This window comes from Saprospiraceae bacterium (assembly GCA_016716185.1).
Classification (GTDB): domain Bacteria; phylum Bacteroidota; class Bacteroidia; order Chitinophagales; family Saprospiraceae; genus Vicinibacter.
In genome coordinates this window covers 1-57,671 of record JADJWV010000003.1, presented here as the reverse complement: position 1 = coordinate 57,671, position 57,671 = coordinate 1, and the positions used below count along the sequence as shown (strand labels likewise).

The 57,671-nt window shown below is 39.9% G+C and carries 49 protein-coding genes and 1 pseudogene (1 of these 50 running past the window's edge); 24 read left to right on the top strand and 26 right to left on the bottom strand.

All coding sequences use genetic code 11. The annotated features are described in order from the left end of the window. Both IPM34_13485 and IPM34_13480 read right to left on the bottom strand, forming a co-directional pair. Positions 1-80, bottom strand: partial view of an ATP-binding cassette domain-containing protein gene (locus tag IPM34_13485; GenBank protein ID MBK8956550.1) — the 5' portion only. 586 nt of this gene lie to the left of the window's left edge; only the first 80 of its 666 coding nucleotides appear in the window; its start codon is at positions 78-80; its stop codon lies off the left edge, out of view. Continuing rightward, positions 47-232, bottom strand: a complete 186-nt coding sequence (locus IPM34_13480) for an ATP-binding cassette domain-containing protein (GenBank protein MBK8956549.1) — start codon at positions 230-232, stop codon at positions 47-49. Before IPM34_13480 ends, IPM34_13485 begins: the two co-directional genes overlap by 34 nt. A gap of 529 nt (positions 233-761) precedes the next feature. Here IPM34_13480 and IPM34_13475 point away from each other — a divergent pair. From IPM34_13475 to IPM34_13460, 4 genes are all read left to right on the top strand, one after another. Next, positions 762-1,313 (top strand): hypothetical protein, encoded by a 552-nt coding sequence (locus IPM34_13475; GenBank protein ID MBK8956548.1) that lies wholly within the window; start codon positions 762-764, stop codon positions 1,311-1,313. A 364-nt stretch (positions 1,314-1,677) separates the two neighbouring features. After that, complete coding sequence (locus tag IPM34_13470) at positions 1,678-2,889, top strand: hypothetical protein (protein ID MBK8956547.1); 1,212 nt, start codon at positions 1,678-1,680, stop codon at positions 2,887-2,889. A gap of 466 nt (positions 2,890-3,355) precedes the next feature. Beyond that, positions 3,356-3,997, top strand: a complete 642-nt coding sequence (locus tag IPM34_13465; protein ID MBK8956546.1) for a DUF2306 domain-containing protein — start codon at positions 3,356-3,358, stop codon at positions 3,995-3,997. 261 nt (positions 3,998-4,258) lie between these two features. Then, positions 4,259-5,590 carry a hypothetical protein gene (locus tag IPM34_13460; protein ID MBK8956545.1) on the top strand — a complete coding sequence of 444 codons (1,332 nt, stop codon included), beginning with the start codon at positions 4,259-4,261 and terminating at the stop codon, positions 5,588-5,590. A 134-nt stretch (positions 5,591-5,724) separates the two neighbouring features. Here IPM34_13460 and IPM34_13455 read toward each other — a convergent pair whose 3' ends face one another. Continuing rightward, positions 5,725-6,333 (bottom strand): DNA-3-methyladenine glycosylase, encoded by a 609-nt coding sequence (locus IPM34_13455; protein ID MBK8956544.1) that lies wholly within the window; start codon positions 6,331-6,333, stop codon positions 5,725-5,727. Positions 6,334-6,519: 186 nt separating this feature from the next. Here IPM34_13455 and IPM34_13450 point away from each other — a divergent pair, with 186 nt between their 5' ends. Continuing rightward, a complete protein-coding gene (locus tag IPM34_13450) occupies positions 6,520-7,458 on the top strand; it encodes a hypothetical protein (protein ID MBK8956543.1) in 939 nt (312 codons plus the stop codon). A gap of 715 nt (positions 7,459-8,173) precedes the next feature. Here the strand turns inward: IPM34_13450 and IPM34_13445 are convergent. From IPM34_13445 to IPM34_13435, 3 genes are all read right to left on the bottom strand, one after another. Continuing rightward, a complete protein-coding gene (locus IPM34_13445) occupies positions 8,174-8,476 on the bottom strand; it encodes a hypothetical protein (GenBank protein MBK8956542.1) in 303 nt (100 codons plus the stop codon). A gap of 101 nt (positions 8,477-8,577) precedes the next feature. Next, positions 8,578-9,384: a T9SS type A sorting domain-containing protein gene (locus IPM34_13440; GenBank protein MBK8956541.1), complete on the bottom strand. Its 807-nt coding sequence runs from the start codon at positions 9,382-9,384 to the stop codon at positions 8,578-8,580. A gap of 115 nt (positions 9,385-9,499) precedes the next feature. After that, positions 9,500-10,051: a 1-acyl-sn-glycerol-3-phosphate acyltransferase gene (locus IPM34_13435; GenBank protein ID MBK8956540.1), complete on the bottom strand. Its 552-nt coding sequence runs from the start codon at positions 10,049-10,051 to the stop codon at positions 9,500-9,502. Positions 10,052-10,371: 320 nt separating this feature from the next. Here IPM34_13435 and IPM34_13430 point away from each other — a divergent pair, with 320 nt between their 5' ends. Genes IPM34_13430 through IPM34_13420 form a run of 3 tightly spaced genes read left to right on the top strand, consistent with a single transcriptional unit; the run spans position 10,372 to position 12,108 of the window. Then, positions 10,372-10,941 carry an RNA polymerase sigma factor gene (locus tag IPM34_13430; GenBank protein MBK8956539.1) on the top strand — a complete coding sequence of 190 codons (570 nt, stop codon included), beginning with the start codon at positions 10,372-10,374 and terminating at the stop codon, positions 10,939-10,941. A gap of 3 nt (positions 10,942-10,944) precedes the next feature. Beyond that, complete coding sequence (locus IPM34_13425) at positions 10,945-11,571, top strand: hypothetical protein (protein ID MBK8956538.1); 627 nt, start codon at positions 10,945-10,947, stop codon at positions 11,569-11,571. 45 nt (positions 11,572-11,616) lie between these two features. Next, positions 11,617-12,108: a periplasmic heavy metal sensor gene (locus IPM34_13420; GenBank protein MBK8956537.1), complete on the top strand. Its 492-nt coding sequence runs from the start codon at positions 11,617-11,619 to the stop codon at positions 12,106-12,108. Positions 12,109-12,657: 549 nt separating this feature from the next. On the opposite strand, the gene IPM34_13415 is transcribed toward IPM34_13420, so the two are convergent. The 5 genes from IPM34_13415 to serS all read right to left on the bottom strand — a co-directional run bounded on the left by IPM34_13415 (position 12,658) and on the right by serS (position 17,025). Continuing rightward, the gene (locus IPM34_13415) at positions 12,658-13,854 is read right to left on the bottom strand and encodes a hypothetical protein (protein MBK8956536.1); all 1,197 of its coding nucleotides are present in this window, start codon (positions 13,852-13,854) and stop codon (positions 12,658-12,660) included. 8 nt (positions 13,855-13,862) lie between these two features. Next, the gene (locus tag IPM34_13410; GenBank protein MBK8956535.1) at positions 13,863-14,273 is read right to left on the bottom strand and encodes an OsmC family protein; all 411 of its coding nucleotides are present in this window, start codon (positions 14,271-14,273) and stop codon (positions 13,863-13,865) included. Between the two features lie 102 nt (positions 14,274-14,375). Beyond that, positions 14,376-14,939 (bottom strand): ribosome recycling factor, encoded by a 564-nt coding sequence (gene frr / locus IPM34_13405; protein ID MBK8956534.1) that lies wholly within the window; start codon positions 14,937-14,939, stop codon positions 14,376-14,378. Between the two features lie 31 nt (positions 14,940-14,970). Then, positions 14,971-15,651, bottom strand: coding sequence for a zinc metallopeptidase (locus tag IPM34_13400; protein ID MBK8956533.1), 681 nt, complete (start codon positions 15,649-15,651; stop codon positions 14,971-14,973). A gap of 93 nt (positions 15,652-15,744) precedes the next feature. After that, entirely contained in the window at positions 15,745-17,025 is a 1,281-nt protein-coding gene (gene serS / locus IPM34_13395; GenBank protein ID MBK8956532.1) for a serine--tRNA ligase, read from the bottom strand. Positions 17,026-17,290: 265 nt separating this feature from the next. Between serS and rho the strand changes: the two genes are divergently transcribed. The 4 genes from rho to IPM34_13375 all read left to right on the top strand — a co-directional run bounded on the left by rho (position 17,291) and on the right by IPM34_13375 (position 24,873). Continuing rightward, entirely contained in the window at positions 17,291-19,030 is a 1,740-nt protein-coding gene (gene rho / locus IPM34_13390; GenBank protein ID MBK8956531.1) for a transcription termination factor Rho, read from the top strand. Positions 19,031-19,209: 179 nt separating this feature from the next. Continuing rightward, positions 19,210-19,365 carry a 50S ribosomal protein L34 gene (gene rpmH, locus IPM34_13385; GenBank protein MBK8956530.1) on the top strand — a complete coding sequence of 52 codons (156 nt, stop codon included), beginning with the start codon at positions 19,210-19,212 and terminating at the stop codon, positions 19,363-19,365. Positions 19,366-19,379: 14 nt separating this feature from the next. Beyond that, the gene (gene rnpA / locus IPM34_13380; protein MBK8956529.1) at positions 19,380-19,748 is read left to right on the top strand and encodes a ribonuclease P protein component; all 369 of its coding nucleotides are present in this window, start codon (positions 19,380-19,382) and stop codon (positions 19,746-19,748) included. A 631-nt stretch (positions 19,749-20,379) separates the two neighbouring features. Beyond that, on the top strand, positions 20,380-24,873 hold the full coding sequence (locus tag IPM34_13375; GenBank protein MBK8956528.1) for a gliding motility-associated C-terminal domain-containing protein: 4,494 nt from the start codon (positions 20,380-20,382) through the stop codon (positions 24,871-24,873). A 1-nt stretch (position 24,874) separates the two neighbouring features. Here the strand turns inward: IPM34_13375 and IPM34_13370 are convergent, their stop codons facing one another. After that, positions 24,875-26,281 (bottom strand): hypothetical protein, encoded by a 1,407-nt coding sequence (locus IPM34_13370; GenBank protein MBK8956527.1) that lies wholly within the window; start codon positions 26,279-26,281, stop codon positions 24,875-24,877. A gap of 135 nt (positions 26,282-26,416) precedes the next feature. On the opposite strand from IPM34_13370, the gene IPM34_13365 reads away from it, so the two are divergent. Beyond that, positions 26,417-28,636 (top strand): T9SS type A sorting domain-containing protein, encoded by a 2,220-nt coding sequence (locus IPM34_13365; GenBank protein ID MBK8956526.1) that lies wholly within the window; start codon positions 26,417-26,419, stop codon positions 28,634-28,636. An 863-nt stretch (positions 28,637-29,499) separates the two neighbouring features. Here the strand turns inward: IPM34_13365 and lysA are convergent. From lysA to IPM34_13350, 3 genes are all read right to left on the bottom strand, one after another. Then, entirely contained in the window at positions 29,500-30,726 is a 1,227-nt protein-coding gene (gene lysA / locus IPM34_13360) for a diaminopimelate decarboxylase (GenBank protein ID MBK8956525.1), read from the bottom strand. 95 nt (positions 30,727-30,821) lie between these two features. Further along, complete coding sequence (locus IPM34_13355) at positions 30,822-32,129, bottom strand: hypothetical protein (GenBank protein ID MBK8956524.1); 1,308 nt, start codon at positions 32,127-32,129, stop codon at positions 30,822-30,824. Positions 32,130-32,141: 12 nt separating this feature from the next. Then, positions 32,142-33,269 (bottom strand): hypothetical protein, encoded by a 1,128-nt coding sequence (locus IPM34_13350; GenBank protein ID MBK8956523.1) that lies wholly within the window; start codon positions 33,267-33,269, stop codon positions 32,142-32,144. Positions 33,270-34,313: 1,044 nt separating this feature from the next. Here IPM34_13350 and IPM34_13345 point away from each other — a divergent pair. After that, a complete protein-coding gene (locus IPM34_13345) occupies positions 34,314-35,510 on the top strand; it encodes a DEAD/DEAH box helicase (protein MBK8956522.1) in 1,197 nt (398 codons plus the stop codon). A gap of 14 nt (positions 35,511-35,524) precedes the next feature. Then, positions 35,525-35,719 carry a hypothetical protein gene (locus IPM34_13340; GenBank protein MBK8956521.1) on the top strand — a complete coding sequence of 65 codons (195 nt, stop codon included), beginning with the start codon at positions 35,525-35,527 and terminating at the stop codon, positions 35,717-35,719. Between the two features lie 391 nt (positions 35,720-36,110). On the opposite strand, the gene IPM34_13335 is transcribed toward IPM34_13340, so the two are convergent. From IPM34_13335 to IPM34_13315, 5 genes and pseudogenes are all read right to left on the bottom strand, one after another. Then, positions 36,111-36,308, bottom strand: a complete 198-nt coding sequence (locus IPM34_13335) for a DUF2892 domain-containing protein (GenBank protein MBK8956520.1) — start codon at positions 36,306-36,308, stop codon at positions 36,111-36,113. Between the two features lie 30 nt (positions 36,309-36,338). Further along, positions 36,339-39,550, bottom strand: a pseudogene (locus tag IPM34_13330) (efflux RND transporter permease subunit). A gap of 12 nt (positions 39,551-39,562) precedes the next feature. Then, positions 39,563-40,672 carry an efflux RND transporter periplasmic adaptor subunit gene (locus IPM34_13325; GenBank protein ID MBK8956519.1) on the bottom strand — a complete coding sequence of 370 codons (1,110 nt, stop codon included), beginning with the start codon at positions 40,670-40,672 and terminating at the stop codon, positions 39,563-39,565. A 9-nt stretch (positions 40,673-40,681) separates the two neighbouring features. Further along, the gene (locus IPM34_13320) at positions 40,682-41,317 is read right to left on the bottom strand and encodes a TolC family protein (GenBank protein MBK8956518.1); all 636 of its coding nucleotides are present in this window, start codon (positions 41,315-41,317) and stop codon (positions 40,682-40,684) included. Between the two features lie 68 nt (positions 41,318-41,385). Further along, positions 41,386-41,985, bottom strand: a complete 600-nt coding sequence (locus IPM34_13315) for a TolC family protein (protein ID MBK8956517.1) — start codon at positions 41,983-41,985, stop codon at positions 41,386-41,388. A gap of 629 nt (positions 41,986-42,614) precedes the next feature. On the opposite strand from IPM34_13315, the gene IPM34_13310 reads away from it, so the two are divergent. Continuing rightward, positions 42,615-43,088, top strand: coding sequence for a RagB/SusD family nutrient uptake outer membrane protein (locus tag IPM34_13310; GenBank protein MBK8956516.1), 474 nt, complete (start codon positions 42,615-42,617; stop codon positions 43,086-43,088). 373 nt (positions 43,089-43,461) lie between these two features. Here IPM34_13310 and tnpA read toward each other — a convergent pair whose 3' ends face one another. From tnpA to IPM34_13280, 6 genes are all read right to left on the bottom strand, one after another. Next, a complete protein-coding gene (tnpA, locus tag IPM34_13305; GenBank protein ID MBK8956515.1) occupies positions 43,462-43,800 on the bottom strand; it encodes an IS200/IS605 family transposase in 339 nt (112 codons plus the stop codon). Positions 43,801-44,047: 247 nt separating this feature from the next. Then, the gene (locus tag IPM34_13300) at positions 44,048-44,224 is read right to left on the bottom strand and encodes a hypothetical protein (GenBank protein MBK8956514.1); all 177 of its coding nucleotides are present in this window, start codon (positions 44,222-44,224) and stop codon (positions 44,048-44,050) included. Beyond that, on the bottom strand, positions 44,196-44,570 hold the full coding sequence (locus tag IPM34_13295) for a hypothetical protein (GenBank protein ID MBK8956513.1): 375 nt from the start codon (positions 44,568-44,570) through the stop codon (positions 44,196-44,198). The genes IPM34_13300 and IPM34_13295 overlap by 29 nt, the downstream gene beginning before the upstream one ends. Positions 44,571-44,649: 79 nt before the next feature. Beyond that, on the bottom strand, positions 44,650-45,240 hold the full coding sequence (locus tag IPM34_13290; GenBank protein ID MBK8956512.1) for a hypothetical protein: 591 nt from the start codon (positions 45,238-45,240) through the stop codon (positions 44,650-44,652). Positions 45,241-45,250: 10 nt separating this feature from the next. Next, positions 45,251-45,940, bottom strand: coding sequence for a hypothetical protein (locus IPM34_13285; protein MBK8956511.1), 690 nt, complete (start codon positions 45,938-45,940; stop codon positions 45,251-45,253). Beyond that, entirely contained in the window at positions 45,934-46,809 is an 876-nt protein-coding gene (locus tag IPM34_13280) for a hypothetical protein (protein ID MBK8956510.1), read from the bottom strand. The genes IPM34_13285 and IPM34_13280 overlap by 7 nt, the downstream gene beginning before the upstream one ends. 515 nt (positions 46,810-47,324) lie before the next feature. On the opposite strand from IPM34_13280, the gene IPM34_13275 reads away from it, so the two are divergent. The 8 genes from IPM34_13275 to IPM34_13240 all read left to right on the top strand — a co-directional run bounded on the left by IPM34_13275 (position 47,325) and on the right by IPM34_13240 (position 52,658). Then, positions 47,325-47,522, top strand: a complete 198-nt coding sequence (locus IPM34_13275) for a hypothetical protein (protein MBK8956509.1) — start codon at positions 47,325-47,327, stop codon at positions 47,520-47,522. A 452-nt stretch (positions 47,523-47,974) separates the two neighbouring features. Further along, a complete protein-coding gene (locus IPM34_13270) occupies positions 47,975-48,475 on the top strand; it encodes a caspase family protein (protein ID MBK8956508.1) in 501 nt (166 codons plus the stop codon). Further along, on the top strand, positions 48,441-48,992 hold the full coding sequence (locus tag IPM34_13265) for a hypothetical protein (GenBank protein MBK8956507.1): 552 nt from the start codon (positions 48,441-48,443) through the stop codon (positions 48,990-48,992). Before IPM34_13270 ends, IPM34_13265 begins: the two co-directional genes overlap by 35 nt. Next, positions 48,982-49,422, top strand: coding sequence for a hypothetical protein (locus IPM34_13260; GenBank protein MBK8956506.1), 441 nt, complete (start codon positions 48,982-48,984; stop codon positions 49,420-49,422). Before IPM34_13265 ends, IPM34_13260 begins: the two co-directional genes overlap by 11 nt. Further along, a complete protein-coding gene (locus IPM34_13255; protein ID MBK8956505.1) occupies positions 49,419-49,574 on the top strand; it encodes a hypothetical protein in 156 nt (51 codons plus the stop codon). Before IPM34_13260 ends, IPM34_13255 begins: the two co-directional genes overlap by 4 nt. Continuing rightward, on the top strand, positions 49,571-49,843 hold the full coding sequence (locus IPM34_13250; GenBank protein ID MBK8956504.1) for a hypothetical protein: 273 nt from the start codon (positions 49,571-49,573) through the stop codon (positions 49,841-49,843). The genes IPM34_13255 and IPM34_13250 overlap by 4 nt, the downstream gene beginning before the upstream one ends. A gap of 882 nt (positions 49,844-50,725) precedes the next feature. Further along, complete coding sequence (locus tag IPM34_13245; GenBank protein ID MBK8956503.1) at positions 50,726-51,040, top strand: ATP-binding protein; 315 nt, start codon at positions 50,726-50,728, stop codon at positions 51,038-51,040. Between the two features lie 1,300 nt (positions 51,041-52,340). Next, positions 52,341-52,658, top strand: a complete 318-nt coding sequence (locus IPM34_13240) for a hypothetical protein (protein ID MBK8956502.1) — start codon at positions 52,341-52,343, stop codon at positions 52,656-52,658. Positions 52,659-57,671 lie beyond the last annotated feature (5,013 nt).

The window sequence follows — 57,671 nt, the reverse complement described above, 5'->3', positions numbered from 1 at the left end:
ATGTCGGAAAGCATTTCTACATGACGATCGCGGCTTTCAACACCGTTTACCAGGGCCTCACCATGCTGAGGGAACAGCAGACCGAAACCACTCTCAGAAAAGTAGTTTTACCGGCACCGTTTTTACCGAGGATACCATTGATGGTTCCGGGTTCCAGCTGAAGATTCAGATTCTGGAACAGGGGAGCCTTTTTCTTTCGGTATCCGAAACTCATTTCATTTACCTGTATCATTGTCTATTGTTTTAGTGTATTAGTTTAATAGTACACCACAAAGGTATACATGAATATTTTACCGATCCAAGTTTTTTTTGAAGTTTTTAATAAATAATTTTATCTATAATGTATAAAACACTTAAATACAACATAATATATTATAATATTTAATAAAAAAAATTTGAATTTGGAGATGAAATTCATGTTTAAACCTCTCAAACGATAGAAAATGGGTCCCGAAATCTTAAAATATAGGTTCTTGTCAGACCGGTCTTCTGGAATTGGACACTCCTTATTGTAAAAGCCAAAACAGAACTTCAGGGCAAACCCCAGGTTGGTATTGAATTAACCGAATAGATTGAACCCAGCCATGGAGCACAGCGCCATGATTAAAGGCCAGAGTAAAAAGCTGAAGAAAACTCTGGAGATTTAGAATGCAATAGCAGTAGTGGAGGTTTTGCTACTTTTGTTTGATTCTTATTGGATGATGGGGTGAGAAGGAATGAAATAAAATTGCATTGGGACAATAAAGAAATATTATAAAATCATGAATCCTGAAAAAGAAACTCGTTTACTTCTGATTTTTATATCGGTTGGTTACATAGCCAATTTTTGTTTGGGTATACTGGGCTCGTTTTTTCCCTGGGAAAGTTTTGAACAAATGACTTCCTGGCAAATTGGAGATAGCATGGCCATCATGGCAAGTGTGTTGGCGAGCAGGCAAGTTGGTTCTCGGGGTCAAAATCTGGCTTCCCCCTTTGGTGTCGGTTATATTTTATTGGGCATTGCCTATGGAGTTTCATTTGCATCGAGTTCTGTATCAGCCATAAACAATGAAAAGATGGCAACTGTATTATTGCCTTTATTGCCTGCGATCGTATTGATTAGTTTTTGCAGGATTTATCCTGCCTGGTTAAGAAGAGGTTCCCTACTCATATTCTTTCCATTTTTTTTCATGTATTGGAATGTGGTCAATGGAACTTACAGTCACGATAATTTGTCCAACACTTTAGCATATACAGGTATTCAATTTTTAGGTGTCTTGTGGGTGGTCTATCTTTGGAAAGATTACAGAAGTTTATCACTCAACAAGGAATAATGACCAGGAAGTCTTAATAACTTTGGATCGATCTTTGGTTAACCAACTTCAAACGGGCTATTGTATTTGCGAAAATATGGGTTTAAATGAAAGGAAGATTGAACTGACTTTTCAATTTATGCGGACTCTCAAAACCAACAGTTGGACGTAGATGGTTCCCAACTCTAATACCTGGGTTCTATAAGCTTCGAACCGAGGCCATATTTGATAAAAGTTCCACAATGGATTTTCAGTCTCTGTTACTATTTCTATTTAAAAAATTAATTGAAATTTCTACCGGAATATTGTATTTTTATTAAAAATCAATAACTTTCATTTGAATTGAAAGTGAGTCATGCATATTAAAGTTCAAAACATCTTAAACATGAGGCATAAATCCAAATTTAATGCTGTTGTATTTCTGGCTGTAGGATTAATTCCGACAACGGCAGGAAAACTAAATGCTCAAATCGCAAGCAGCTATCCTTTTGATAATAATATACAAAAAGATTCGAATGTTATTTTTGTAGAAATGTTTGAAGGTTCCGTTAATAATTTAATCTCAAGCGGAAACTGGAATAAAATTTCTCCGAATGCTTCAAATATCCTTTCGGACCCTTCCGTGCCTAAGGGCAGTCCTGGAAATAAATCATTGCGACTTGTAACCATACAAGATGGCACAAACACTAATCAGAATACTTTGCTCTACAAGTTGATTGCTCCTGACATTGTAGATTCTATTTTCGTTAGATATTATATTAAATACGATACCAACACAATTTATCACCATTCAGGCTTATGGATTGGTGGAAAAAATCCACCTGCTAATATACCTGGGAATATTGGTGGAAATTTACCATCAGGGAATAAAGAATTCCATGTTGGAACAGAAATAAAGGATATTGCCAACGGAAGGCCAACTGCAAATTCCCTATTTGGTTTATACACATATTGGATGGGGATGCATCAGAGTTCACTTGGGCCATATTATGGAAATCAATTTTACAATAACACCTCTTTTGACAACATTGAACTGGCTGCCTGGAATTGTATTGAGGTTATGATTAAGCTCAATGACCCCGTTTCTTCATCTAATGGCGCCATTAAACTATGGGTGAACGGAATTTTGGTATCTGACCTGGGTTATCAATTTCCAACAGGAACCTGGAATTATAATTATTTTACAGAAGGAGCCGGATTACCTTTTGAAGGATTTCAATTTAGAAATGATAAAGCTCTCAATCTTAATTATTTATGGCTTCGTAATTTTAATGACCAGAATCCGCCAAATCATATGGGTAATGTTTACTTCGACCACTTGGTAGTTGCAAAAAAATACATCGGACCAATTTCAACTAATGTTGCAACTGCTAATGATGAAAGGAACTCCTACCCATCCATTTTGGCTTACCCAAACCCTGCTGATGAAGTTTTGGATTTCTCAGCTAAAGTTAAAGTCGTAAGGGTATTTAATATTTTTGGAAGGTTAATTTTAAAAAGAGAAAACGTCAATCGTATTTCGACCGAAGAGTTTCAGAACGGACTTTATTTAATAGAAACTGACAACAAGCTCCATAAAATATTTGTGAGCCATTGAAATAATAATGTCTGCAAGTTTACATTTGTATTGAAAGAGTAAACATAATGACATTAAAGGTCTCTTTATGTATGTAATACAATTGAACTGACAGGGTCTATAATGGGTTGGTAAATGATTGTGTTGCATTTTATAGATTTTAAGAAAAGGACCCTTTTATATAAAAAATTACATGAAATGCTTAACTGGTTCAACGTTATGCCGGCTGAATTACTATTAATGAAGTATTTAAAATCATGCGTTTTAATTATGAATACAGATTATCTCCTATTGAATTATATGAGCATAAAAAATATTTCTTGAAGTAAAAACTCTAACACTTGATAATCTTATAATCCGCTGTTCGATGTTGACCGTCTTTAGTTCTGAAAAGCTTATTCTATTCGTTTTGAATTTTGAACGAAATTTTAAGCCACTTTTAATATCAATGTTAAATGATCTCTTTAAAATCAAATAATCATATCAAATGAAGAAAATTTCTTGGATTCTCGTGGGTACTTTATCCACGCTTATTGGGCTGTATCCAATGATCTATTTTCTGATGGACAGGCGATTTGGATTATTGTCTTCAAAATCAGAAGATCTGTTAAATGACCATTTATGGAACATGGCTTTTTACGGCCATATAATTTTCGGTGGACTGGCTTTATTAGTAGGATGGCTGCAATTTAGTTCGAAGTTGAGGATCAAAAAGAATGAGCTGCATAAAGCAATTGGCAAGATCTATGTAATTTCTGTCCTCGTTAGTGGTGTCAGTAGTCTCTATATTGCTTTGTTCGCTACTGGAGGAATCGTAAGTATTCTTGGATTCTTTTTTCTTGGCATAATTTGGTTAATAACGACTGGTTCGGGATACACGGCCATTAGAAGGGGAAATATGGATCGCCACGAAAAACTTATGATCTTTAGTTACGCAGCTTGTTTTGCAGCAGTGACTTTAAGAGTTTGGCTTCCCTTATTAACTTTTACTTTGGGCGATTTCAATAGTGCTTACCGAATCGTAGCCTGGTTATGTTGGATTCCAAACCTCATAGTTGCCTGGATCATTATAAGAAATAAAAGCGCAGAAGCAAATAAACAAACTTATCCCACTTTAAAGGTCTCATGAAAGCCGAATGAGAAATTGGAACCATCTCATCTGATGTTTTAATGATTGGGTACCCATCGGAGAGCCCTCTTATATTTTGGCTATGACAACGAATTTTAGGAAGAATAAAGGAGTTATAATTTATGTACGGAAGAATCCAACTCTGTTTTTTTAGTAATTTTCGCGCTGCAAATCATTAATATTGCATTCATAAATCCTATTCATTTAACTTCGGATTTACAACGGTAGTTTTGAACGAACTGTCGTAAGCGACATTTAAATATGAAAGAAAACTTTAAGTTTATTCTCTTTGTTTTTCTTGGGGCACTTTGTCTGATGACTGATGCTTTTTATAACGGATTCCCAATCGTTTATTCAGACACTTCAACATACATTGCTTCTGGGTTTGAACTGGAAACACCGTTTGACAGGCCTATTGCCTATGGACTTTTAATACGAATTTTCAGTATGAACGGATTATCATTATGGCTTGTAGTTTTTTTTCAGGGAATAATCCTATCGTATCTTATCTATATTCTTGTGAGGCTCATCACAGGGAGCAATTCCTATCTCAAATATGGACTCCTGATTATTGCATTTCTATCCGTATTTACAGGTATTTCATGGACCGTAAGCCAAATTATGCCTGATGTATTTACTCCAATTGCCTTAGTTTCTTTAATACTTGTTTTGTTCAGTACAACCAGTCGTTGGGTTGTGGTTTTGTTGTATGCTATATTTTTTATTTCAGTTGCAACCCATATGTCTCATATTTTATTGTTCGGGATATTACTTCTTTTGATATTCAGTTTGAGAAATTTTCTTCTACCAATAAAAAATTGCCCCGACAGAAATTCAAAAATTGTATGGCTTCTTCTTTTAACAATCACTTCCGTAATTACAATGGGCTCGGCTCTCTCTAAATCAAAACATGTTTTCTTTATGGGAGCATTAGTTGAGCATGGAATTTTAAAAAATTACCTGAAAGACTTCTGCGCTGCTAAACAATATAAATTATGTGCTTACAAAGATTCTTTACCAGACAGAGCTTATAAATTTATATGGGATGAAGAAAGTCCTTTTTATAAAATTGGAGGATGGAGAGAAACAGAAAAAGAATTCAATGAAATAATTTACGCTACGCTAACTCAACCAAAGTTTATTGCTATGCATCTTATCGAGTCGTTCAAAGCTACAATTCAACAATTGAAACTATTTTCAATCAATGATGGCAACATAAGTTTTCTTAAGGGAACGCTTTTGTACCAAAGAATTTCCCAATATTTTCCACACGAATTGAAAGCCTACTCTTCTTCAAAGCAAAACCAATCCCAATTTGCCTTCATAGACTTTTTTAATACTCTATTTCAGATCATTGTTATTTTAGGATTGATGGCCATTTTGATTATTTGGCCTTTATTTACAGGAATCCTGGGCAGTCATGTGAAAATCATTGTACTGATTTTTTTAGGGGGTATAGTGCTGAATGCCTGGGATTGCGGAACATTTGCAAATGCAATAGATAGGCTAGGATGTAAAATGATTTGGTTAGTCCCTTTTGCGGCAAGCTTATTAATTATAAGAATACTTCATGTCCGGGATCCATCGCAATAGGGTCCTGCTTCCCAGTGGAACTCTAAGTTAAGGTTCCTGGTTTGGCAAATACTTTTTATAAATATAAATGGGTATTCCACCGTCACATTTGTTATTAAAATTATTACAATCGGTTTGCGGTATATTGGAACAAACTATAATTTTTTACCACTTACAAAACGGTTTCCTTTTACATAGAATCGATATAACCATTCAGCTGCATCTCCTGCAGATTCAACCCCAATGCGTTTAGAGTTTCCAATTTGTTGAGGCGTATAGGAGATTCCTTGATCGTGTATTTGCAATGGACTATCCGGATGATATAACTTACAGGCATTGTAATTCCGGTCGATTCCCAAAGCCTGTGTCAGCGATCCGGGACCTTTGGTGATCCTGGATAGAATTTCCGGCATATTCCTGTTTCTCAGCATTTCCTGAATTCCTTCAAGTGGTTCCAATGCCCGAATCAAAATGGCATGTGGGAGCCCTTCTGGTCCCGTAACAATATTAAACATCTCATGGATCCCGTAACAAACATAGATATATGCGTGTCCGCCCTCATAAAACATGGTTTTCGTGCGTTCGGTAAGTCTGTTGCCAAAGGCATGTGAAGCTCTATCTTCAGGAGCGCGATAAGCTTCTGCCTCTATTATTATACCGGAATGGCGAATGCCTTGACGATTAAATACCAGCACTTTTCCCAATATATCCTGTGCTAGAAAAACAACATCGCTATTCAAATAGTATTCTTTAGGAATTTGCATTAAATGTGAATAAAGGATTTAATTTGGAATGCTCAATACAACAATTTAAAGTTGATGAATATCTTTATTACCTTAACGTGAAAGTACATTTTATTTGAAATTAATTTATCTCTCAGTTAGTTTTCTGGTGTTTCTGTTCCTGATTTGGCATTGGAAATTCCATTATAATCCCTCAAATGAAAGAATTTGCGGATTAAATTTTGTTGCCCTCCCGATCCGTTTACAACAGATCCGATGATCGATGTAAAAAGCGTTGGTGCGAATTGGGTCAGTTTTATTCCGTACGGGTTCTCGTCCCAGCATCATCCTGAAGTCCGCTTTGCAAACCTTCACTGGCAATGGTGGGGAGAAAAGCCCGAAGGTATCAGGCAATGCATACGTCTGGCCAAAAAGTCGGGGATCCATATCATGCTCAAACCGCAAGTCTATATTCATGGATCCTGGGTTGGTGCCATTGATTTTCAAACTGAAAATGAATGGCAGGTCTGGGAGAAGAGTTATACCGAATACCTGATGATGTACGTGCGAATGGCCAAAGATGAAAATGTACCACTTCTGTGCATCGCTACGGAATACGATAAAGCGGCAATCAAAAGAGAAACATTTTTCAGAAATCTGATAATTGAGATCCGGAAAATTTACCAGGGTAAGTTGGTCTACAGTGCCAATTGGGATCAATTTCAGAATATACCTTTTTGGGATGCATTGGATTATGTTGGAATCAGTGCTTATTTTCCTTTATCGGAAGGCAGGAATCCCGGTTTAGCGGATCTAAAACAGGCATGGGACCCTTATCTGAAATTGCTTGAAGATTTTTCCGAAAAGATTCAGAAACCAATTTTATTTACGGAATTTGGATACCTGAGTGTCGATGGAAGTGCCGGTAAAACCTGGGAAGTCGAAAAAATTATGCAATCCATCCCTGTCAATGAAATGGTGCAAGCAAACGCTTATCAGGCTTTGTTCTCCAGTTTATGGGAAAAACCCTGGTGGGCAGGTGGATTTTTATGGAAATGGTTTCCGGAAGGAAAAGGACATGAAGGTTTTCCGGAAAAAGATTACACTCCCCAGGGAAAAAAGGCAGAAGCGGTTTTGAGAAATTGGTATCAGGGGAATAGAGATTAGGAGTTCTCAGTTTGCAGTTCTCAGTTTGCAGTTTCTCAGTTTGCAGTTCTCAGTTTGCAGTTCTCAGTTTGCAGTTCTCAGTTTGCAGTTCTCAGTTTGCAGTTTCTCAGTTTGCAGTTCTCAGTTTGCAGTTCTCAGTTTGCAGTTCTCAGTTTGCAGTTCTCAGTTTGCAGTTCTCAGTTTGCAGTTCTCAGTTTGCAGTTCTCAGATATTGGATTTTGGTTAACGAACATTTGTTAGTTATCACCCACTTAAATTGCTCCATACACACTGCATCCCGTATTTAGCAGCCAGAATTCAGTCCCGATTTCAAGTAACTTTGAGATTTCATTAATTGATCTTCCTATCTGGATTAAAAGTCAGTTTCTTGAGTCATTTTAACATCATTTTCATTCTCTTTGCTCAATCAATAAAAAGGCTTAAGGCTTAAGGCTTAAGGCGGAAGAAATAGAGCTTAAAGCCTGAAGCATAAAGCTGGAAGTTCAAGGTTACTAACGAACGTTAGATTTTGAAAAGGGGGGATGTTGGACTTTTTTTTACCGATAAAATAAAGGGAATTATTTCTTTACTAAAATATTATGCAATTTTATCGGGATTTTGACTTTTTGACTATTAAATTTTATAAACTATTCTCTATTCTATATTCGCCATCCTGTATACTCCACCATCCATCTTCCATATTTTTTTGCCTTAAGCCTTTAGTCTTAGGCCTCTCTTAAAAGTCCGAATCCAATATCAGATTTTGGGGATGATCTCTGCGACTGATTGCCCGCGCCTTTTGTCGTTTCCAGATCTCTTCGCTGATGGCTTTTGGAAGGGAATCTGCCGAACAAAATTTGATCAGATTCGCTAAAATATGCTCCTCCACATCCAGCCGGTATAAATGGCTGAATAATAGTCCCGGATCGGTCTCTAATAATTCATTTACCCTTCCTTCAATGGATTCCAGCCAGTGTTTTTCAAGATCCAGCTCTTCTAAAAAACGTTCGTTGTATTCCGGCAGAAATGAATCGCTCATAAAATGTTCTGAAGATACTCTAAATTAAATCCATACCAAAAAGAGTTGCAGAGAAAATAATTTTATCTACAATTTAGCGACTGCGAATTCAATTCAAACGATCAGGTCCTTGTATTCCTTTTAATGAGTTTTTGCGTTTTAATTACGCGTGAATGCAGATCCAGAAATTTCAGGAAATAAATTCCATCTTTCTGCTCTGATAAATCCAAAGTCTCCAGCTTGGAATTAAACTGACCGGCCTCTATCCTTTTTCCTAAGAAATCGAAGAGTTCATAAACCACAACTTCCTGGCTGTTTCTCTCAATGTGTACTTTATCGTGAAATGGATTAGGGAAAACTTTTGCAACATTAAATCCTGATTGTACTGTTCCGGTGGCAGTTTTTTCATTGACCTGCAGGGCTACTTTGTTTCCTCCATCGCCGCTATCCGAACCATTCGAATTCACTCCGGTACCACCGGCATAAATGGTTACGGGACCTGAACCTTTAACAGGAGCCGTCCACTGTATTTCAAATAAATTTTTTTCACTCCGGTCAACATGTTCAGCATACAGTCGACCAGTTCTTAGGGTGATGAGCTTTACATTAGAACTGATGGGACTGATCTCCTTCAAATTAGGTCCGTTTACTTTTTCAGCAGCATTCAACAAAGTCATTTGGAATCCATAAGCTTTAGGGTCGTTACCACCGGTTTTATTGACCCGAACATGGATGGAATAACTTTTACTGGGTTCGTATTCCTGAATGGTATCAAGTCCGTCCAGAATGTGAATTTTCACTTCGACATTAATCGGGCCATTGTGGCAAGACTTACAAACGGTGTCATCGTCTCCTGGTGCCCCAGTACTTCCTTTGGCACCTTCAGAACCCCCTGCCTTTTTGATTTGACATGGTGACCAAACCGACAAAAGAAAGCAGGAAAATCAAGTAGATCATTTTTTTCATAGGCTGCATCGCTTGGCAAAGTTAGTTGCTATTTATGACTGACGATTTAACAAAAGGTTAAATGGGTAACGCAGAAGTTTACAATTTGTAACTGTTTTCAGGATATTTTCCCTGAACGGAGGCAATGTATCTGGCGACCTCCAGCATATCTTTTTCTGCATTTTCGGTGGCCAGGAAGGGCTGGTGAAAGCAAACTGTCCTGGATTTGTAATCAATGGTGGCAGGAACTATGGGTACCCGGGCACCTTTTGCAATGAAATAATATCCGGTTTTGAGTTGATCGGTCTTTTTGCGGGTTCCTTCCGGAGCGATCACGATTGCAAATACCGGATGAGCTTTAAAAAGCTCGATATACATTTCAACCTGGTTTTTGCTTTGAGAACGAACCACAGGAATGCCCCCTAATGCCCTGAATATCCAACCAAAAGGGGGTTTAAATAGGCTGTCCTTTCCGACATACCTTATTTTTTGCAACCCGCCAGCCCATCTGACCAGCAGCCCGAGTGGAAAATCCCAGTTGGATGTATGTGGTCCGATTGCAACGACAAACTGATCCAGTTTTCTCAGTGTTTCGGCTCCTTCGTATCGCCAGCCGAATAGCTTTAAAATCCATTGACTGATTTTTTGCATATGGATAATTAACATGCAAAATTATTGGCTCGTATTGAATCAAACACAACTGATTCATAAAAAGCATTGAATATTGGGCTTTAACATAGGTAAAAGACACAAGCTGAGCCAAATCCAGTTAGCCGAATCTACTCTTTAATTCAATTTCTGTAAACTGGCTTCCTGATTTCAAAACTACTTTTCAGCCAAATCAGCTAATTTTTCGATCAAATCAATATTTATGGATCAATTGGGCTGTTTTATGGTCAAAAACCTGAAAAGAATATGAGAAATCAGCTTATTTCGTTAAACTTTAGAAGATTAAAACAGTCTTAAAAACGATGGCGGGATTAAAAAATACGGATGACCGGATCATTCTGGAATGGATAGCCGGGGAATTAACTCTGGAAAAGGGTTTTCGGGCTTTGGTTGAAAAATACCAGCAAAAATTGTATTGGCATATCCGGAGGATGGTGCTGGTTCACGAAGATGCCGACGACGTATTGCAAAATACATTTGTCAAGGTGTATAAAAGTATACACCAGTTCGAAGGCAAGAGCAGTTTGTTTACCTGGTTATACCGGATAGCCACCAATGAGTGTCTGAGCTTTTTGGATAAAAACAAAAGGTATCAGTATGACGGGGTGGATGAGCAAAGCGAACACCCGGCGATAGCACAGTTGGCTGCAGACCCTTATTTTGAAGGAAATGAAATTCAAATGCGGCTGCAGGAGGCTTTGGTAAGGCTTCCGGATAAACAAAAACAGGTGTTTTTACTCCGATACCACGATGAGATGTCGTACAAGGAAATGTCGGAAATTCTGAACACTTCAGAAGGAGCATTGAAGGCATCTTATCATCACGCAGTCAAGAAAATTGAAGAATATTTTAAATCATTGGAATTAATATAAAAAATGGACAATCAAAATCAATATCGGGAAGATCCGGATTTGCCTTTTGGCAACACGCTGAAGAATGCAGATGGATTTAAGGTCCCTGCTGATTATTTCGAAAATGCAGGCCCTATGATCCTGGCGCAATGTGTCGGTGGAACTGATACAAATGATTCTAAAGGATTTGGAGTTCCACAAGGTTATTTTGAAACGCTTCCCGAAAAACTTATGCAAAAAATTGAAATCGATGCACTGAAGTGTTTGCCTGATTCCGATGGGTTTAAAGTTCCGGAGAATTATTTCGAGTCCTTCTACGATCGCTTATCATCGAGATTGAATCGCAAAACCATCCAGACTTCGACTCGGGTCATTCAAATGAAGAAGCTCTGGTATTATGCTGCAGCAGCATGTTTGTTCACTGCAGTAGGTTTATTTGCAATAAAATGGTCGCAGCAAAATGAAAGTACCACGTTATTCTTTGCAGAATGTTCTGATGAGGAGTTGTTGGAATATGTGACTACCTATGCCGATGATTTTGATCAGGAACTCATTGCTTCACTGATAGAAGAAACAGATCTCGATGTTCTTGATGTTATGGGGGAACTGGATGAATCTACGGAAGATCTTTTAATCGAATACCTTGAATAAACACCATAAATTAACTTATCGAACTAAAAAATAAAATCGAAATCTATGAAACAATGGAGTACACTCCTGGCCTTGTTTGTCTGCTTTGTTTGTCTGCAGGCGCAAGATGGTCCACCACCCGGCCCTCCGGGAAAAGGAAATGAACGCATGATCGAGAAAATGGAATCTATGCGGGTAGCCTTTCTTACTAATGAACTCGACCTTACTTCAGAGGAATCTGCAAAATTCTGGCCGGTTTACAATGAATATTCCAAAAAGCGAATGGAATTGCGCAGGGATATAATGGACAGAAAGCGGCAACAACGCAAAGGGAATTTATCGGAGGAAGAATCTGAAAAGGAACTGGAAGAACAAATGGCCGTACAGGAAAAAGAGCTGAATTTAAAACGCAACTATTACGAAAAATTCAAAGCCATCCTGCCCGCACAAAAGCTTGCTAAGCTCGAGCCAGCTGAAAAGGAATTCAATCACGAAGTCCTCCGCAAACTTAAGGAGCGAAGAGATAACCGAATGGGACGAGGAAGACCGATGAAATAGAGTTGGCAGTCCCCAGTTGGCAGTTCGTAGTCAAGCAGTCAGTTGTTTGTTTGATAAATGTTTGTTTGATCGTTGTAAAGTAAAAATAGGGGGCAAGTCAATTGTAAGGGGAGTAAATTCTTATTTCAAAAGATCTGATTTGTGAAACTTTGAGCCTTTGAGCCTTCGTAGCAAAGGTTAGCGACTACCTTAGGCTTTGCGCCTTCAGCCTTACGCCTTCAGCCTTACGCCTTCAGCCTTTTTATTGATTGAGCAAAGAGAATAGCATATGCATTTAAGAAATTTAATTAATACCAAATTCAGCCCCGTAGGGGGGGGTAAAATTATAGGGTAAAGTGGAGCTTACAATATTGCGCGAAAAAAAATAATTCAGCAAATTAAATATTACTAACAAACGTTAGTTTCCTAAACGCCTAAACGCCTAAACGCCTAAACGCCTAAATTCCTCCAGGCCTAAATTCCTCCAGGCCTAAATTCCTCCAGGCCTAAATTCCTCCAGGCCTAAATTCCTCCAGGCCTAAATTCCTCCAGGCCTACATTCCTCCAGGCCTACATTCCTATCCGTCTCCATTTCTCAAATTCCTCCCAATACGCCGGAAAAGATTTGCTTACGACTTCCGGTGCGATGCGAACGGGTGTTAGTTTATAAAGAAGGCTGAATGCCATAGCGATACGGTGATCGCCGTGACTATCGAGAGCAATGTGGTGATCTAAATGGAATGTTTCCATTTTAAAATACAAGTCGCGATCGGATTCGATTTCGCGGATTTCAACGCCGCATTGAGTAAGGAATTCCGAGATAATTTGCAGGCGGTTGGATTCTTTGTGGACCAAATGATGCAAGCCTTTGAATCGAGCATTTATTTTTTGAAGGGCGCAAAAAATGCTGAGTGCTGGAAAGAGATCCGGGCATTCGGTGAAATCAAATTCAATTGCTGCAGGCAGGGAAGCTTTTGTTTTATGGATCATTATCCCATCTGACGTTTCTCGTGAAACCACACCGAAAGCTTTTAAGAAATCGAGTATTCTTTCATCGGCTTGTAAACCGGATCTTTTGAGATTGGGAAAAAAGCAATGGGCTTCATCGCAGAGCGCAATCCAGGCCAGAGGGAAAGCTGCTGCACTCCAATCGGCTTCCACCGTATAATCATGACCTTTGTAACTTCCCGCTTCTACGTTTACTGCATGTGACGTAGCACTCCATTGGATCCCGAATTCTTTCATTAAGCTCAAAGTCATCCGGATATATGGTTCCGAAACGCCATCTTCTGACCAGCTGAGATGAAGTCCGTGCTTGAAATAAGGAGCGATGAGCAGGATTGAAGAAACAAATTGGCTACTGATGCCTGATTCCATTTGCACCGGATCGGAATAATTCTTGTCTATTCCCTTGTCGATCCGCAGGGGTATTTTATATTCTTCATTTTCAAAGCGAAAAGTGCAATCCATTTTTTCAAGCAAGAGGAGCAAGGGCTTCAGCGGCCTGTTCCGGAGCAATCCTTTTCCTTCGAGAACTACCCGGCGATCAATCATCGCAAAATAACTCAGAACAAATCGCAACGTGGTTCCCCCTTCTCCGATTTGAATCCTTTCATTTACATCATGCAAGGCTTTCTTGAGGAAATTTGTGTCATCAGATTCCGACAAATTTTTCAAGACGTTTTTGAAATTACCAAGTGCCTGAATGATTAATAAGCGGTTCGAAATGCTTTTGGATGCGGGAAGTAGTATGGTTGGGAATTCCATAACAGGAATCAATCCTTCCAATGAATGCGCAAGACCGAGTTTAAATCCGGATGGAGGCTCCGGTCGACAGGACAGGCATGTGCGGCATGTTCCAGAATTGCTTTTTCTTTTTGTGAATACCGGATGTCGGGCATAAACAGATCGATCTCAACTCCCGCTATTCTTCGTGGCTGGTCCGCCATAATTTTCTGCACTTCTGCTTTCATGCCGGTGATTTCAATTTGGTATGTTCTGGCAGCTATTCCCATAATAGTCATCATACAACTAGCCAGAGAGGTCGACGCAAGATCCGTTGGAGAAAAGGCGTCTCCCTTTCCCTGATTGTCGGGCGGTGCAACCGTTTGAATTTTTTGTCCGCTGCGGAGATGGGTAGCTTCTGTCCGTAATTCTCCCAGGTAAACGACTTCTGCAGTTTTCATAATTTCGGAAAATGATTAGAACAACGATAAAAGATCAACAATACGCATCCCCAAAGGAATCCGTTATTTTATTTTTAAAAGCGGTCAATGCCGACTTTAATATTAAACGGTCATGATTTCTTTCTCTTTTGCCTCGATGATCTTATCAACTTTGGAAGAATAATCGTTGACCTGATTTTGAATATCGTGTTCTTTGCGTTTGGCTATATCTTCCGGAAGCCCGTTCTTTTGCTCTTTCTTAATGGTATCCAGAATTTTATGCCGGGTAGAACGAATGCTGACTTTCGCTTCTTCACCGTAGTGCTTGATCTGTTTTACGTATTCTTTTCTTCTCTCTTCGGTTAATGGCGGAATGGAAATCCGGATCAGTTCGCCATCATTTTGCGGTGTCAATCCCAAATTAGCAGCAAAAATGGCATGCTCAATCTCGTTGATCATTTTCTTTTCCCAGGGTTGGATGGTAAGCGTCCTCGCATCAGAAGCGCTGATGTTTGCAATTTGTCCAACGGGAGTAGGCGATCCATAATAATTGACGAGAATGCCATCAAAAATGGAAGTGGAAGCCTTCCCGGTTCTTACCTTTTGCAATTCCTTTTGGAGGTGGTCCATTGCTTTTTCAAACTCTTCTTTGGCTTTTGACCAGGCTGCATCTAATTCTGCCGACATGTTAATTTGTTTTTTATGTTTTAAATGGGCTTTATTCCCGGTTTGCACCGACGTAGCGCAAAATTAAATAAACAAGCATAACAAGTGAAGAAAGTGCGGCGGCAACATAAGTCATTCCTGCCCAGGTCAATGAATCTTTAGCACCGGCATATTCCTCAGAGGTGACCACCCCTCTCTTATCGATCCACACCAAGGCGCGTTTACTGGCATCGAATTCCACAGGCAAGGTAATGATGCTAAATAAGGTCGTTATGGCAAACAGGATAATGGTTACAAGCATCAGGCTTGGAAAAGTATTTGCCAGCATAAAAGCTGCCAATAAGAGATATTGCTGGGCTACACTGGCAAACTTTACAACAGGAACCAGTTTTGACCGGAGTTGAAGCATGGAATAAGCCGTGTCGTGTTGAACAGCATGCCCACATTCATGTGCTGCCACTGCTGCTGCTGCAACACTTCTGCCATGAAAAACTTCTGGACTCAGGTTTACGGTTCTGTTGACCGGATTGTAATGGTCTGATAAAAAGCCATCAGACTCCAGCACCCGAACGTTATGCAATCCATAGTATTGCAACATATCAGCTGCAATTTCACGGCCCGAACGATTGGCTCTCAGACCAACTTTGGAATAGGCTTTAAATTTGCTTTGCAATCTGCCTGAAACCCACATTCCTACCAAAGAAAGGGCTATAACAAGGATGTAATAAATCATGTAATCTCCAGAAAATGGCATAGTTGTATAATTTTAAGTTCTTTAATAACAGCCACCGGGCCTATAAGATTTCAAATTTTAATTAAAAATTTCTTAACGGATCCAGTCAAATCCCGTATAAGGCCTGAGTGCAGGAGGAATTGCAATTCCTTCTCCTGTCTGGTTGTTTTCCAGCAAAGCTGCGACAATCCGAGCCAGGGCAAGAGCGCTTCCGTTCAAAGTATGAGCGAGAATGGATTCCCCTTTTTCATTTTTATAGCGGAGTTTTAACCGGTTGGCTTGAAAACTTTCAAAATTGGAAACGGAACTTACCTCCAGCCATCTTTTCTGAGCTGCTGAATAGACCTCGAAATCATAGGTGAGTGCCGATGCAAAGCCCAGATCACCGCCACAAAGCCGCAGGATCCGGTAGGGCAACTGCAAATCGTTCAAAAGGCTTTCGACATGTACCAACATTTCATCGAGAGCAGCATAGGAGCGGTTTACATTTTCAATGCGAACAACTTCAATTTTATCGAATTGGTGGACCCGGTTAAGACCCTTTACATGTGCACCATAGGATCCAGCTTCCCTTCTGAAACAAGGTGTATAACCACATAATTTTATCGAGAATTGATCGTCTTTGAGGAGTTCATTTCTGAATATATTGGTAATGGGCACTTCAGCGGTAGGGATCAGATATAAATCGTCTTTTTCGACAAAATACATCTGGCCCTCTTTGTCTGGAAGTTGACCCGTTCCCCTTGCAGAATCGGCATTCACCAGAAGTGGAGCATGGATCTCTTCATAACCGGCGTTCACAGCTTTATCCAGGAAAAACTGGATCAAAGCCCGCTGAAGTTTCGCACCTTGACCACGATAGACGATGAAACCAGAACCCGACAATTTTACGCCAAGTTCCATATCGAATAAATTGTATTTTTTAGCCAGCTCCCAATGCGGTAAACACGATTCGGGTAGTTGAGGTAAAGTTTCAGTGCTTGTTTTAACAATTTGATTTTCTTCAGGTGTCGAGCCCTGAGGAACCAGTTCGTTAGGGATGTTGGGAAGCGCCAATAATTTTTCCTCAATGGACTGCTTTACCTGGTCCAATTGAAGTTCCAGTTCCCTGGATGTTGACTTTAATGCATTTACTTTATCTTTGGATTGGTTGGCTTCTTCGGTTTTGCCGGATTTAAACAATTCGCCTATTTCCTTTGCAAGTTGATTAAGCACGGCAAGTTGTTGGTCAATTTGAGATTGTAATTTTTTCCTGGTATCGTCCAGGTCAATAATTTCATAAACCAATCCAATCTGGCCGTCGTTTAGATTTCTTTTGCGATAAGCATCTACAACTGCCGATGTATCCTTTCTAAGTATTCTCAATTCAACCATTTGTGCTGTGTTTCTGCCCGGCAATGTTAAGCAAGTCCCTTAAATTTTTTTTTAAAAATACTAAATTCATTTAAAGAATAGTATATTTGCAGGGTCAAACCGAATGGTTTTTCATATCTATCGCATCTCCAGAGTATTTCCTGATCATCCTCGGTAAGTTAATCATATCCATCCAGTTTTTGGTTGAACAGGTTCTCTGAAAATCGATTGTGAATCAAGCCCTTATCTAATCTAAACACATTTTTATTTCGTTTTACTTTTTATTATGTACGACATTTTACAATTGAATGACATGCTTGTTCCGGAACTTAGGGATATAGCAGAGCAACTCGGTGTCCAGAATTCCAAAAAATTACCCAAACAAGACCTGATTTATAAAATTCTCGACCAACAAGCCTTAAATAAGAGCGGTGATGATAAAGGTCCCGGTGAGCAAGGCGAAGGAGGTCAGCAGGCTTCATATGACATTTTGGTCGATGAGCATAATGTACGCGGGCGTAGACGTAGAGTTGGAAAAGCAGCCGAACAGCTCATTAAAGAAGTTGAAAACCCGGTTGATGAAACACAGGAAGAAGAAACGGAAGCCGTCGGTGCGACTGTGTCCTCTGAATCAGAAGTTGCAGAATCAGAAATAGCAGAATCATCAGAGCAAAAAGATACCAGCGAACAACACAGGCAACGCAAGCCCTTTGTTAAGCCCTACCAAAGGGATAACAACCGAGACGGAAACAAAGAAAATGGCAACTACAGAAACCCTAGAAACTATAAAGAATCGAGACCAGCAGAAGTAAGAAAAACCACAAACGATGAGCAGGAGCCTGGTCATTCAGACCAATCTGAAATGGAATTTGTTCCAAAGCCTGAACCCGTTTTTGTAGTTGAGTTGGAGGGTGTAATCGAGGGTACCGGAGTCCTCGAAATGATGCAAGAAGGATATGGATTCCTGAGAAGCTCAGATTACAATTATCTTTCATCTCCGGACGACATTTATGTTTCTCCATCGCAAATAAAATTATTTGGGCTAAAAACCGGCGATACTGTTGAGGGGGCAATCAGACCTCCCAAGGAAGGCGAAAAGTATTTTGCACTGCTTAAAGTTTCAAAGATCAACGGATTGGACCCTAAATGGATAAGGGATCGTGTGCCATTTGATTACCTGACTCCCTTGTTCCCCAATGAAAAATTCAAACTAACCACCAGTCCGGCTGGGAGGGATTACGGCAACAGGATGATTGACCTGTTTACGCCTATTGGAAAAGGACAGCGTGCCCTGATTGTTGCCCAACCTAAAACAGGAAAGACCTTTTTGTTGAAGGATCTTGCGAATGCCATAGCTACCAATCACCCGGAGAGTTATATGATCGTTCTTCTGGTCGATGAAAGGCCTGAAGAGGTTACCGACATGAAAAGAAGCGTGAAAGCAGAGGTTATTTCTTCCACATTTGACGAACCGGCAGATAACCACGTCAGGGTTGCCAATATTGTTTTGGAAAAAGCCAAAAGGATGGTGGAGTGTGGTCACGATGTGGTGATCTTATTGGATTCCATTACCCGCCTTGCCAGAGCCTACAATACCGTTGCACCATCTTCCGGTAAGGTGCTTTCAGGTGGTGTGGAAGCGAATGCCTTGCAAAAGCCTAAAAAATTCTTTGGTGCTGCCCGAAAAATTGAAAATGGAGGCTCGTTAACCATCATTGCTACTGCTTTGATCGATACCGGTTCTAAAATGGATGGAGTGATTTTTGAAGAATTCAAAGGAACTGGTAACATGGAATTACAACTCGATCGCACATTGGCCAATAAGCGCTTGTATCCTTCTATCGATCTTACCAAGTCCAGTACCAGACGCGAAGACCTGTTGCTCGACGATACCACTATTCAAAAAATGTTTGTATTGAGGAACCACCTGGCAGATATGAAACCGGAGGAAGCCGTAGAGTTTGTGAAAAAACATATGGTGGGCACTATGACCAATGATGAGTTTCTCATTTCGATGAATAGTTAATATTACTGACATAAGAGTTGAGAAAAAGAACCAGGGGATTGGTCACAACTCGCGAGCTGAAGACAAAAGTGGCCTGATCATTTCGAAAAAATGAATTTGTATATAAATTGATTATGGAAAAGATCAGAATTGTAGTATCTTTGCGATCCCTTTTAAAAGTCGTTGATAATTAATTAGTTATGAAAAGGACATTTCAACCTTCCAGAAGAAAAAGATCGAATAAGCACGGATTCAGGAGCCGTATGGCGTCTAAAAACGGACGCAAAGTGCTTGCTCGCAGGCGTTCGCGTGGAAGGGCCAAGCTGAGTGTTTCCGACGAAAGAGGCCTGAAATAATCACAGGCCAGGCCGTGAGCCAACGCTATTCATTTCCAGAAAGGCTCCGATTAAAATCCAGAAAACAAATTGAAAAATTATTTGAGGAAGCTGATTCCAGGTTTTCTCATCCTCTTTTATTGAAATTCCGTGAAATCCCGGATGAACCGGATTTTCAAATTACCGACCCCCAAATTGGAATTTCTGTTTCAAAAAGGGCATTTAAAAAGGCGACCGACCGCAATTTACTGAAAAGAAGGATCCGCGAGGCCTATCGTTTGCATTGGCAAGACCATGTAACTTCCAGAAAACTTCTGTTGATGTTTATTTATGTAGGTAAAACTAAATTGGATTATGGCGAAATAGAGAAAGCCGTGATACGCATATTAAAAGGACTGAAATGAGTTCAATCTTTCCTGTTGTGAAGGGAGAGTAAAGAGCAATTCCTTGTATATAAATCATTCAATGTATTCATCTGAGTTATCAGCATCATCTGCAGGAGGCCAACGGTGGCTGCTTAAATTATAAAGTTAATTTTCGAAAGGTCGAAATCCCGATAAAATAACATAGCCATAAAAACAAGAAATAATCATCTTTATTTTAATGGGAGACCAATAGTCCTTGTAATAATCAAGAGATACATATCGGGCTTAAGATTGATTTAAATGAATCTATTTTATGTAAATATTTTTGCCTTACGGACTGAAATTTCGCAGAAAATTTTTTTAATCCTTTAATATTTAGAAATTTAAAGATATTTCCTAAAATTTTACATTTCTAATTCGAGTGATCTTTAATCATGTGATGATTTACAGATTCAGCAAGAAATCAAATTTTATACACACTAACAAATGTTAGTATTGTAACTGTTTTAAATTTAAAGCACCATTTTAAGCTTTAAGCTTTAGGCTTCCAACTTCTTGCCTCCAGCTTCTTGCTTTAGTCTCTTATTCTTTTGCCATCAAAAATAAACTTTCAGATCCCAAAGAATTCATGTTATCTTTAACTGCTTTTTATCGAAGGAAACTCCATATCATGTGGAAACTCTACAATCTGGTGCTGTTTTCTCTTCCGTTGTTGCCGGGTTGGTTACGGATTGGTAATACCTCAGACATTTCAACATCTAAGAACTTAAATCATTTAGCCTGTAACCTGAATATCGACAAAGTGATCGTCGGCGATTGTGAGTACAGTATGGCCACCGGAAACCAGTCTAAAGTCATAGTAGCTGCATATTTAAGTTGGAACATGCCGGTAGCAGGTGAACGGATCAGAGTGATTCTTAACGGCCAGACAAAATATTTCAATCCGGCAATGAAAGGCTGTCCGCCGTATGTGAAGTTTGTGTTGGTCCCTGATGGTATGAATTATAACTTAACTGCCGAATTTGAAGGTGGCACTTGCCAGGCAAGCTCGCGGATTATTCAACTGCCTGGTCCCTGTGATCCGCCTCTGTGTGCAGGAAGTGATTTTATCGGAGGTAAAGTTTTTTCAGATTACAACAACAACGGAATTCAGGAAAGTTCGGAAAATGGGATTTCAGGAATTGAAGTCAGATTGTACAACGATGCGAAACAATTGTATGGAATTACCCGAACAGGTACAAATGGGTTGTGGGCTATCGGAAATCTGAATCCGGGACAAAATCTTCGCATAGAATACCAGATCGATCCCATTTTGTTCGATGCCAATCCTGGTTCAGATAATAAGACGCGTACTCAAATTGCACATGTGGGTACATGCAATAATGATCTTGGAATTTATCAGATCACCAGCCTCATCGACCCAAATCCATGGATGGTTTCCACTTGTTTTGCAAAATGCAATGCGCTGAACAGGGCCAGTCCTGCTTTTAATGAACCTACATTAGTCGCTAATCTTTACAATACAACAGAAGGGGGTCCTCGCACCGGACCGAATGGAAATTATTATCTGGCAAGTGCCGGAGAAACGGGATCGGTTTGGGGACTGAGTTTTCAGAAAAGTTCGAGACAGTTATTTTCCGGAGCTTTTTTAAAAAGAAATGCATCCTTGGGTCCCGGTGGATTGGGAGCTATTTATAAAACAGACTTGAATGGGTTTCTACCCAATCCTCCGTTCAGAGCAGGTTACAGATATTATGGTAACACCAGTATCTTATTAAATTTTGATTCTTTTGGTATTCCTACTGGAAACGAAGCTACGCTTGTAAGGAATTTACCGTTGAATCCGTTGCAGGCTTCGCACGATACCGCAGCATTCGATAAGATTGGAAAATGGGGTTTGGGCGATATCGATATAAATGAATCAGAAGATACTTTATATGCTGTTAATCTTTTCAACCGGTCCCTCATCAGCATTGCCCTTGGCAATCCTTTGGTCTTACCGGTTACGGCAAACAGAATACAGGAAATCCCCATCCCAGATCCCGGTTGCAGCGATGCTGGAGATTGGAGGCCGTGGGGATTGAAATATCATCAAGGCGTTTTGTATGTTGGTGGCGTGTGCTCAGCCGAATCAACCAACAATCCCGATGATTTGAAAGCAGTAGTTTATGCATATAAAGATGGCAATTTCAATAATGTGGTTTCGTTTGATCTCAATTATGTAAAAGGATTTCTTAACTCGAATTACTGTTCGACCTTCAGGCCCTGGAATCGAAATTTCTATTATTATTTTATTGGAGCGGATGTGGTTTGTGGCCCGGTTCCGGTATTGTCTGATATAGAATTCGATTCTGATGGTAACATGATCGTTTCATTGGGTGATCGCTATGGATATCAGACCGGTGGCCGCGATTATGGTACCAATACCAGAGATGGAGTTGTGTATATTAGTTTTGCCGGTGGAGATAATTTAAAACTCTTTCATTTAAAAGGATCATATCTGCTGGAGCAAAATGCCACAGCTGGATTCCATACCACCTTGGGAGTGAATAACAATCAAGGTGTTTGTGGTGGTGAGTTTTATTTTCAGGATGGATTTTACAGTCATCAGGAAAGTACGCTTGGGGCTCTTGCCGCACATCCAAGTTACAATACCATTGTGGCTACGCTTATGGATCCGGCAAATATCTGGTCGAATGGTTGGAGTCAACTCGATAATTCATTGGGAAGCAAAAGGGTGAATTATAATATTTTTACCGGCGAGTATGGTACATTTGGAAAAGCCGCAGGCCTTGGGGATATTGAATTATTAATAGGTTCATCTACTTCAAAAGGAATTGGTGTTTCCATTGGAAATTACATCTGGTCTGATCGCGACCAGGATGGGGTGCAGGATCCTAATGAAAATTCTCTGGCTGCCGTCGAAGTATTACTCTTTAAGAACGATACACTATTGCGGCAAACCCAGACAGATACAAATGGATTGTATTATTTCCAAGGCTTAGATCCCTATACCGAGTATGTAATTCAAATCGGGAGAGATACACATTATGTAAACGGAGAATTTATTCATAATTACATTCCGTATGCAACTACCATGTATCACTCCCGGATCAATTTTGGAAATTCAGAAAATGATTCGGACGCATCTAAAAATTTGCCATTGCCTCCTGTATATCAAAATAAGATTGCTTTAAATTATTTAACAGGGAAAGACGGAGAGAATAATTTTTCTATTGATTTTGGCTTGTTTCCCTGCGATCAGAATATTCCGGATACACTTCATCCCGAAATTTGTTTGAATGATTCTGTACAGCTTGGCGATGTGTGGTTTTCAGATAGGAATCCCAACGGCCTGTTGAGATTCAACAACACCAGAGGTTTTGGCTGTGATTCTTTGGTGAGGGTTGAATCATATATCCTACAGCCAGGTTTTTTTATATTGGATACAGCGATCTGTCCATCCACACAATTGGAAATTCATCAGGAGGTGTTCGATTCTAATCGAACGCAGGGTGTGATTTTACTAAAGAATCTGAATCACAAGGGTTGCGACTCGATGATTCAGGTTCAAATTCATTTCAAATCGCATACATCATCGATATTCTATGCATCCATTTGTCCTACCGACAGTTTAATTTTACATCAACAAAAATTTGATTCGTCGAGGACTGCAGGGACTATTGTACTCGCAGGATTAAATCAAAATGGATGTGATTCCATCATTGAAGTAAATATTTCAATTTTACCTTATAGCGAAGGTGTTATAGAACGTTCGATTTGTCCATCAGATACGCTGGAGATCCACCAAGAGTTATTCCATGCATCCAGATTAAATGGAGATGTGCTGCTATCTGGTATGAATCAATTTGGCTGCGATTCCATTCTCCATGTTAAAATAAATTTACTACAAACCAGCCAGGCCAGACTGGATACCAGCATTTGTCCGGGAGGAGTGGTATCGATCCACAACCAACTATTTGATGAGTTAAACAGGAGCGGAAATGTTTTGCTCAAGAATGCAAATCAATTCGGTTGTGATTCTTCCATCCATGTCGAACTTAAAATCTTACCAACAACCAGTTCAAAAATAGATACATCAATATGTCCAGGGGAATCCTTAATCATCCATAGCAGGAAGTTTGACGAAAACCGTTTGAAAGGTGAAATCATTTTACCTGGTGTGAATCATTATGGTTGTGATTCGTTGATAACTGTGCAGTTGAGTGTTCGTGCAACTTCGACTTCGAAGCTCGATACAGCGATATGCAAAGGAAGTTCTTTGGTCATACATCAACAACGATTTGATGAAAACAGAACTGCCGGACGCCTGGTACTATCGTCCGCTAATCAAAATAAATGTGACTCCATCATCGATGTTAATGTTCAAATCTTGCCTGAAACCAAATTTCAATTGGACACATTCGTATGTCCGTCTACAGGAGTAAGGATTCACCAGCAATGGTTTGACGTAGATAATACAAGAGGAGAGATCATTTTACCGGCAGCCAATCAATATGGTTGCGATTCAACCATTCAGGTGAATTTAAACTTTTATCCGGAATATCAAAACGTAGACACGGTAGAAAGTTGCGTAGTTTATTATTGGGAGCCTACCGCAAAGGAATACACAGCAAGCGGAATTTATAATTTGAATTCAAAAACCATACATGGATGTGATTCTGATTTTCAATTACTACTCATCATCCATCCTGAATTCAAGCATTTCGACACCATATGTGCATTAAACAAGCATGTGTGGAATGCGAATGGTGAACTATACGAAAAGAGTGGAAGCTATTCCTTCAATCATTTTACCCAACGGGGTTGTGATTCTGTTCTCAATTTATATTTGATCGTAGTGGGTTCCGGAGAAGTGTATGTACCTAATGTTTTTAGTCCGAACGGCGATCAGATTAATGACCGCGTGACTGTATTTGCGAATCAGGATGTGGAGTTGATCGATTTATTTGCAATTTACAATCGTTGGGGCGAACAAGTATTCGAAAGCCGATCCTTTCCTCCGAACAACAACAGCATAGGCTGGGATGGACAGTTAAAAGGACAACCGGCGAATCCTGCCGTATTTGTTTACCGCGTTGAATGGCGGGATAAATTTGGCGGCAGGCATCAAGCCAGTGGTGATATTACCCTGCTGCGTTAATTCAGTTTAGTTTAGATACCATGCTGTGAAGCCAGGTTTTTTCAATTAATTTTTTGTCGTTCAAAATTTCAGAAAGCCATTTGTCTTTTTCTTTGGCAGGTAGTTTCAAAGTGTGGTTGAGTTTGCCTGCCGATGCCAGAAAATTAATGTAATAGTCCCGGTGATAACCCAATTTTTTAGATCTGCGGATCAGATTTTTAGTAGCAATAATTTGATTACCCATCAGTTCCGATTCCTTCAATTCATAATAAATTTTAATCATTTCCACCCGGGCATTGAGTTCGATAAGCGGATCTTTGAAAATGCTGGTATTTAACAGATATAATGCCTGTTGATATTGGCCTCTTTCTTTCTGAATTTTCGCCTTGCAGAACTGATAGATCATATTTCGGTCTTTGACATTTACAAGGGCTTTGTATTTTTCAAGGACCTGTTCGGCTAATTCCAGATCATTCATCCTGATACACAATACGATAATGTTTTTATAAGTCAGGGAACTCATCACTCCGTAGTCCAGAATCCAGGTATTTTCAATGCAATGTTGAAATAAGTTCAGTGTGATCCGAAAATATTTGGTGTTGTTTTGATTGATTTTACGGATGCCATAATTCAAAGCAGTGAGGTATAATTCACGACCGTATTCGAAGTCGAAATATTTTTCATGTTGTTTAAGCAAATCAAGATATTCATCGAAGTAGGTTTCCTGTTCGGGATTCCGGAACAGTTGGATCGCCAGCAGGTATAATTTTAACTCGGGATATTTCGCCCAGTTTTGAACGACAGCTTGTTGCATCCAGACATCCACCATAGGATATTCGGAAGATTTACGGCCAATGGATTCATGCGAAAGTTGTTCGAGATAAATTCGGAGTCGTTGAATCAAGGCAGATACTTCCAGATGTTCGGCGCAGAGCCCAAAATCGAAATGCGTGAATCTGTTTCTGAATGATTCGTAGGATAGAATTTCCATATCCAGCTGATGCTTCCATTCGTAGCGTTGCGGGTCCCAATGATCACCTGAATCGATGGTCTCTTGTAATTTTGAAGCTTCTCTTTCAAATTCCCTGATCTTTTGATTTTTGCGAAGATGTTTGAGGAGGAGTAGATTTTTTTCTATTTCTGATTTGTGTTTGGATTCGATAAAAATGAAAGTCTTTAATTGGTTGAGCAGTTCTGAAAAAAACAAACGCAATTTTATATCGGCATAGTTTTCTCCCGGATAGAGCGCATGGAATAATTCCGGCTTAATCAAATCAGTTTTTTTAAGAATCAGGGATTGCAGGGCAAGCAAACCTTCAATTAATTTCTTGTTTGTATTGAAATAGGGTGATTTCAGGAATTCAATGAATCGCTGGCGCTGTTTGGCATTTAAGGTGTTATATAACTCCAGAACAAAGGGACTTTTCATTTTGGGCTACAAATAAATTTTATAAACAACTGAATATTAATTAATTAAACTAATTCAAATATAAAGAATATTCTACAAACCAATTTTTTTTTATTTTACAGGACCGATCGCATATCCTACATTTGTTTAGAAATAATGGCAAAGCCCATGTTTGGATTTATCAGAAATAGACTATTAGCCGTACTTATTCTCGCCTTAAGTGGCTTTTGCAGGCCACTATCCGGGCAGGATCAGGTTGTTATTTTTCCGGTTGATAAAGGCTGGGTAGGCGATACGAATTTCATTGAGCTAAGGGCCACCGGATTTAAAAATATTCTGGCATTTCAATTAAGTTTCAGAGACGAGAACCGTCTGGGCCAGCTGGCAGGAATCGACCAGGTCCGTTTGCCGAATTTCAACAGCGGTAACTATTCCTTTCATCAGGGATTTAATGCCCTGACCGTGTCCTGGGATTTTGCAGCTCAGGGAATGACTCTACCGGATGGCGAAACCCTTTTTCGCATCAAATGGTTGTCGGATCCGCTTCAAAGCCATTGTTATGAAATTGCCAACGCCCCGGTAATCATAGAATTTCTCAATACCAATGCAAACAGTATTCCGGTAAACGGTTATAAGAGTTGTCAGTCCGTACAATTTATTCCTACGTATTTGAGTGTGTACAGGGATGCAAATTCAAATTGTAGCTACGACAACCAGGAACAATTGTTATCTGATTATACCATTATCGATAGTTTTAATGGAAGAACCAGAATTCTGAAGAACCCACAGTTGTTGAGTTTTTCTTCAGCTGAGTTTGGCTTTCATTATTTTAGCATTTCTTCAAAATCGTCTTTGTGGAATGCCTGTAACAGAAGCCAGAGACTCTATATCGACAGCACCACCAAACTGATCAGTCTTCAATTCGGACTTCAGCCGGTTTCTGTTTGTCCCTTGCTTGAAGTTGAGGTCAGTTCTCCGATTGTCAGAAGATGTGTCAATTACAATTATCAAATACACTATAAGAATACCGGCACCATCGCAGAGCCTAATTCCCTGATCCGGATCACCCTGGATTCGTTTATGATTTATAAAGGAGCCAGTATACAACCTTCGTTAATTCAATGGCCTGTTGTAGAATTTGCCATAGGAAATCTCGATGTTTTTGAGGAAGGCGTTTTTCTAATCACGGTTGAGTTGGATTGCAATCGAACATTGGTTGGGCAAACGCACTGTCTGAAGGCAGAAATATTACCAAAGGTAAATTGTCTTTCATCGCCCAACTGGTCGGGTGCTCATGTTGAAGTCAATGGCATTTGTTCTGAAGGTAAAGTTAAATTCAGGATCCTGAATTCCGGCGAACAAAACATGACAGAACCTTCTCAATATTGGATTGTGGAGGATGATATCATGCCCGGACTCAAGAAAAATGTCTTGCTCAATAAAGGGGCTTTTCTCGATCTTGAATATCCTGCTAACGGGAAAACTTATCGCCTCATGGTTGATCAGGTTGCATTTCATCCTGGACAATCCAATCCGACAGTTGCGATTGAAGGCTGTGGAAAAAACCAACAGGGAGATTTCAGCAGGGGTTATGTGTTGCAATTTCCTGAAGATGAAGAAGACCTTCATATAGCAATAGATTGTCAGGAATCGCGGGGTTCATTTGATCCTAACGATAAAACCGCCTGGCCCAGAGGATATGGTCAGGAAAATTTTATTGAACCCAATCGGCAGATCGAATACCGGATTCGCTTTCAGAATACAGGGAATGATACGGCTTTTCAGGTTGCGATCTTCGATACACTGGATAGCTGGTTGGATCTGGAAACTTTTAAAATGACCGGTTCTTCACATCCATACCGATATAGTTTGGTTGGGAATGTACTTACGGTAAGATTTGATGGTATTCAGTTACCACATCGTTCAGCGAATGAAACCGGATCGCAGGGTTACATCACCTATGCTCTGCAGCCTCTGTCTTCTGCACCTTTAAAAGCACGCATAAATAATACTGCAGAAATCGTATTCGATATGAATGCGGCAATTATTACGAATACTACTTTGCACACATTATCAAAAGATTTTATTGTGGTAAGCACCCAACCACCTGCCGGTCCTGAGAAACACATGATGAACATTTACCCAAATCCCAACAACGGTTTGTTTCAAATTGAATTCAAGGGCCTGAAACAACAAGGTATAGTAAGTATCCTCGATGCTTGCGGCAACATGTGTTTCAGGCTTCCATGGGAAGGGCAGCCACTATCGCTTGACCTGAATGGTATGCTCGAAGCAGGAATTTATTTTGTAAAATTTGAAAACAACAGAGGTATCATCGCATTTGAAAAATTGATGATCGTACCGTCAAAATATTAAGTATTTACAAACGTCAACGCAAAACCTTAATTTTTTCAACCGGGAACGCCTGAGTTGATGCTGAAAATTGTGACGAGGTACTCCCGGTATGGAGCTTGCATACCGGGATATCTTTTTTAGATGATGGATGATAGATTAGTTGATAGTGCAAAGCCAAAAGCTTAAAGGGAAAAGATTAAAGAGCAAAGATAAAAGAGCAAAGTTTCTAGAGTAAAGAGAATCTAAATCCAGCCCCGTAGGGGTGGCATATTAATAGAGAATGCAAATATTAAAATTCCAGCCCCGTAGGGGTGACATGTCAATAGGGAATGGATAAGAAGCTTAAAGCGCAAAGCGATAAGCAGAAAGCGCGGAGTGAGGGTATAAAATTGCGATTAAATAAAGATAACAGGATCATTAATTTAACCAAATTCCAGCCCCGTAGGGGTGACATATGAATAGAGAATGGTGTCCCGACATGAAATTGCTGAAATAGAAATACATCACCTTTATGTCGGGAAGAAAATTGCGATTATATAAAGATTACAGGATCATTAATATAACCAAATTCCAGCCCCGTAGGGGTGACATATAAATAGAGAATGCATAAAGCATTTAGGCATATTAGATTAATCTAAATCCAGCCCCGTAGGGGTGACATATTAATAGAGAATGGAGAATAGAGATCAAAATCCAGCCCTGTAGGGGTGAAATCTCAATAGCACCAATTTCAGAGAGTGGGGTAAAGAATTCAGAACGAAATTTTTAAAAATTGTTTCTTATTTGTAAGAACTTTTAGTTCTTACGCTGGATGATCCTAAAAGCCTAACAGTTAATTTAACTAACAATTGTTAGTATTTTATACGTGCTTTCGGTTTCATCTTTTAAACCACTTCCACCTGATGTCGCAGCAAATCATCCAGTACTTCCCGTTCGCGGATCAGATAATCCTTTCCTTCGTGGATCATTACTTCTGCCGGGCGGAAGCGCGAGTTGTAATTGGATGACATCGTAAAACAATAAGCCCCTGCATTTTTGAAACACAAAATATCACCAGGATGAATTTCTGCCACGACCCGATTGCTGGCGAAGGTGTCAGTTTCGCAGATGTAACCAACAATGTTGTAAACTCTTGGTTTTCCATTTGGGTGGCTTACATTAAAGATGTGGTGATAGGAATCGTAAAACATGGGTCTGATCAGGTGATTTAATCCGGAATCGACGCCAGCAAAAACTGTGGAGGGCGTTTGTTTGATCACATTGGTTTTGACAAAAAAGTAACCGCAATCGGATACCAGATACTTGCCTGGTTCAAAATAGAGTTTTAATGGTTTTCCATATTCTTTGCAAAATGCATTGAATGATTTTGAGAGGACCTGTCCCAATTCTTCGATATCGGTATAAACGTCATCGGGTTTATAAGGAACTTTTATTCCGCTTCCGAAATCGATAAATTCGAGATCTTTGAATTTTCTCGCAGCATCGTAGAGGATTTCAGATGCCAGACTGAAAACTCCTGCGTCGAGAATATCTGAGCCGGTATGCATATGCAAGCCATTCACTTTGAGTTGAAGAGCATCTACTAACCGGAGCACCAGTGGAAGCTGATATATGGAAATGCCGAATTTGCTATCGATATGACCTACTGAAATTTTTTCGTTGCCTCCGGCCATAACGTGAGGGTTGATCCGGATCCCAATTTTTGTATCCGGATAATGGTGCCCTATATATTCCAGCGTTTCAATATGATCGATATTGATTTGCACTCCGAGTTTGATTGCCATTTCGACTTCGTCAGGACCCACACAATTGGGCGTATAAATGATTTCTTCAGCTTTAAATCCCGCTTTCATCCCTGTCCAGATTTCCTGAACGGAAACCGTATCCAGTCCGACACCCCATTGATTCATCAATTTCAGTATGTTGATGTTATTTAGTGCTTTGCATGCAAAGTGGATACCCAGATCTGGAATATCAAAAGCATTTTTTAATCGGTCGATCTGTCTTTTGATGACTTCAGTGTCATATAAGTAAAAGGGTGTGTGATATTTTTCGACCAGGTCGAGGACTTTTAACTTCTGAATGCTGTATTCGCCGTTGATTAATTCCATATTTTCTGTTGTATTGACCGTAAATAATTGCACAAATGTAATTGCAATTTTTTTAAATAGTGTATCAAAGCTTGGATCCAAAGAGGTCTTTAGGATCAGTAGGGAAGTGGCTCAATGGGAGATCGCATCCATTTTTTTATTAGTTTATAAACCTGGTTTTTTTCAGATTTTGAAAAATCACGTAAGCGGGTGCGATGGCCACCGTTGTATTTTACCAGTTTCAAAGCATTGGTTGCCGGAGAAGGATGCACAGCACAAGAAGTCCAAGTATCCAGTCCCCCATAAATATAGATGATGTTCTTACTGGAATGTATTGCTTTGTCCAACATTTCTTTCATGTATTTCCCATCGTAATGGATTGAAACATCATTTGGACAAAATTCGAGATTGCTGAAATATTGGTGTTTCAATAAATGGCTCAAGCCAGATGTGTCAAAGCCGTAGTATCCATATTCTGTCATAAACTGATAATAAGCCGGGAGATACAATGCACAATATTTGTTATCGTAATAATTAAAATCTACGACTTGCTCAACGTGATCAAATACATCTTCCACTGTGGATTGGTCACCAGGAATTTCCTTACATCCAAATCCCCATTGCCAGAATGAAAAGGGATATTCCAAAGCTGTGTAATCAATGACCTTATCCAGATCCATTTCAAATTTGACGTTTTCTGAAACTTCGAGTTGTTTTAACATGGGTTTCAACTCCTCACGGGAATTCAAAATCAGTTTTTGAAACTTTTTAACTTTCAATCTGCATTCTGGAGTTCCGACGACATGGTTGTAATGCTCGATAGTTCTTTTGTCTTCCTGCTCTAAAACAAATGGAGCTACATAGGCTATAGTAGCTTTGACAGCATTCGGATAGTTCAGGCTGTATAGTGTTGCTGTTGTTCCACCTTTTGATATTCCAGTGACCAGCCAGTTTTTTTTGTAGACAGACTGAAGACCTGATTGTATTTTATGGAAATCCTGCAATGCTTGTTTGTGGTTGAGTAATTCCCACGGGATGGCTGAAGGCTTTGATTCTCCAAAAAATCTGTATTCAACGGAGATCTGGTTGGCGTCGAGGATCATGGTTGGTTCATAGATACGATTTACAATTTGGTACCCCTCGGTGACGAGGACATTGGGTTTATGAAATCCTCTGTGGAATAGGATTACCTGTTGCATGAAACTTCCTGTTTCGGGAGCGTTATGATCCAACGCCTGTATGAGATTTAGTTTCCAAACAAACTTGTAAGGTACCTGAGTGGCCAATGGTTCTATCTGAATTCCAGGAAAAACCATTTGCAAATGTTTGCGCAATTTTACGGAATCGCGATCAACAAAACCATTTGCATCAGTAATCAAAGGAATGATCAGTAATATAAAAGTTAATATTTTTGCATAAATCAATATATCAGAAATTTATTCCAATCGCTTTACTCCATCTCCGAATTGAGCTTCAAAACAATGGGGTTCGTACCCAAATTTATTTTTAAAAGCATTGCTTAATCCGGAACTGTAAGAATTGATCATTGGTGACGGTACCAGGTGTAAGGTGCAACCACCAAATCCGCCACCGACCATTCTGGCTCCGGTTTGGAGACCGGAGTATTTTGAAAAATTAACCATAAAATCGAGTTCCTGACAACTAACCTTATATAAACTTCTCAAGCCTTCATGGCCATCGAAAAGAATGGAACAAGCCAGATTGGTATTATGTTCCTGTAAGGCTATAGCCATGTTTTGCACCCGGATATTTTCTTCCAGAATAAAAAAAGCCATTTCAAATTGCCTTGGGCTGATTTGAGATTTCAATTGTTGGAGTTCGGAGAAGGATAGCTGTGAAATAAAATATTTATCCGGATAAATGGAATGAATGATTTCATTCAGCTTTTTACAAGCCGCTGACCGACTGTTGTAATCTGTATGGATGAGATGATGTTTAACTTTTGTATCAGCGACGAGCCATTTGTAATGATCCATGACAACGGGGATGTATTGAAAACTCCAATCCATGCAGTCGATGCAAAGTGCATGGTCCTTTTTGCCATGCATGATCGATATGTGATCCATCATTCCGCCATCAACTCCTGAAGCTTTTTCTGCCTGAACGGCAAATTTCGTAAGCTGCTCAATAGACAAATTCCACGATGAAAATTCATCAAGGATGCTTATAAATCCACAGGTTAAAGCGGAAGATGAGGACAATCCGGCGCCGATGACAAGATCACCACCGAAGCCAAGATTAAAATAGGGCCACGAATATCCTTTTTCTTTTAATAATTGCAATACGCCATTAAAATATACGGCCCAGTCTGGTTGGTTTTTGGTTTGTCCAGGATACCAACTGTCATTTTGGTTAAAAGAATGAATCCTGGTTTCGTTTGAAGCACTGAGCGCAAAAAATACAGATTGATCTATGGCAGCAGGTAGACAAAATCCTGCATTGTAATCGGTGTGTTCCCCTATGATGTTGACGCGTCCAGGAGCTTTGTAGGTCATAAGGGGCTCTTGCTTAAATTGATTTTTGAATGCGATGTTTACATTCATGAATGAGATTATAATTGAATTGGCAAGTTAAAAATTTTTCTGAACGTAATTCGATCCTGTTGGGAAAATAGACGTTTTACGTTTTGACGTTTTGACGTTTTGACGTTTTGACGTTTTGACGTTTTGACGTTTTGACGTTTTGACGTTTTGACGTTTTGACGTTTTGACGTTTTGACGTTTTGACGTTTTGACGTTTTGACGTTTTGACGTTTTGACGTTTTGACGTTTTGACGTTTTGACGTTTTGACGTTTTGACGTTTTGACGTTTTGACGTTTTGGAAAGTTCGGCAACTAATTTTTAGTTCCCCAAAATTAAATTATCTCATGTTTATTTAATATTTAGCCTGTTAATATATTGCCACCCCTTAGGGGTTTTGTTTCCGAATAAATTGAATCAAATGAAAATTTAAAGATCTATGTAGCTTACAAAACATTTATTATAGAGAGCCTTTAAAATAGCGTAAATGCTCGCTCTTGAGCTTTCTAACGCTTGTATTCACTTTTTATCCATTTATTTTGCCCTATAATCTTACCTCTTTGCTCTATACATCATTATGCATTCTTCTTTAGTCAGGAGTCTGTAGGCTGTAGTCAGCAAGAAGTTTCGCAATATTCTCCATTCTCCATCATCTATTCTCCATTCTCCGTCCTCATGCCTTCTTCCCTTTATACCTTCAGCCTTTCTTGCTTTTTGCTTTGAGCTTTAAGCTCTTGCTCCATTAACTATACGCCATCCTCTTTGCTCTTCACTCCTTGCTCCTTGCACTTTGCTCCTCCTGACATAGAGGTGAGGTATTTCCATTTCAGCTATTTCATGTCGGGACTCCATTCCTATTATTTTTTAAAGTTTGATTTGTAATAAAAGATTATCTTTGCACCGCAATCTGCGTAGTAGAATTTCCAATTAAGCGCATTCCCGTCGAGGATTTCCCTTTATTTAAGTTCCACTAATTTAATTTTTATTAACACTCAACAACCTGTTGTTTGGCATTTCTGCAGATTATTTGCCAGGTTTCAGGTGTTTATACATTTTATAATCCATATATGAACAGTACAACCGTACTCCACTCTGTTAGAAAAGAATCGCGTCCACAACGTGCAAATGGCGGAAACCGAAAGAAGCAAACACGCATAAAGTCTGTTGATCCGGTCCATTTTGAAAAGAAATCCAATCCCGAAAAAGCAAGAAGTTATACTGCCACCCGAGCCATTGCCGATTTGCCGGTCGATGATGCATTGATCAGAAACCTGATTCGAAAAAAATATACGCATCCTACAGAAATTCAGGAAAAAGCACTTGAACCCATCTTAAATGGTCTGGATTTTCTGGGAATAGCTAAAACCGGAACTGGTAAAACAGCAGCTTTTCTGGTGCCACTATTGCATAATGTAATGAATGGCGATAACCCCGGACAGATATTAATCATTACACCGACACGCGAGCTTGCTTTGCAGATTGAAGCCGAGTACAAGACGCTTTGCTCCGGATTAAAGTTGTTTAGTCATTGTTTAATTGGGGGTACTTCAGTTGAAGCGGATATTCAAAAATTAAAGCGGCCTGTGCATACCATTATCGGTACTCCAGGAAGGATTGCAGACCTGGTTATGCAGCGAAAATTGAATTTGCAAAATTTTAGCTGTCTGGTACTCGATGAATTTGACAGATTGCTCGATATGGGATTTTCAAAAGAAGTCATGGCGTTGGTTGGTAAAATGACCAATCGAAAGCAGACTATTTTGTTTTCAGCTACTGAAGATGATGCACAGCGATCTTTAATGAATAGTTTACTTAACAATCCAGTAGAAGTCAGACTTTATTCCGGAAATGCTTCAAGCGATCTTGTCGATCAGGAAATTGTTGCAGTCAAACCTGGAGAAAGCAAAGTAGATGTGTTGATTAAAATGCTTAAAGATAAATCATTTGTCAAAGTGATGGTATTTGCAGAGACCAAGCATTTGGTAAAGCGGTTAACTGCGAAACTAAGGATCTCTGGGATCAGGGCTGATGATATCCATGGCAATAAATCCCAGAACCAACGCATACGAACTTTGGAAGCATTCAAACTGGAGAAAATTCAGGTCTTGGTTGCGACCGATGTAGCAGCACGTGGATTGGATATTACCGATGTCAGCCATGTGATTAATTTCCAGGAACCCAAGAACCTCGACAGTTACATTCACCGCATTGGACGGACAGGACGAGCCGGAAAAAGCGGCAAGGCGTATACGTTTGTGGGATAGGGGGGCAGTAGGGAGTGGTTGGCAGTTGGCAGTTGGAGTTGGCAGTAGGGGGCAGTTGGCAGTTGGAGTTAGCAGTTGGCAGTTGGCAGTTGGCAGTAAGCAGTTGGCAGTTGTTGGCAGTTGGCAGTAAGAAGTTGGCAGAGTTGGCAGTTGGCAGTTGGCAGTTGGAGTTGCGTGCTTGGCGTGGGGCTCGTGTAGTTGATAGTTGATAGTTGATGGGACTAACATACGTTCGTTAGTTTAGGGAAGAGAGTTCTATCAATGGAATCGAAATATATCTTTAGGCTTTTCGCTTTAAGCTTTTCGCTTTAGGCTTTTCACTTCAAGCTTTTTCGCTGAATTCAATTCCCCCACCCTAAAAGCCTAAATCCCGATAAAACTGCATAATATTTTAGTAAAGAAAAAGTTAGCTTTATTTTATCGGGACTAAAAGCCTAAAAGCCTAAAAGCCTAAAAGCCTAAAAGCCTAAAAGCCTAAAAGCCTAAAAGCCTACAAGCTTATTCGTTGACAGGACTAACAAATGTTTGTTAGTTAAAATAAGATTGTCAAATCAATGGCATTCGACCAAAGCTTTCAGCTTTTCGCTTTCAGCTTTTCACTCATTCACATTCCCCTTTCACATTTAATTTCTTCAGTATATCTTCCAGTAAGCACCATTTGGTAAGCGCAGATTGAAATAAATTCAATCCTACAAATACAGCGAGGTAGATCCAGTGGGGATGTACAAAATGTGCAAGACTTACAGATAAAAGCACCAGTGATCCTGCAAAGAGTCGAATAATTTGTGTTCTGTTCATAATTTTATTTAATTAAGGATTATGTATTTTTTATTTGTAATTTCTTTTTTCAATCATGTAGTAGAGTAGTGGAACAACGATAAGTGTAAGTACAGTCGAGGCAATGGTTCCGCCGATCAGAGAGATGGCCAGACCTTGAAATATGGGATCGAAAAGGATTACCACAGCACCGATGGCGACTGCACCGGCTGTTAATAAAATCGGCGTTGTACGGACAGCCCCTGCTTCGAGAATGGATTCTTTTAGAGGAATCCCATCCCGCAGTCGAATATTTACAAAGTCTATTAACAAAACAGAATTCCGGACCATGACTCCCGCAAGGGCAATGAAGCCAATCATCGAAGTGGCCGTAAAATATGCGCCCATAAGCCAGTGTCCCGCTACAATACCAATCAGACTCAACGGAATGGCCGTCATCATGATGACCGGAACTTTGAAATTCTGGAACCATCCGACGATGAGTAAATAAATTACGAAGATGACAACGGCGAATGCAATGCCCAGATCTCTGAATACTTCGTAAGTGATCTGCCATTCACCATCCCACTTCAGGGTAAAATTGCTTTCGTCTTTAGGTTGTTCGTAAAAACTCTCTTGTAGCGTATAACCTTTGGGCAAATCGATGGATTTTAGTTTTTCAGAAATGTCTAATATGGCATATACCGGGCTTTCCAAATCACCTGCCATATCGGCGACTACATACACGACCCGTTTTTGATTTTTACGGTAGATGTTTACATCCTGCTTATTTTCTTTAATGGTAATTAAATCTCCAACCGGAATAATTTTACCTTGTTGATTTACGACCGGTATACTTTTAAGATCATTCACACTTGTTTTTTGATGATCGTTGAGTCTGAGTACAATTCCAACCGCTTGTATGGATTTCGGATCATACATGCTTGAAATTACGGGAGATCCAAGTGCCATTTGCATGGTTTGAACGATGTGAGCAGGCGTGACACCATACAACATCGCTTTTGTTTTATCTATTTCAAACGAGATCTTTTTTTGCTCTTCTTCTACATACCAATCCACATCTACAACATCGGGAGTCTCACTGATTAATTTTTTAGCCTGATTTGCGATATCAATTTGTTTGTCGTAATCATCTCCGTAAATTTCTGCGACAATTGTACTCAGTACCGGAGGTCCCGGAGGTACTTCGACCACTTTTACATTGGCGTTGTACTTTTTGGCAATTTCCTGAAGTCCCGGTCTGTATTTTTTAGCCAGATCATGGCTTTGTTCTGTTCGGTCATGCTTGGGGTTAGATTAACCTGGATGTCACCAACATGAGAGCCTTTTCGTACATCGTAATGTCTGACCAAACCGTTGAATGTTATCGGAGATGAAGTACCCACGTATGATTGGTAAAATAATACTTCTGATTGTTCCGATAGATATTGCGATAATTCTCTTGCAACAGCTGAAGTTCTTTCTAAAGTACTTCCCTCAGGCATATCGATGACTACCTGAAATTCATTTTTATTGTCGAATGGAAGCATTTTCACAGCCACCCCTTTAAAAACAAAAGCCAGCATGGACAACATGAGGATCAGGGCTGTACTCAATAAAAACACATATCTTTTCATTCTTGAATTCAGGAGGGGCAATAAAAATTTATGATACAGTTTATAAATTTTATTGTGATGCATTTCGATGACCTCTGAACTGGGTTTAGCTTCGCCCTTATCTGATTCTTTCAAAAAAATATAACCCAAATATGGTGTGATGGTTAAAGCGATTACCAGTGAAAAAAGCATGGCAATTGATGCACCTACGGGCATCGGACTCATGTAAGGACCCATAAGCCCCGAAACAAATGCCATGGGAAGTATCGCAGCGATTACTGTAAAAGTCGCCAATATGGTTGGGTTTCCGACTTCGTTAATGGCATAAAGTGCAGCTTGATGAAACGGCAGGATTTTATTTTTAAAATGCCGGTGCATATTTTCAGCAATGATAATACTGTCATCGACGACGATGCCCACAACAAAGACCAATGCAAACAAAGTGATCCTGTTCAGGGTGTAATCCATGAAATAATAGGCGAATAGTGTGAGTGCAAAAGTGGTTGGCACTGAAAGAAAAACGACCAATCCTCCTCGCCAGCCCATTGCAATCATGACCAACAGCGTTACTGCAAGAATTGCGATTCCAAGGTGCATCAGGAGTTCAGAAACTTTTTCTGATGCGGATGCACCGTAATTTCTGGTTTCGGTCACTTGTATGTCATCTGAGATCAGTGTTTTCTTGAGGTCCTGAACTTTTTCCTGAATTAGTGTCGAAATGGACATCGCATCTGAACCTTTTTTCTTTGAGATAGCAAGCGTAACTGCAGGATATTCAGATTTGAATAAAGCTTTTTTGTCCATGCTTGCCTTTCCAAAACCAAAACTCACATAATCTTCGGAAACTTCAGGCCCGTCGGCAACTGTAGCAACCTGGTGCAAATAGACCGGCTTGTTTGAAAACGTACCCACAATGATATTTTCAACATCCTCTTTAGAGCTTAGAAAGTTTCTGGTTTCAATGGCAATTTCCTGATCATGATTCGTCATGGTTCCGCTCTGCGTCTGAACATTGTTTTGTCTGATGTTTTGAGCAAGCATTGCAATGTCTAAACCATGTGCGGCTAACTTGTCTTTATCGAGTATTACAGACAATTGCCGGTCTCTTCCTCCGATCAGTTGGATCTGTGCAACTTCGTTTATTTTTTTAATTTCATTCGCCAGCTCCTGGCCAATTCGTTTGATTTGATAATCATCCTGTGTTGTGCTCCAGAGCGTAAGTGACATCATGGGAACATCATCGATGGATCTGGTTTTGATTAAAGGCATGCTGACCCCCATCGGCATTTTGTCTGCATTTTTATTGATCTCATCGTATAATTTTACTATAGACCGTTCAATATCTTCACCGACATAATATTGCACCACCAACATGGCTTGTCCATTCATGGAAGTCGAATACACGTATTCAACTCCCTTGATGTTCGAAATCATTTTTTCAAGGGGTTGAACGACTCTGGATTCTACTTCTTTTGGATTGGCTCCGGGATAAGAAACGAAAAGATCTGCAATAGGAATTTTAATTTGAGGTTCCTCTTCCCTGGGAATGAGCATTGTTGAATAAATTCCAATGGCAAGAAATACCAGCATGAGCAGGATCGTTAATTTGGATTTTATAAAAACATCCGCAATCCGCCCTGAGATACCCTGATTCGTATTTGGTTTCATAATTTATTAAATTTATTGTTTGATGCGAACAGGGGCACCATTATATAATCTGCTGTCGGCTTCTGTGATATAACTCTCATTTTGCTTCAATCCTGAGACAATTTCTATGCGATCTCCAAAATCCTTTCCAATTCGAACCCATCTCAAAATAGCTCTTTGATCATCGGATACGGTAAACACGCCATAAAGCTGGCCTTTCTCAATGAGTGCTTTTTTAGGTATGATCAGTTGGTTTTGATCTTTTTGAATTGATTGTTTACCTTGTAAGCGCTGAATTTTTGCATTTGCAAACATCCCCGCTTTCCAATTCATATTTATAATGCTTTTAGGATCGGGTTTGATTTCAATTTCGTATTGACTCCCACTGAATTGTGAAGATGGATTGAGTTGTGCTATTTTTCCCATACATTTTTCACCGTTACTTTGCAACTGTATGACCACTTCTTTTTGCTTGTCTATATTTTGGATTTCGGATTCAGGAACATTTGCTTTTAGAATCAGATTATGGCTGGTTTCGATCGTCAGCAAAGGCATACCCGGATGTGCAAGCGTACCCGCTTCCGCAAAAACAGCAGTCACTGTTCCATCAAAAGGGCTAAGCACCTGAGCTTCCCGGATCATGATTTGAATCTGGATCAATGATTGTTTGGTTTGTTCCAGCCGGTTTCGGGATGCATCATAAACTTGCTGAGCCTGATCCAATTCAAAATCGGTTGCACTCGATTGCTCATGTAATTTTTTAAAACGGTGGTAATTTTTTTGAGCAAGCTCAAATGATGAATTTGCTTCGGAGAGGTTGGATTCCAAACCCGCTTTCTGTGCCATCAGATCAGTAGCTTTTATTTGCATGAGCAACTGCCCTTGCCTCACTTTCTGTCCTTCACGGATGTATACCTGGTTCACATTTCCCATGACCCGCGAACTGATTTGAGATGATTTGTAAGATTCGAGGCGACCGTTGACTTCAAAGTCCCCTGCGTTTGATGCAGAATCAATTGCAGGTTTTGAAATCTGGATTTCTATGATTTCCTGATCTTGAGGATCTGAGGTCTGCGGGTTTTTTTTGCCACAAGATGCAACGATCCCTATAACGAAGACTGCGAGTATGGTATGTATTTTCATATTTCAAGTTTAATTTTTATTGGACGCTTTTAAAAATTCAAGTTTATATATCATTTTATTATGCCTGGAGATACTCTCCATCACTTTTAGTTTCTTATCAAAATAAACCAAATCTGCATTGAGCACATCTGTCACTTTTTCAAGACCCTGTTTGAATCTGTCCGAAATGATTTTTCTGTTTTCTTCAGCAAGTGTTACAACTTTTTCTGAAACAGAGATTTCTTCCAGGCTCAGCATCCATTCGTTGGCTGCTTGATTGATTTCCAGTTGTGCCTGATCTAAGGCGAGATCCATTTCGGCTTTCGCTTTTTCAATTTCAATTTTTTGTTTTTTGGCTTCATAATTTCTTGCATTTCCATTGAACAGATCCCATTGCAACTGAATACCTGCCAGATATGCGTTGTTTCCCAAACCAAGCGGAGAATTGTCGTAAACGTTAAACTCGCCAAAAATTCCAATTTTGGGGATGATGCCCTGTTCTACAGATTTTTTTGAATATATCCGGGAGGATATAGCTGCTTGCATGGCTTTAAAGTCAGCCCTGTCAGTTAAATTTTCGAGATCGGATGAGCGTGTGTCGCGTATGAGTTCGTTAACAGGAATATAAGTCGTTGACGGCGGATCTCCTGTCAGAAAAGCAATCACGGCAGAGAGATTGGCGATCGAATGTTGAAGTTTTGCGGAATCGAGTTTTGCCCTTGAAATTTCTGTTTCTATGGAAAGCAGGTCAGTTTTTTTGCAAGCCCTTGTTGCAATAATTGTCTGACGACGTGTTCGTTTTCCCTGAAGGTCGCCAGGGCCATTTGATTTACTTTCAATGCAGCATAGATATATTGTAAATCTGCAAATGCATTTTTTATCTCAAAGGAGAGTTGATCCTGTATTCTGGATGTAGAATATTTCGTTGCCAACAATCTTGATTTGAGACTTTTTTTCAGACTGATGAGATCATAACTGAGTACAGCCTGTTGAAGTGAGAATTTGGTATTGGAATGGTGAGTGATTTCCGGGTTGTTCAGCAATTCCGGCTGAAAATCTTCCTGTCTGATCCCGGATTGTTGTAATTTAAAACCAAAAGCATTCAGCGGATCGTTTGTTAGCATGTGCTGGTGTTTGATCTGTACCTGAGGAAGAAAGGCTGAGTTTAGCTTGCTTAGATCAGACGAAGCCAGTTCATTTTCCAGCATTTTAATGTTGACTTGTTTGTTTTGTCGAAGGGTTTTTTCGACAGCCTCGTGCAGCGTCAAGGGTTGTTGACCGAAAGCCATCAGACTTCCGAAGACTCCTAAAACAGAAATGTAAAATCTCAACATGCCGTAAATTTTATGCAAAGGTATCAGGTACTATTCGCTAAGATTGTGACCTGGGTTACATTTCAAGAATTGAGCACAACCAGGCAAGGTTGAGGATAATTCTAAAGTTTGTCTTCATTTTGAAATGAGAGCTGCGGCTTTTCTAATTTTTTACCAGGAATTTTTGACGAGGGCAGTTGTGAATAGTCTTTCGTAAGGCATTATCGCCTTGCTTCGGAAGGGTTTCGGAGTTTAAAACGATAACGGGCACCCATCACATCCGGTAAAGACTCAATTCAGATAAGCGATTTGGGATAGATAACCCGGACAGGAATGTCTTGAAAATATTACCGTGAATTATAAAATAATTAACAATACCGCTATCTTATATGAATTTCTAATCCAAAATTTACCAATTATGAAGCAGTTATAATTTTGGAAGAGGATTTTCCGGATTTGAGACTCCGGCATCATTTCCAAAATTCAACTTTAGCCTGGCTGCACGTGTAAATGCCTACAGGGAAAACGGGAATGCGCTAAACAGTGCGCTTGATGCAAGTTTTCTCGATGATAACGGCGATTTCAACACCGGTGTTTATTACATTTTTTCGAAAACTGGAGGAGATTTACTGAATGAAGTATTTTATCCGTTGAATGCAGCTGGAGAAGTTCGTCTGGCACATCCTTCTTTTGTGACGGATGCAGAGGCAGGAGATACGAGGTTATCAAAAGTAAGTAAAAGAAATACTGCTGCAACCTCCAATGGATTGACCTCAGAATACGATTTTGCAGTTTACAAAACGAATATCGACAACATTCCCATCATCAGAAATGAAGAGTTGATTTTATTGCAAGCCGAATATTACATCCAAACGAGCCAGACTACTGAAGCATTGAGAATGATCAACAAGATCCGCAATGCAGCCGGACTGGGCAATTACAGTGGCGCATCCGACAAAGACGTATTGATCAATGAGTTGCTTAAGCAAAGAAGATATTCACTTTATGGAGAATGTCACCGTTGGGTGGATGCAAGGAGGTACAATAAATTAAACACTTTGCCCATCGACCGTGCTGAAGATGAAGTTTGGGATAAATTCCCAAGGCCGGCATCGGAGAATTAAGTAGAAATTTCTATTGAAATGAAAATCCCGGTTGATAAACACCTCCGGGATTTTTATTTGTAGTCAACTATTTAGTGGCGAGACACATTTATTGCGATTCTTCGTCAAGAGAAAGAGAAGTGATAAATGAATGTCCTACAATTACGCAAAATTCGGGAGTTATACTTCCTCTCCTCATGAGTTGTATTTTATGTTCAGGCTAGTCTTAAGAAACATACCTGTATTAGTAGATTAGAAATAAAAAACCCATAGCAAACCTTTTTAATGTTTTACCGCTTTAACTTACAAAAGGTTATCGGGTTCCATAAACTCCTTATACTCTTATGCACTTGTTTTCTTTTTATGATGGGCTTTTTTGATTTTTTATATAGGCTCAGATGATGGGCACAGTGGATTCACTGACTGAGAACGCTGCATATCCAACAGACCAAGCAAATGGAAGTGGAATAATTTTGTTCTGGTTGATGGCGTGTGAAACGAAACCTTTTATTTGTTTCATAACCGCTCTGATGGACATCCCAGGATTTAATAGAAACAATACATGAATATGATCCGGCATACTTTTGATCATGTCCACATAACAACCCAAATTAATGAATTCTTTGCGGATGAGCGCATACCCTATTGATTCTGTTTTAAAAGAGATACAAGGATACCGATATTTAGTGCAACAGATTACATGAGTCCAGAGTCTAACTTTGGAGTGTGTCATAGGGTGTTGTTATTTAATTCAAAACTAAGATTTCGATTTTTCTGTTCAATCCACACCGAATCTCCCAGAAACCAACGAAACCCCAGAAATCCCGGAATTCATTCGTGGGTAGAGTGCCTGTATACCCAAGTGAATTCGTAGGTTTAAAACTCGTACTGGCATGCAAAAAAAACCCGGCCATACATTTGGAAGTATGACCGGGTTTGTGGGTTATTGATTTTGTATTTGTTGAGGCTAACTCAACTTCTTAAAACTTCTGACCGTTCATCACGTTTTGTGAAGCTTCCGGCCAATTGAGGCGCATTAAAAATGCAGAGTACTGCATTTTAACCATTTCATTTTTTGGATCTTCCTCCAAGGCGCTTTCGTATTTTAACAAGGCTTCGTTGTAATATTCAGAAAGCTCGAGTGCAGCTGCCTGCATTACGTTTTTCAAAACCGGATCGCTGGATGCACCCAATTTTGTTTTGGATGACTTGCTCATGGCTGCAGTCAGATCCTTTTTTGGAAGTCATGATAAATTTAATTTTATGAGCATCGGCTGTAGATTCCAGATCATCGGGCATCACCTGCCAGGTGTAGGTTTCTCCAATGTTTAATTCCAGCGAGATCAGATCAATATCTGCATATGTTTTCTTGCAAGTTTGAGAATGAATGACTTCTCCTTTGCTGTCCAAAATTTCAAGTCTGTAAACTTTAATGTCTGATGGCCCTGTCCACCTAAATGTGACTACATCTGCTACCTGATTTCCATAAGGCAACCTGGGCATAATTGCTTTTACACCATCTCCAAATCCATCTCCGGAAGTTTTAGGTTGTGTAATCCCACCATAACCGTCTCCTGATGTTTTAGGTTGTGTAATTCCACCCCAACCGTCTCCTGATGTTTTTGGCTGGGTAATTCCACCCCAACCATCGCCTGATGTTTTCGGTTGCGTGATTCCACCCCAACCATCTCCGGAAGTTTTTGGTTGTGTGATTCCACCCCAACCATCGCCAGCTTCCTTGGGAGGGGGTTATTCCGCCCCAACCGTCTCCGGATGTTTTTGGATCTGTGATCCCTCCCCATCCATCTGCTTCTCTTGCAATGGCTTTGAATTCGACCGCCGCCTTTACAAATTTACTGTACTCGCCATCGAAAGTAATGGCTGTGCCTGGTTTGATCAATCCGATGGCACGACTCAGGCTTTTTCTACCCTTTCCGGTAATGTTGAAAAACTGATCCCCGTGCATGCAGGTTAATTTATCTCCTTCTTCCAAATGCACATATCCATCTGTCGTGATAACAGCACCTGGTTGAAGCGTTATGGGTTTTTGGTAGTTTGATGATTCGTATTTCACTTTTCCACGTACGGATACAACCACGAGCGAAGTCGTTCCTTGTGCAGCAAGAGAAAGGCTGAATAAGAACACAATAAATAAGCTAAAATAAGTTTTCATATAATAGGTTTTAATTTATAACATGTTTAAAATAAATATAGTTGATTTTACCACTTTTTGTATTTATTTCGATCACTTTGCCTTTGGGCAGACCTGAATTTAACTGGTCATGGTAAACTAACAAACGACCGTTAGGAGTTTCAACAAGATGGTGTGGTTGACCATAATTTTCAAGTACGGAGGACAAAGGATCCATTTTTCCGGCAAAAGAACTTTGATTTGATTTTTGGGCGGACTGATCTTCATAAAAAATCAGGTATGAATAAGTCGAGTCGCTGCTCACCTCAATTATTTTTAGATCTCTTTTTTCTTTGGTAGTCCCGTTCTTATGCAGTTTTATATCTGCTGAAATTTCCTGGCTGATGAGTGTATCTACGGGCAGGTCATCGCCCATGATCAATGCCTTTTCTATTGCATTTAAATGGGTATGAGCGGTTTCTTTTGTTCTGGATTTATGCTGTTTAAGTTGGTTTTGTTTAACATTATTCAAGATATCGAGATTAACCTGAGCAGCCAGATGACCGGCTTTTGAAAGTTCTTCCCATGTTGCCTTTGCCTTTTCTGTCTGGCCTTCCATGGCATCTAGTGTAGCCAATAGCAGGCTGATATCCTGGGCTGTTTTTTCAAATTTACCTCCGGCAGTTCTTTGCAAAGCTTCCTTTCCGGCATAGAATCTTGCACTTTCGAAATCTTTCAGCAAAGCATAAGCAATCGCTTTGTTGTAATAAGCCGGTGCGTAATCAGGGTCAAGGAAATGGATGCATCAAAATGTAATATCGACTGTCTGATGTATTTTAACCGCAATTCCTGATTGGTTTCGCCTCGTGTTTGAATAGATGATTCGAGATCGAGTTCAGGGAAAAACCTGAATTTCATTTCTGATGCTGAAAATAATTTTCTGGCATAAACAAGGGCTGTGACTCCCAGGTTGTTGTACAATTCGCGACTTGCATATTGCTGTAAAACATGATTGTAAAATTGCAGAGCTTGCAGATCGTAACCGGTTGCATGCAACAAATTGGCAGATTCAAAAACATCGACCAGATCCGATAACTTTTCCGCTGAACGTTTACTCAGAATTTTTCGATCCTGAAGGGTAGGATATCCGCTTATGGTGTCGGGAAGCCTGTAGGCTTTGTAGAGTTCTTGAATAAGATCAGAAGACTGATCAAATAAACCATATCCAGCAGAGTAGGCAAGAAATCCGCCGATGTAATCTGCTTCAGTTTCATGTACCACATCATCGCTCAAATCTGCCAGTTCTTTGCCGATAGGTAAGTCCCGGTAGTCGTAGATAAATTCCCGTCTCCAGGAATGTTTTTCGTAATAATGTGTAAGTTCGTGTCCCAATAAAAATGCAATGGCGGCATCCCTTTTTTCACCAAAACTTTCGCAAACTTTGTACGCTTTGGTTTCGAGAATGACTTCCGGGGGTGAATTGGTAATGGCACTTGCATTTCGAATACTGGGTTTGTCGTTTTGAACCAGTGGCAAGGTACCCATACTTCGATCCTGTGCCGTCAATAAGCACGCAAATAAACAATATATGATCATCAATTTCCCACTCATAATTCAATAAAATTTGGGCCTAAAGGACCGTTTTACTACCTGTTTTTACGAAATCCGGTACATCAGGATTCATAAGCAAGTGCCAAAATAAGAAATTGGTTATCAATTGGTGTAAAGAAATTGAAATAAGATCCCCTGAAAAAGCTCATTTCCTTAATGATTAGGTATATGAAGAAATAAATACATCCTCGCAAGTTGGTTATTCATTTCTACATTTTAATTGCTACATTTGATAGAATAAACTAAAAATTAAGAAATTTCAATTTTTCTGATAACTTTCGCAGATTATCGGATACTTATAATTATCACATTTTAAAATATTTATTATGAAACAAATTATTCTTTCTTTAAGCGTTCTTTTTCTACCAGTCTTCTTGCGCAAAGTCTGGAAAACGATGTAAAAATCCCACCACAAGATCCACCGAAAACTACGACTCCCACGGACAACAGTTCTGGAAATTCGAACAGGTTCAATTGCGAAATGTTGCCCCAGAATCTATTTTTCTGCGCCAGCAGTGAAACCGGGAACGAAACCAACCACCAGATTGGTAAGCGGGAATCTCTTCAAAGGAAAAAACCGCGGACAAGACCTGAGTTTTGAATTTCTCAATGCAAAAGGTGCTCTTGTAAGTGGCCTGGATGATGCCATTCAAAAAACAATGCTGGCGATGTGGTCATTGATGGAAGTAAATTGCCAACCGGACAAAAAATGAGACTGAGGGTAAAATCCGGGAAAGCAGTTGAATCCTATGCTTTAAACTAATCAGAACTCCAATTTAATCTCGAATTCTTAGAAAAAGCAGGCATGGGTGCGAACCTATGCCTTTTTCTTAGTGGCCAATTAGACCGCGTCATTTTCTCCGCAATTTTTCATAGCAATCAACAGCCTGGCTGTGCTGCACCTATGCTCCCCAATTTAAAATTAAATTGTTGATTGCAGTTAAGATTATTTAATTGTAAAAGGCCGATAACAATTCTTATATTTGAAGTACTTCTTTACAGGAGATCTTCCTAAATGCATTTTTCTTGTCAAAGGAGCCGGGCCTGATGAGCGGAATTAATAAAGCATTGCTCAGGAGTTGGGTAGATTTTGCTAACGTTTCAATTTCTAATTCCCTGACATCTCAGCATTGAGCTACACCAAACCAACATAGAAAAAACTCCAATGAATAATAGAATTCTATATGCAGTTGGTATTTTTATACTCTGGATAACTTCAAATAGCCTGTGTTTTTCACGCACCAAAGCTTTGGTCATCGGAATTTCACACTACCAGGATCCGGAAATACCAGACCTTCAGCTGCCTCATCGGGATGCGGAAATATTCGCCGGGTACCTGAGGTCAGGCAACGGAATGAAGCTGAAATCAGAAGATCTGTATCTTTTGACAAATGCTTATGCCACGGCCGGACAGGTCATCCTTGCTTTAGATCGTTTATTTGATGAGGTCGGTGTGGGCGATACCCTTGTTATTTATTTTTCAGGTTATGGCTATCTGACCAAATCGAGTTCATCTCCTCCGCAACAAATTTATTTTTACGATACCCCTCTCCAAATCCGAGATGCAGGTTCGTTTGATCTATTCGGAAAGTTTATTGAGATGGCCAGTGAATTAAAAAATTTACCATTGCTTGTTTACGAATGTTGTTCCCATCCATTTTCTTGAATCCGATCCGGATGTTGGTATAGTAAAGCATTGGCCTCGCGCGCGCAGAATTGAAATTCCAAATACCTTTTACTATAACCACGTGGATGGATTAATAAACAGCCAGGCCGATGGGAGCGAAAAGGAGTCCAAATTCAGTTTAAATAACTTTCTGATTGAAGGCCTGAAAGGGATGGCTGATGAAAACGGCGATAAAGTTGTGAAGTTGAAAGAAATGGACTGGTTTTTTAAAAATATTAAACCACAGCCCGGAACAGCTCCTGGATTTTTAAGCATTTCCTGCAGTCAAACCAAACACATCCTTTCTAAAACGGATTTACAATTTCTTAGCCGGATTAACAATGACGAAGACCGAACAGCTATATCCATCCTGGACACAGAAGAATTGCTTCTTGATCCTTTGACAAGACGAAGTTTGCCTGATAGTTTTCAAAGAGTGCTGGAGGACTATCTGGTTGTATTGAATTTAAGACATCTGATGTCGCCACCTGAAAAAAAACGCAGTGATGATTTGTGATCAACTGGTTTTGATCAAAGAACTCAAAAGTTTACATGGTGAAATTAAGAGGAGGCTCATTGCAGCCTTACAGGACGAAGTTCAACAAGTATTAAACAGCTATTTAAGTGTGGATGCAAATGAGATCAGCAACAGGATCAGGGGTTTTGAGGATTACCTCAAATACCCGAAATATCTTCAAAAAGCCGGAGATTTGATGGGCTCCAAACACTTCATGTTTTCTTTGAACAACGCTAAAAAATTGTATTTTGAAGGGCTGGTTTTTCGCCTAAAAGCACAGGCATTGGGACAAAAAGCATATATCGATTCCGCCCGTATTAAACTTGAAGCAGCCTTGACTTATGAAAATGAAGCATCCTTTATTTTTAACGAACTGGCAATAAACTATCAATTGTCAGGTCAGACAGAATTGGCGAGAAAAATTTTATGAATGCAGTCGAGTATGCGCCAAGCTGGAGTTTGCCTTATGTAAATCTTGCACTGTTGAATATGGAAGAAGATCCCGGGCGGGCAAAAGCATTGCAAATTACGCGATCCGGCTCCAACCCGACAACAGCCTTGCCCACAATGCTGCAGGGATGATCAGTATGCACCAGAAGAAATACGAACAAGCAGAGAAATATTTTTCAGAAGCCACCAGACTCAATAAAAAGCATCCACAGATATTATACAATTATGCTTGTTTGAAATCCCTGCGTGGAAAGTCTGAGGATGCTATAAAATATTTGGATCTGGCTTTTTACAATGGGTTTACGAATATACAACATGCATTGAATGATCCCGATTTAATAAATATAAAAGATGAACCTGAATGGGCCATTTTAGTGCAAAGGTATTTTCGGATGCCCTGAAGAAATAGGTATTAAATGTGTAAAAAAATAACTCAAAAATAAATTTATAAAAAACTGAATTGAAAATATTTGCTTTCGCTTCATGCTTTTGGCATTAAGTATATAGTAGAAATCAAGAAGATAACTAACATACTTTAGTAACTATAAAAAATAATTTTGTGGGGAAATTATTCATATCCGAGATAGTAGCATTGCATACAATTGTATCTCTTGCTGCCCAAACCAAAGGCGTTACACAAACTACTCCCTCTCCGCACAGTGGAGAGCCTGCCCGACAACATGGCGGGGGCCGGGGTGAGGTGTTCGCGTGTCTATCGGTGTCTCTGACTATCAGAATCCTGGCAGCCCTGATCAACACAATACTGACATCAGGACCAATGTGGATTTCCCGCGATTCCCGGCACCAGTGGTTTGGGGATGTTGAACAGTATAACATGGGTTTCTAGTCCGGGATGAATAATATATTAAAATATACCAGATTGCACTTTCAAAAGAAGACAAATATTGCCAAATTTGTCCTTACATACAAGGATAAAACATGAATAAAAAAGCAATATTTCAGCAGTTAATAGCCGATTTCATATCGAAGCCATTAAAAGACATAATTTCTCTGTGAATTCATTATTCCATTAGATATTCCAAAGGTCGTATCCATATTGGGCTCGAAGAGCAGGGTAAAACCTGCGTATTGTTTGACTTGATCTTGCGATTACGCGACACGATTCCAGCTTACCGAATAGTTTATATCAATTTGGAAGATGACCAGATGTTTCTTTGCGACTCGAAGACCTGGATGATCTGGTAACAGGTTTATTACGAAATGTATCCAAATGCTAAAGATGAAAAAGTCTGGGTTTTTTTTGGATGAAGTGCAGGTAGTGGATCAATGGGAAAAGTTTATTCCGCAGGCTTTCAGATCAGGAAAACTGCCGGATATATATTACAGGCTCTTCCTCTAAATTGCTGAGTCGGGAATTGGCTAGTTCTTTGCGGGGTCGATCCCTGCCTTTTGAAGTATTTCCATTGAGTTTCCGCGAATTTATGAAATTCAACAAGATAGACGCTGATCCTTACAGTTCCAAAGGGCAAAAGCTTTGCTTGCACATTGGTTGGCGAAAGTACCTGTTGCAGGGTGGTTTTCCTGAATTGGTCTTTTGCCTGAAGCGTTTCATCGACGTACCATCAACGAGTATATAGATCTCATGCTTTTCAGGGATCTTACAGAGCGTTTTCACTAAAAATCCAGCTTGCTAAAATACCTTCTAAAATATACATTAGCAAATGTAGGGAATCCCATGAGCGTCACCAAAATATTTCATGACTTGAAGTCCCAGGGTTATGCTGTTGGAAAAAATACGGTATTTGGAGTATATATCCTATTTGGAAGAAGCCTTTGCACTATTTAGGGTGGAAATATTCAGTAAGTCGAAACGGGTTAAGCCTGTAAATCCCGGCAAAATATACACTGTTGATCCTGCATTTAAACATGCGATGAGCATTGGCGAAGATCTTAGAAGGGTATTTGAAAATGTGGTTTTTATGGAACTTCGACGCCGAGGTATCTTTCAGCTTACTTGTTGGGCGATCATGAGGTTGATTTTTTTCTGGCTTGGGGACTTTTGATGAATGTGTGTTTTGACACCCCAGAAGAAAGCACATACCGCCGGGAACTATCAGGACTCCAACAAGCGATGGGAAATCAGGGAGAAAGAAAGAAAGTTGGCTGATAACTGCTAACCAAAAAAAGGAAGTTATTCAAGATGGTAATACCATTCATATTATACCTTATTGGGAATTTATAAAACCAAGATTTACTGAGGAGTTAAATTTTATTATTTATGAGATTACAATTACTGATAGCCATTTCAATATGTTTTGTTCTGCAACTTTCAGCCCAACAAAAAAGGCGTCACACAACCAGCAACGAACCTGTCTGCCGGTCAGGCAGGCAACCAGCAACCAACCTCTAAAACCTACGCCGTCGTCATCGGCATCTCCGACTACCAGGACAAAGCCATCCCCGACCTACGCTTTCGCTGATAAGGATGCAGAGGCCTTTGCGAATTTTTTAAGATCCAAAGCTGGCGGAAATTTGGACACCGACCACTTTAAAAGTCTTCTTAAATGAAAAAAGCAACCGTCGCACAATTTGCCATTGCATTAGATTGGTTGATGGAGGTAGGGGAAAGAACAGGATAAAGCAATTATTTATTTTTCCGGGCATGGGGATGTTGAAAAGAAAACCATGACGCAACCCGGTTACTTTTATGCTGGGATGCACCTGCTAGAGTTTATCTCGCAGGCGGTGCATTAGCCCTTCCCATGTTCCAGGACATCATCTCTACCCTATCAACGCAAACAAGGCAAAAGTGGTAGTCATTACTGATGCTTGTCGCTCTGGTGCACTTGCCGGGAGTACTGTCGGCGGATCTCAAACTACTGCGCCAATCTTGCTAAACAATACGCGAATGAAATAAAATACTTTCCTGTCAGCCGAATGAATACAGCATCGAAGGGGAACAATGGGGCGGAGGTAGAGGTGCATTTAGCTATCACCTTATTGGATGCGCTTTATGGCCTGGCAGACAACAACAATGACTCTCATTGTAAACCTCTAGGAGGCCTAAGATATATAGAAGATCATGTCAGCGCTGAAGTCGCACCGTATGAGTCAGGTACCAATGATCTTAAGCAAAGAACTGATGCATTATCTTTTGTGGATACCAAAATGCCGGGCTTCCTTAAAACCTGGAAATCTAATCAAATGTCATTTTATCTCCTATTGATTCCAGAGGAATGGAGGAGACAGTTTTAGCATTGGTAGATACCTCCATTCGAATCATTTATAAACTATTTAATCTGCTCTTAAGGATATGCTATTTTTGGAACTTATGAATGCCTGCCAGATTCTTATTATGAAAAATTAATCAGAGAACCAAAATTAGAAAGATTGTACTCAACAATGAAACGCAATTATGTGGCAGCGTTACAGGATGATGCGCAGTAAGTTATTAATATTTGGTGAAAGCCGATGTAAAACAACTAGAATGTATTGGCAAGTATATCTGATTAGAACCGACTCCTAAATTGCTAGATAAGGCAAGTCCACTTTTGGTGAAAAATCATTACATGTATCAGGTTCTCATTTCAAGAAAACTTTTATTTGAAGGAGTTTTATTAAGTCTAACAAATAGAAACTTGGATAAGAATTTAGCAAGCAAATGTATTTCAAAAATTTAAACAAGCAATTTATCGAGAGCCAAGTTCTCCAAATTATTTGGCATCAAATGAGCTTAGTGTATTTGGACACTCTAAATGAAATAGATTCTGTAATTCAATGTATCAAAAGACAAAGGAGCTTGCTCCAAATTGGGTGTTTCCATTAGCTAATGTAGGCTTTGGGCTTATTGGAAAGGTAATTTAAAATTAGCAAAACAGTTTCTAGACGATGCACGATTGATAGATCCTTTGCATCCCTATGTGATTTATCTCGAAGCACACTCCGCTCTACTTCCATGATGGCTCCATCAATAATTTGAAAGCAATCCAATTGTATCATGAATATTTAAAAAGGAATGGTCCTCTATTCCCCATGCTGGTATGTCGGATATTCATATGTTTTGGCATCAATTGGAAGACATAATGAAGCAAAAAGCATTGAAGACGCTCTTTCCATGGATTCAACTAAGGCTTCAACTTGGAGTTCACTTGGTAGTTTATTAATGAAATGAAAAGTATGAACAAGCAGAAACTGCAATTTATAGCAATTTCCTTAGATCTCTGGCAAACCTATGAGCATGGCTTGACTTAGTCCTTAATTACCAAAATTCTAAATAATTTTGAATTAGCCGAAGTTGCTTTTTAAAAGGCAATTTCCTTGATTCAAGTATAGGTACACCCGGACATATCTAGGTCTATTGTATTTGAATAATGAAGATTTATTGAAGTGAGAGCATATATTTAAAGTACCTATCTAAAGATTCAAATGCATGTACAAAGTTGGTCTAACCTAGGTTTAGTTTATAGTGATTTAATCAAACCTGAGAAGTCTGAAACAAAGTTACAGAAAGCAATTTCTTAGATTCAACAGTTGCTACAACCTGGTCGAATCTTGGATTATTATATAGTAATATGAATAAATATTTGGAATCAGAAAACGCTTATTTTTCCTTTAAGTCCCAATTTTTAGATTCAACAGTCACAACCTGGTCGAATCTTTGGTTATTATATAGTAATATGAATAAATATTTGGAATCAGAAAATGCATATTTAAAGTCAGCTTCATTAGATTCATTAAATTACAACTTGTTGGTCCAATCTTGATTTTTATATAGTAACATGAATAAATATTTGAATCTTGAAAAAGCTTATTTAAAGTCAATTTCATTAGATTCAACAAATCACACCTGTTGGTCCAATCTTGGATTTTTATATAGTAAAAATGAAAAGATTTCAGGAAGCTGAAGTGGCATTAAAGGATCGATCGCATTAAATTCTAAGAACCCAAACCCAAATAAACATCTTGGTATCGTTTATTTTAAGATGGAGTGAATTGAAAACTACTAAGAAATTTTTACAAAAAGCTATTGAATTAGATCAGGATTATTTAGGTGCTTTTACCTTGAATGTCCTATGTATTGATTTCGAAAATTACACAAATGAAGCAATCAAATATGTGGAGCACGCTATTCATAAAAATGCAACATCTGAAATTTTAAATAGGATGAAGACCTGAGCCCTTGCGTAAAACTCCAGAGTGGAAGGCTCTCATGAAAAATATATCTCAACGACCACGTAAAACTAAACTGAATGAGAATTATCATCGTTAATCATTTATTAGTAGCTAACATATGTTAGTTCTTTTGCTCAATCCAAAGGGGTGACAGAACTAACATCTAACAACCAGCAACTAACATCTAAAACCTAAGCCGTCGTCATTGGTATCTCCGACTATCACCGTGACCCTGCTATTCCTGATTTGAAATACGCCGACCGTGATGCACCGGCGTTTGGCCCAGGCGGCCGCGCTCACCGAGGGCTGTAACCCGCCCGACTCTAATATCGTCTTGCTCGAAAACGCAGCTGCCACCAATGCCCTGACGATTGTGTCGCTGGACTGGCCCACTGAGGCCAGTAAGCCGTGATCGAGCCTTCATCTATTTCAGTGGACAGGGTGACGTGGAGCGGGTCACGAAGTTTAACCTGGGTATCTCCTCGGCTATGACTCTCCGCCCGCAGTTTATGGCGCTTGTGCGAGTTCTCGCTGAACTACCTACAGTCATCCTCAAAGGCACTCTATCCGAGGGAACGGGGTGCAAGTCATCGTTATCACCGATGCTCGCCATGCGGGAAAGTTGGCGGGCAGTATCGTGAACGGGCACGAAGGTGATCGGCGATGCAGCTTTCGCAGCAGCTGCCAACGAAATCAAGATAATGAGCTGCCAACCAGAGGAGCATTCCCTCGAAGGTGAGCAGGGGGGGGGGGCCGTGGCTGTTTTTCCTACCATTTGGAAGATGCATTGTACGGTCTCTCCGATTGCAAAACGGCAGACGCCACCGCGTGGACCTTTCGGGAACTGCGCCGCTACTCCGAAGACTAGTGAGCGCCGCGGCAGCGCCTTAGAGCCGGTGCCACTTCGTAAACGGCCCCTATATTGCGGCTGACTAGCGTCAATAACAACGCACTGGCTATGCGTGAAGGCCAACAGGAAAACAGCAGCGTCCCTTTCATGAACATCGAAAACAAGGGTGTGGGAGCCTTTGTTGGAAGAAGTCGATACGACGCAGTACAGCGGCTGTACGCCCAGTTCCTGGTGGCATTAGACAGCGGGCAATTGCTTCAACCTTACCCCACGTAGCGCCGATGACTATTTCAGAAGCCCGTTCGAACGACAGGAAGCCCTTTGCCCTTGCTGGCACTATGAAGCGGAAGCCGGCAGCGGCGCCTATTGAAGAGGGCAGACCATCATCAACAAAGCGTTGAAGACAGACCCCTGATGTCCTGGATAAATGTATGGGCAAACATGTTCGATATGACCACTTACCCGGTTATTTCAACGGGCAAAATGAAATTTCCGGGCGAAAAGCACTATGCTCTACCACGATTTAAAAGCGAAGGAATATTACTTTTAGGGCGATGACTTTTCGGTAGGTAAATCTATCCAGGTTGGTACAAACGCGGCTTATATCCGAAAAGAGAAAGTGGCTGGGGAAGTCGCTGGAAATGGACAGTAGTGCTTCTATTGTTTATATGGAAATGGGATATACCTATCCATTCAAATCGAGGAAAAGGATAAATTATTTTAATAAAGCAGAATCCTCACCAATGGGCCTTGGTTTTATATAAGTTTGGGGCGTGACGCATTTGGCAAGAAAACAACTTATTATCATAAAAGCGATTGAAATTGATTCCAGCTTTTGAAACCCTATAACTGGATTTCGTGGGGTATGAGCAAATTGGTAAGCCCGATTCGGGCGGGTACTGGAGACAGTTAGGTTGTTAGCAAGTTTTTATGAAATGGAAAGGACTCCCAGTTCCATAAAGCCTAAGAATGTAGCGACATTGGAAATGCCTCTGGGGATTGAAGGAATAGTGAACGAGCAAAATACTATCTGCTGAAAGGGGAAGAGTCATCCTAGAAGAAGATAAGCATTTATGCCAACTTCTCCTGCGTGTACACAGATTTATTGAATTGACAATGCCATCAGCGCCAGTGAAAAGCCGAGGATGGTGAGTCAGATGGATTTGAAGGCTTTATTGGCGAAATTTATTTTTTACTTCGTAAAATCGACACGCTGCAGGCGAAAGCAGCTTGGTCGGTTAGAAGGGGATAAGGCTCTCAACCGTCAGATTTGGGCATGGACGACCAAGGGCCATGCCGATAAGGCTTTTGAACTGTCCCAAGAAAAATGGTACAAATTTCGGGGCCGGGTGAATCTGGGAGGTTGATGGGAATGTTGGATAAGAGCCGCAGTTTATTATGTTTTGTTCATTCAGAATGTGGTAGTACGCGCCTGAAGGAGAACCGTTCGAAAATACATTTCCAAATGTGAGGGTTTGCCTGTTCCACTATTGGTGGTCAGCCTGAGAAGGCGAAGGCTATATTGGATCCGGTCAGTATAAATTTGCAAACGAACCGTGGTGGCTTATTTTATCAGGCATGCTTTTATGCACAAACGAGCAAGCTGAAAAGCGCTCAACCTGCTTGCTAAGGCAACTGCCCGGGGCTGGAACCAAAAGCCACCTTAGTTGGATTTTTAATGGCACCTCTGGTACCCTCTCTACTCCTCCCCATCCGTGAGAAACTGATGGCTTTAAAGCGCGGAGTGGGAGCATTTTCCTAAGTACGACGTTGCTACCTTGGATACCGTACAAGGATAACCAATGGAATCAAACTGATGAGAAAATTGTTCTTTACTTGTTTGCTATTCCGTATGTTCCCTTCAGCCCAACAAAAAGGCGTCGCCAAACCAGCAACGAACCTGTCTGGTTACCAGGCAGGTAACCAGCAACTCGCATCCCCTTTGCTTGGTTGTTGATGTGATTGCTTGCAAAGTATTCCGGACATTGCCCGGTTATACCCCTTAACAGCCGTGAATGGGGAAGGCAAATGGGTGCTCCTACCAGTCAACTAATAAACTGAATGTGAAGAATTTTATAGAAAATCCAAATGGTTGAGCCAACAAAAACATTCCATTATGATGGAAAATATTACAACTTATATAATTATATTTGCATTATAGTTAAAACTATGGACAAATATTCAAATATTGAAAGACCCATTTATCTCGACAGGATAACGCCATTTATAGCAAAAACCAATCATCA

What these genes read in the sequence shown, in the direction of transcription:
- IPM34_13480 (MBK8956549.1), bottom strand. Translation starts at nt 232, where the DNA reads ATGATACAGGTAAATGAAATGAGTTTCGGATACCGAAAGAAAAAGGCT.
- IPM34_13475 (MBK8956548.1), top strand. Translation starts at nt 762, where the DNA reads ATGAATCCTGAAAAAGAAACTCGTTTACTTCTGATTTTTATATCGGTT.
- IPM34_13470 (MBK8956547.1), top strand. Translation starts at nt 1,678, where the DNA reads ATGAGGCATAAATCCAAATTTAATGCTGTTGTATTTCTGGCTGTAGGA.
- IPM34_13465 (MBK8956546.1), top strand. Translation starts at nt 3,356, where the DNA reads ATGAAGAAAATTTCTTGGATTCTCGTGGGTACTTTATCCACGCTTATT.
- IPM34_13460 (MBK8956545.1), top strand. Translation starts at nt 4,259, where the DNA reads ATGAAAGAAAACTTTAAGTTTATTCTCTTTGTTTTTCTTGGGGCACTT.
- IPM34_13455 (MBK8956544.1), bottom strand. Translation starts at nt 6,333, where the DNA reads ATGCAAATTCCTAAAGAATACTATTTGAATAGCGATGTTGTTTTTCTA.
- IPM34_13445 (MBK8956542.1), bottom strand. Translation starts at nt 8,476, where the DNA reads ATGAGCGATTCATTTCTGCCGGAATACAACGAACGTTTTTTAGAAGAG.
- IPM34_13435 (MBK8956540.1), bottom strand. Translation starts at nt 10,051, where the DNA reads ATGCAAAAAATCAGTCAATGGATTTTAAAGCTATTCGGCTGGCGATAC.
- IPM34_13430 (MBK8956539.1), top strand. Translation starts at nt 10,372, where the DNA reads ATGGCGGGATTAAAAAATACGGATGACCGGATCATTCTGGAATGGATA.
- IPM34_13425 (MBK8956538.1), top strand. Translation starts at nt 10,945, where the DNA reads ATGGACAATCAAAATCAATATCGGGAAGATCCGGATTTGCCTTTTGGC.
- IPM34_13420 (MBK8956537.1), top strand. Translation starts at nt 11,617, where the DNA reads ATGAAACAATGGAGTACACTCCTGGCCTTGTTTGTCTGCTTTGTTTGT.
- IPM34_13415 (MBK8956536.1), bottom strand. Translation starts at nt 13,854, where the DNA reads ATGGAATTCCCAACCATACTACTTCCCGCATCCAAAAGCATTTCGAAC.
- IPM34_13410 (MBK8956535.1), bottom strand. Translation starts at nt 14,273, where the DNA reads ATGAAAACTGCAGAAGTCGTTTACCTGGGAGAATTACGGACAGAAGCT.
- frr (MBK8956534.1), bottom strand. Translation starts at nt 14,939, where the DNA reads ATGTCGGCAGAATTAGATGCAGCCTGGTCAAAAGCCAAAGAAGAGTTT.
- IPM34_13400 (MBK8956533.1), bottom strand. Translation starts at nt 15,651, where the DNA reads ATGATTTATTACATCCTTGTTATAGCCCTTTCTTTGGTAGGAATGTGG.
- serS (MBK8956532.1), bottom strand. Translation starts at nt 17,025, where the DNA reads ATGGTTGAATTGAGAATACTTAGAAAGGATACATCGGCAGTTGTAGAT.
- rho (MBK8956531.1), top strand. Translation starts at nt 17,291, where the DNA reads ATGTACGACATTTTACAATTGAATGACATGCTTGTTCCGGAACTTAGG.
- rpmH (MBK8956530.1), top strand. Translation starts at nt 19,210, where the DNA reads ATGAAAAGGACATTTCAACCTTCCAGAAGAAAAAGATCGAATAAGCAC.
- IPM34_13375 (MBK8956528.1), top strand. Translation starts at nt 20,380, where the DNA reads ATGTGGAAACTCTACAATCTGGTGCTGTTTTCTCTTCCGTTGTTGCCG.
- IPM34_13370 (MBK8956527.1), bottom strand. Translation starts at nt 26,281, where the DNA reads ATGAAAAGTCCCTTTGTTCTGGAGTTATATAACACCTTAAATGCCAAA.
- IPM34_13365 (MBK8956526.1), top strand. Translation starts at nt 26,417, where the DNA reads ATGGCAAAGCCCATGTTTGGATTTATCAGAAATAGACTATTAGCCGTA.
- lysA (MBK8956525.1), bottom strand. Translation starts at nt 30,726, where the DNA reads ATGGAATTAATCAACGGCGAATACAGCATTCAGAAGTTAAAAGTCCTC.
- IPM34_13350 (MBK8956523.1), bottom strand. Translation starts at nt 33,269, where the DNA reads ATGAATGTAAACATCGCATTCAAAAATCAATTTAAGCAAGAGCCCCTT.
- IPM34_13345 (MBK8956522.1), top strand. Translation starts at nt 34,314, where the DNA reads ATGAACAGTACAACCGTACTCCACTCTGTTAGAAAAGAATCGCGTCCA.
- IPM34_13335 (MBK8956520.1), bottom strand. Translation starts at nt 36,308, where the DNA reads ATGAACAGAACACAAATTATTCGACTCTTTGCAGGATCACTGGTGCTT.
- IPM34_13325 (MBK8956519.1), bottom strand. Translation starts at nt 40,672, where the DNA reads ATGAAAATACATACCATACTCGCAGTCTTCGTTATAGGGATCGTTGCA.
- IPM34_13315 (MBK8956517.1), bottom strand. Translation starts at nt 41,985, where the DNA reads ATGTTGAGATTTTACATTTCTGTTTTAGGAGTCTTCGGAAGTCTGATG.
- tnpA (MBK8956515.1), bottom strand. Translation starts at nt 43,800, where the DNA reads ATGACACACTCCAAAGTTAGACTCTGGACTCATGTAATCTGTTGCACT.
- IPM34_13300 (MBK8956514.1), bottom strand. Translation starts at nt 44,224, where the DNA reads ATGCAGGCAGCTGCACTCGAGCTTTCTGAATATTACAACGAAGCCTTG.
- IPM34_13295 (MBK8956513.1), bottom strand. Translation starts at nt 44,570, where the DNA reads ATGCCCAGGTTGCCTTATGGAAATCAGGTAGCAGATGTAGTCACATTT.
- IPM34_13290 (MBK8956512.1), bottom strand. Translation starts at nt 45,240, where the DNA reads ATGAAAACTTATTTTAGCTTATTTATTGTGTTCTTATTCAGCCTTTCT.
- IPM34_13280 (MBK8956510.1), bottom strand. Translation starts at nt 46,809, where the DNA reads ATGAGTGGGAAATTGATGATCATATATTGTTTATTTGCGTGCTTATTG.
- IPM34_13270 (MBK8956508.1), top strand. Translation starts at nt 47,975, where the DNA reads ATGAATAATAGAATTCTATATGCAGTTGGTATTTTTATACTCTGGATA.
- IPM34_13260 (MBK8956506.1), top strand. Translation starts at nt 48,982, where the DNA reads ATGATTTGTGATCAACTGGTTTTGATCAAAGAACTCAAAAGTTTACAT.
- IPM34_13255 (MBK8956505.1), top strand. Translation starts at nt 49,419, where the DNA reads ATGAATGCAGTCGAGTATGCGCCAAGCTGGAGTTTGCCTTATGTAAAT.
- IPM34_13250 (MBK8956504.1), top strand. Translation starts at nt 49,571, where the DNA reads ATGATCAGTATGCACCAGAAGAAATACGAACAAGCAGAGAAATATTTT.
- IPM34_13240 (MBK8956502.1), top strand. Translation starts at nt 52,341, where the DNA reads ATGAATACAGCATCGAAGGGGAACAATGGGGCGGAGGTAGAGGTGCAT.